This window comes from Exiguobacterium sp. s157 (genome assembly GCF_018618205.1).
Taxonomy (GTDB): Bacteria; Bacillota; Bacilli; order Exiguobacteriales; family Exiguobacteriaceae; genus Exiguobacterium; species Exiguobacterium chiriqhucha.
The window spans coordinates 224,364-281,631 of sequence record NZ_JACSLQ010000002.1 but is presented as its reverse complement, the minus strand read 5'-3'; the positions used below and the strand labels follow the sequence as shown (position 1 = coordinate 281,631).

60 protein-coding genes (2 of these 60 only partly in view) are annotated in these 57,268 nt (G+C 53.3%); 13 read left to right on the top strand and 47 right to left on the bottom strand.

Features of this window, described 5'->3' with window-relative positions:
• The 13 genes from murA (KNP67_RS05280) to KNP67_RS05220 form a co-directional block, all read right to left on the bottom strand.
• A protein-coding gene (murA, locus tag KNP67_RS05280; RefSeq protein ID WP_029594691.1) for a UDP-N-acetylglucosamine 1-carboxyvinyltransferase crosses the window boundary here: on the bottom strand, positions 1-1,029 show its 5' portion. The gene continues 273 nt to the left of window position 1, outside the view; only the first 1,029 of its 1,302 coding nucleotides appear in the window; the start codon lies at positions 1,027-1,029; the stop codon falls past the left edge of the window.
• Between the two features lie 244 nt (positions 1,030-1,273).
• Entirely contained in the window at positions 1,274-1,492 is a 219-nt protein-coding gene (locus KNP67_RS05275) for a DUF1146 family protein (RefSeq protein WP_021066143.1), read from the bottom strand.
• A gap of 198 nt (positions 1,493-1,690) precedes the next feature.
• Positions 1,691-2,887, bottom strand: a complete 1,197-nt coding sequence (locus KNP67_RS05270) for an EAL and HDOD domain-containing protein (protein WP_029594690.1) — start codon at positions 2,885-2,887, stop codon at positions 1,691-1,693.
• Between the two features lie 173 nt (positions 2,888-3,060).
• Positions 3,061-3,471, bottom strand: a complete 411-nt coding sequence (locus tag KNP67_RS05265) for a F0F1 ATP synthase subunit epsilon (RefSeq protein ID WP_021066141.1) — start codon at positions 3,469-3,471, stop codon at positions 3,061-3,063.
• A gap of 28 nt (positions 3,472-3,499) precedes the next feature.
• A complete protein-coding gene (gene atpD, locus KNP67_RS05260; protein WP_021066140.1) occupies positions 3,500-4,918 on the bottom strand; it encodes a F0F1 ATP synthase subunit beta in 1,419 nt (472 codons plus the stop codon).
• A 34-nt stretch (positions 4,919-4,952) separates the two neighbouring features.
• Positions 4,953-5,810 (bottom strand): ATP synthase F1 subunit gamma, encoded by an 858-nt coding sequence (gene atpG, locus KNP67_RS05255; RefSeq protein WP_021066139.1) that lies wholly within the window; start codon positions 5,808-5,810, stop codon positions 4,953-4,955.
• Positions 5,811-5,846: 36 nt separating this feature from the next.
• Complete coding sequence (gene atpA, locus KNP67_RS05250) at positions 5,847-7,355, bottom strand: F0F1 ATP synthase subunit alpha (RefSeq protein WP_029594689.1); 1,509 nt, start codon at positions 7,353-7,355, stop codon at positions 5,847-5,849.
• Between the two features lie 18 nt (positions 7,356-7,373).
• A complete protein-coding gene (locus KNP67_RS05245; protein ID WP_021066137.1) occupies positions 7,374-7,907 on the bottom strand; it encodes a F0F1 ATP synthase subunit delta in 534 nt (177 codons plus the stop codon).
• Positions 7,907-8,434 carry a F0F1 ATP synthase subunit B gene (atpF, locus tag KNP67_RS05240; RefSeq protein ID WP_021066136.1) on the bottom strand — a complete coding sequence of 176 codons (528 nt, stop codon included), beginning with the start codon at positions 8,432-8,434 and terminating at the stop codon, positions 7,907-7,909. The genes KNP67_RS05245 and atpF overlap by 1 nt, the downstream gene beginning before the upstream one ends.
• A gap of 71 nt (positions 8,435-8,505) precedes the next feature.
• On the bottom strand, positions 8,506-8,718 hold the full coding sequence (atpE, locus tag KNP67_RS05235; RefSeq protein WP_024370837.1) for a F0F1 ATP synthase subunit C: 213 nt from the start codon (positions 8,716-8,718) through the stop codon (positions 8,506-8,508).
• A 78-nt stretch (positions 8,719-8,796) separates the two neighbouring features.
• Positions 8,797-9,534, bottom strand: coding sequence for a F0F1 ATP synthase subunit A (gene atpB, locus KNP67_RS05230; RefSeq protein WP_131471427.1), 738 nt, complete (start codon positions 9,532-9,534; stop codon positions 8,797-8,799).
• Positions 9,534-9,962: an ATP synthase subunit I gene (locus KNP67_RS05225; protein WP_214756107.1), complete on the bottom strand. Its 429-nt coding sequence runs from the start codon at positions 9,960-9,962 to the stop codon at positions 9,534-9,536. The genes atpB and KNP67_RS05225 overlap by 1 nt, the downstream gene beginning before the upstream one ends.
• Entirely contained in the window at positions 9,959-10,186 is a 228-nt protein-coding gene (locus tag KNP67_RS05220; RefSeq protein WP_021066132.1) for a hypothetical protein, read from the bottom strand. The genes KNP67_RS05225 and KNP67_RS05220 overlap by 4 nt, the downstream gene beginning before the upstream one ends.
• Before the next feature lie 645 nt (positions 10,187-10,831).
• On the opposite strand from KNP67_RS05220, the gene KNP67_RS05215 reads away from it, so the two are divergent.
• The 5 genes from KNP67_RS05215 to KNP67_RS05195 all read left to right on the top strand — a co-directional run bounded on the left by KNP67_RS05215 (position 10,832) and on the right by KNP67_RS05195 (position 19,314).
• A complete protein-coding gene (locus KNP67_RS05215) occupies positions 10,832-12,232 on the top strand; it encodes an FAD-binding oxidoreductase (RefSeq protein ID WP_242678960.1) in 1,401 nt (466 codons plus the stop codon).
• Positions 12,229-13,554: a (Fe-S)-binding protein gene (locus KNP67_RS05210; RefSeq protein WP_251130787.1), complete on the top strand. Its 1,326-nt coding sequence runs from the start codon at positions 12,229-12,231 to the stop codon at positions 13,552-13,554. Before KNP67_RS05215 ends, KNP67_RS05210 begins: the two co-directional genes overlap by 4 nt.
• Before the next feature lie 190 nt (positions 13,555-13,744).
• Entirely contained in the window at positions 13,745-16,414 is a 2,670-nt protein-coding gene (locus KNP67_RS05205) for a cation-transporting P-type ATPase (RefSeq protein WP_214756105.1), read from the top strand.
• 192 nt (positions 16,415-16,606) lie between these two features.
• Positions 16,607-17,731, top strand: coding sequence for an ABC transporter ATP-binding protein (locus tag KNP67_RS05200; RefSeq protein WP_034807367.1), 1,125 nt, complete (start codon positions 16,607-16,609; stop codon positions 17,729-17,731).
• The gene (locus KNP67_RS05195; protein WP_131471434.1) at positions 17,728-19,314 is read left to right on the top strand and encodes an ABC transporter permease/substrate-binding protein; all 1,587 of its coding nucleotides are present in this window, start codon (positions 17,728-17,730) and stop codon (positions 19,312-19,314) included. Before KNP67_RS05200 ends, KNP67_RS05195 begins: the two co-directional genes overlap by 4 nt.
• A gap of 63 nt (positions 19,315-19,377) precedes the next feature.
• Here KNP67_RS05195 and KNP67_RS05190 read toward each other — a convergent pair whose 3' ends face one another.
• From KNP67_RS05190 to glyA, 10 genes are all read right to left on the bottom strand, one after another.
• On the bottom strand, positions 19,378-20,538 hold the full coding sequence (locus KNP67_RS05190; protein WP_242678950.1) for a GGDEF domain-containing protein: 1,161 nt from the start codon (positions 20,536-20,538) through the stop codon (positions 19,378-19,380).
• A gap of 156 nt (positions 20,539-20,694) precedes the next feature.
• Positions 20,695-21,324: a uracil phosphoribosyltransferase gene (gene upp, locus KNP67_RS05185; protein WP_021066126.1), complete on the bottom strand. Its 630-nt coding sequence runs from the start codon at positions 21,322-21,324 to the stop codon at positions 20,695-20,697.
• Between the two features lie 143 nt (positions 21,325-21,467).
• The gene (locus KNP67_RS05180) at positions 21,468-22,817 is read right to left on the bottom strand and encodes a glycoside hydrolase family 191 protein (protein WP_165569421.1); all 1,350 of its coding nucleotides are present in this window, start codon (positions 22,815-22,817) and stop codon (positions 21,468-21,470) included.
• 359 nt (positions 22,818-23,176) lie between these two features.
• Entirely contained in the window at positions 23,177-24,406 is a 1,230-nt protein-coding gene (locus tag KNP67_RS05175; RefSeq protein WP_029594679.1) for a hypothetical protein, read from the bottom strand.
• A gap of 128 nt (positions 24,407-24,534) precedes the next feature.
• Positions 24,535-25,263 (bottom strand): hypothetical protein, encoded by a 729-nt coding sequence (locus tag KNP67_RS05170; RefSeq protein ID WP_242678953.1) that lies wholly within the window; start codon positions 25,261-25,263, stop codon positions 24,535-24,537.
• A 116-nt stretch (positions 25,264-25,379) separates the two neighbouring features.
• A complete protein-coding gene (locus KNP67_RS05165) occupies positions 25,380-26,618 on the bottom strand; it encodes a sensor histidine kinase (protein WP_029594677.1) in 1,239 nt (412 codons plus the stop codon).
• A gap of 1 nt (position 26,619) precedes the next feature.
• Positions 26,620-27,297 carry a response regulator transcription factor gene (locus KNP67_RS05160; protein WP_058764818.1) on the bottom strand — a complete coding sequence of 226 codons (678 nt, stop codon included), beginning with the start codon at positions 27,295-27,297 and terminating at the stop codon, positions 26,620-26,622.
• 71 nt (positions 27,298-27,368) lie between these two features.
• Entirely contained in the window at positions 27,369-27,638 is a 270-nt protein-coding gene (locus KNP67_RS05155; protein ID WP_144060654.1) for a hypothetical protein, read from the bottom strand.
• A gap of 108 nt (positions 27,639-27,746) precedes the next feature.
• Positions 27,747-28,673, bottom strand: coding sequence for a hypothetical protein (locus KNP67_RS05150; RefSeq protein ID WP_029594674.1), 927 nt, complete (start codon positions 28,671-28,673; stop codon positions 27,747-27,749).
• Between the two features lie 3 nt (positions 28,674-28,676).
• Positions 28,677-29,930, bottom strand: a complete 1,254-nt coding sequence (glyA, locus tag KNP67_RS05145) for a serine hydroxymethyltransferase (protein WP_058764822.1) — start codon at positions 29,928-29,930, stop codon at positions 28,677-28,679.
• Between the two features lie 129 nt (positions 29,931-30,059).
• Here glyA and KNP67_RS05140 point away from each other — a divergent pair, with 129 nt between their 5' ends.
• Positions 30,060-30,845 (top strand): alpha/beta hydrolase, encoded by a 786-nt coding sequence (locus tag KNP67_RS05140; RefSeq protein ID WP_029594673.1) that lies wholly within the window; start codon positions 30,060-30,062, stop codon positions 30,843-30,845.
• Positions 30,846-30,880: 35 nt separating this feature from the next.
• Here KNP67_RS05140 and KNP67_RS05135 read toward each other — a convergent pair whose 3' ends face one another.
• The 9 genes from KNP67_RS05135 to rho all read right to left on the bottom strand — a co-directional run bounded on the left by KNP67_RS05135 (position 30,881) and on the right by rho (position 37,800).
• Positions 30,881-31,423, bottom strand: coding sequence for a TIGR01440 family protein (locus tag KNP67_RS05135; RefSeq protein WP_087576458.1), 543 nt, complete (start codon positions 31,421-31,423; stop codon positions 30,881-30,883).
• Positions 31,420-31,860: a ribose 5-phosphate isomerase B gene (rpiB, locus tag KNP67_RS05130; RefSeq protein ID WP_021066115.1), complete on the bottom strand. Its 441-nt coding sequence runs from the start codon at positions 31,858-31,860 to the stop codon at positions 31,420-31,422. Before rpiB ends, KNP67_RS05135 begins: the two co-directional genes overlap by 4 nt.
• A 4-nt stretch (positions 31,861-31,864) precedes the next feature.
• Positions 31,865-32,359, bottom strand: coding sequence for a low molecular weight protein arginine phosphatase (locus KNP67_RS05125; protein ID WP_241764566.1), 495 nt, complete (start codon positions 32,357-32,359; stop codon positions 31,865-31,867).
• Between the two features lie 40 nt (positions 32,360-32,399).
• The gene (locus KNP67_RS05120; protein ID WP_214714446.1) at positions 32,400-33,398 is read right to left on the bottom strand and encodes an L-threonylcarbamoyladenylate synthase; all 999 of its coding nucleotides are present in this window, start codon (positions 33,396-33,398) and stop codon (positions 32,400-32,402) included.
• Entirely contained in the window at positions 33,364-34,236 is an 873-nt protein-coding gene (gene prmC, locus KNP67_RS05115; protein ID WP_214714504.1) for a peptide chain release factor N(5)-glutamine methyltransferase, read from the bottom strand. The genes KNP67_RS05120 and prmC overlap by 35 nt, the downstream gene beginning before the upstream one ends.
• Entirely contained in the window at positions 34,236-35,306 is a 1,071-nt protein-coding gene (gene prfA, locus KNP67_RS05110; protein WP_029594669.1) for a peptide chain release factor 1, read from the bottom strand. Before prfA ends, prmC begins: the two co-directional genes overlap by 1 nt.
• Positions 35,307-35,385: 79 nt before the next feature.
• Positions 35,386-35,997: a thymidine kinase gene (locus KNP67_RS05105; protein ID WP_021066110.1), complete on the bottom strand. Its 612-nt coding sequence runs from the start codon at positions 35,995-35,997 to the stop codon at positions 35,386-35,388.
• 137 nt (positions 35,998-36,134) lie between these two features.
• Positions 36,135-36,377, bottom strand: coding sequence for a type B 50S ribosomal protein L31 (locus tag KNP67_RS05100; RefSeq protein WP_021066109.1), 243 nt, complete (start codon positions 36,375-36,377; stop codon positions 36,135-36,137).
• Positions 36,378-36,459: 82 nt separating this feature from the next.
• Positions 36,460-37,800, bottom strand: coding sequence for a transcription termination factor Rho (gene rho, locus KNP67_RS05095; protein WP_021066108.1), 1,341 nt, complete (start codon positions 37,798-37,800; stop codon positions 36,460-36,462).
• A 378-nt stretch (positions 37,801-38,178) separates the two neighbouring features.
• Between rho and KNP67_RS05090 the strand changes: the two genes are divergently transcribed.
• Both KNP67_RS05090 and KNP67_RS05085 read left to right on the top strand, forming a co-directional pair.
• Positions 38,179-38,880, top strand: coding sequence for a C40 family peptidase (locus KNP67_RS05090; RefSeq protein ID WP_131471445.1), 702 nt, complete (start codon positions 38,179-38,181; stop codon positions 38,878-38,880).
• A gap of 119 nt (positions 38,881-38,999) precedes the next feature.
• Entirely contained in the window at positions 39,000-39,398 is a 399-nt protein-coding gene (locus KNP67_RS05085; protein WP_214756103.1) for a hypothetical protein, read from the top strand.
• A gap of 10 nt (positions 39,399-39,408) precedes the next feature.
• Here the strand turns inward: KNP67_RS05085 and KNP67_RS05080 are convergent, their stop codons facing one another.
• The 9 genes from KNP67_RS05080 to KNP67_RS05040 form a co-directional block, all read right to left on the bottom strand.
• Complete coding sequence (locus tag KNP67_RS05080) at positions 39,409-40,179, bottom strand: ABC transporter permease (RefSeq protein ID WP_131471449.1); 771 nt, start codon at positions 40,177-40,179, stop codon at positions 39,409-39,411.
• Entirely contained in the window at positions 40,169-41,095 is a 927-nt protein-coding gene (locus KNP67_RS05075; RefSeq protein ID WP_214756101.1) for an ATP-binding cassette domain-containing protein, read from the bottom strand. The genes KNP67_RS05080 and KNP67_RS05075 overlap by 11 nt, the downstream gene beginning before the upstream one ends.
• Before the next feature lie 104 nt (positions 41,096-41,199).
• A complete protein-coding gene (gene glpX / locus KNP67_RS05070) occupies positions 41,200-42,168 on the bottom strand; it encodes a class II fructose-bisphosphatase (protein WP_029594665.1) in 969 nt (322 codons plus the stop codon).
• A 16-nt stretch (positions 42,169-42,184) separates the two neighbouring features.
• Positions 42,185-43,438: a UDP-N-acetylglucosamine 1-carboxyvinyltransferase gene (murA, locus tag KNP67_RS05065; protein ID WP_214756099.1), complete on the bottom strand. Its 1,254-nt coding sequence runs from the start codon at positions 43,436-43,438 to the stop codon at positions 42,185-42,187.
• Between the two features lie 26 nt (positions 43,439-43,464).
• Positions 43,465-44,115, bottom strand: a complete 651-nt coding sequence (fsa, locus tag KNP67_RS05060; protein ID WP_021066101.1) for a fructose-6-phosphate aldolase — start codon at positions 44,113-44,115, stop codon at positions 43,465-43,467.
• Positions 44,116-44,194: 79 nt separating this feature from the next.
• Positions 44,195-45,025, bottom strand: coding sequence for a hypothetical protein (locus tag KNP67_RS05055; RefSeq protein WP_029594662.1), 831 nt, complete (start codon positions 45,023-45,025; stop codon positions 44,195-44,197).
• Between the two features lie 98 nt (positions 45,026-45,123).
• Complete coding sequence (gene fba, locus KNP67_RS05050; protein ID WP_021066099.1) at positions 45,124-45,978, bottom strand: class II fructose-1,6-bisphosphate aldolase; 855 nt, start codon at positions 45,976-45,978, stop codon at positions 45,124-45,126.
• A gap of 157 nt (positions 45,979-46,135) precedes the next feature.
• Complete coding sequence (locus KNP67_RS05045) at positions 46,136-46,498, bottom strand: response regulator (protein ID WP_029594661.1); 363 nt, start codon at positions 46,496-46,498, stop codon at positions 46,136-46,138.
• 80 nt (positions 46,499-46,578) lie between these two features.
• On the bottom strand, positions 46,579-46,929 hold the full coding sequence (locus tag KNP67_RS05040) for a YxeA family protein (RefSeq protein ID WP_029594660.1): 351 nt from the start codon (positions 46,927-46,929) through the stop codon (positions 46,579-46,581).
• A 112-nt stretch (positions 46,930-47,041) separates the two neighbouring features.
• Between KNP67_RS05040 and KNP67_RS05035 the strand changes: the two genes are divergently transcribed.
• Positions 47,042-47,464 carry a hypothetical protein gene (locus KNP67_RS05035; protein WP_029594659.1) on the top strand — a complete coding sequence of 141 codons (423 nt, stop codon included), beginning with the start codon at positions 47,042-47,044 and terminating at the stop codon, positions 47,462-47,464.
• A 37-nt stretch (positions 47,465-47,501) separates the two neighbouring features.
• Here KNP67_RS05035 and KNP67_RS05030 read toward each other — a convergent pair whose 3' ends face one another.
• Positions 47,502-49,157, bottom strand: coding sequence for a glycerol-3-phosphate dehydrogenase/oxidase (locus KNP67_RS05030; protein WP_029594658.1), 1,656 nt, complete (start codon positions 49,155-49,157; stop codon positions 47,502-47,504).
• Between the two features lie 262 nt (positions 49,158-49,419).
• Here KNP67_RS05030 and KNP67_RS05025 point away from each other — a divergent pair, with 262 nt between their 5' ends.
• From KNP67_RS05025 to KNP67_RS15550, 3 genes are all read left to right on the top strand, one after another.
• Complete coding sequence (locus KNP67_RS05025) at positions 49,420-50,535, top strand: NADH-dependent flavin oxidoreductase (RefSeq protein ID WP_029594657.1); 1,116 nt, start codon at positions 49,420-49,422, stop codon at positions 50,533-50,535.
• Between the two features lie 266 nt (positions 50,536-50,801).
• Positions 50,802-51,014, top strand: coding sequence for a hypothetical protein (locus tag KNP67_RS05020; protein WP_029594656.1), 213 nt, complete (start codon positions 50,802-50,804; stop codon positions 51,012-51,014).
• A 114-nt stretch (positions 51,015-51,128) separates the two neighbouring features.
• Entirely contained in the window at positions 51,129-51,797 is a 669-nt protein-coding gene (locus KNP67_RS15550; protein WP_131471457.1) for a helix-turn-helix transcriptional regulator, read from the top strand.
• A 14-nt stretch (positions 51,798-51,811) separates the two neighbouring features.
• Here the strand turns inward: KNP67_RS15550 and KNP67_RS05010 are convergent, their stop codons facing one another.
• The 5 genes from KNP67_RS05010 to KNP67_RS04990 form a co-directional block, all read right to left on the bottom strand.
• Positions 51,812-52,360, bottom strand: coding sequence for a GNAT family N-acetyltransferase (locus tag KNP67_RS05010; protein WP_214756097.1), 549 nt, complete (start codon positions 52,358-52,360; stop codon positions 51,812-51,814).
• Between the two features lie 42 nt (positions 52,361-52,402).
• Positions 52,403-53,233, bottom strand: coding sequence for a TVP38/TMEM64 family protein (locus tag KNP67_RS05005; RefSeq protein WP_214714460.1), 831 nt, complete (start codon positions 53,231-53,233; stop codon positions 52,403-52,405).
• A 133-nt stretch (positions 53,234-53,366) separates the two neighbouring features.
• Entirely contained in the window at positions 53,367-54,962 is a 1,596-nt protein-coding gene (locus KNP67_RS05000; protein WP_214756095.1) for a CTP synthase, read from the bottom strand.
• Between the two features lie 235 nt (positions 54,963-55,197).
• A complete protein-coding gene (gene rpoE / locus KNP67_RS04995; protein ID WP_029594652.1) occupies positions 55,198-55,677 on the bottom strand; it encodes a DNA-directed RNA polymerase subunit delta in 480 nt (159 codons plus the stop codon).
• Between the two features lie 80 nt (positions 55,678-55,757).
• A complete protein-coding gene (locus KNP67_RS04990) occupies positions 55,758-57,077 on the bottom strand; it encodes a hypothetical protein (RefSeq protein WP_029594651.1) in 1,320 nt (439 codons plus the stop codon).
• A gap of 171 nt (positions 57,078-57,248) precedes the next feature.
• Between KNP67_RS04990 and KNP67_RS04985 the strand changes: the two genes are divergently transcribed.
• Positions 57,249-57,268: the 5' portion of a methyl-accepting chemotaxis protein gene (locus KNP67_RS04985; RefSeq protein WP_214714464.1), read on the top strand. It continues 1,279 nt past the right edge of the window; only the first 20 of its 1,299 coding nucleotides appear in the window; the start codon lies at positions 57,249-57,251; its stop codon lies beyond the right edge, outside the window.

Here is a 57,268-nt window from a genome sequence, read left to right as displayed (position 1 = left end):
GCGGAATTCTTCGACGTGCATGAAGCGGTTCTCGAACACTGTTTCGGTGATGACCGATGTGCCGCCAGCTTTCAAGACGAGCGCCATCATTTGTGCTTGGATGTCAGTCGGGAAACCAGGGTGTGGCATCGTCTTCACGTCGACCGGCTTCAACACATCCGGTGCGATGACACGCATGCCTTCTGACGTATCCTCGAACTTGACGCCCATTTCTTCCATCTTCGAGATGAGTGGGCGAAGGTGCTCGCGCTCAGCGCCGATGACTTCGATGTCGCCACCTGTGATCGCTCCAGCAACGAGGAACGTACCGGCTTCGATGCGGTCAGGGATGATTGAATGCTCGGCACCATGGAGTTTCTCCACGCCTTCGATTCGAATCGTTTCTGTACCGGCACCGCGGACGTGTGCGCCCATACCGTTCAAGAAGTTGGCAAGGTCGACGATTTCAGGTTCTTTGGCGACGTTTTCGATGACCGTTGTTCCTTCAGCAAGGACTGCCGCCATCATGATGTTCTCTGTCGCGCCGACAGATGGGAAGTCCAAGTAGATCTTCGCACCTTTCAAGCGACCGTCGACCGAAGCTTCGACGAAACCGTTGCCGATGACCGTCTTCGCGCCCATTGCCTCGAAGCCTTTTAAGTGGAGGTCAATCGGACGTGACCCGATCGAGCAACCGCCTGGCATTGCGACACGCGCATGCCCAAGACGAGCAAGGAGAGGACCCATGACAAGGATCGAGGCACGCATCTTGCGGACGTACTCAAGCGGCGCCTCGTCTTTGATTGTGCCCGACGCATCGACAGTGACTTCGTTATTTGCTTCGTCAAACGCAACCTCTGCACCAAGGTGGCGAAGTACTTTGTTAATCGTGTACACATCAGCGAGGCGTGGCACGTTTTGAAGTACCGACTTTCCTTCGCTTGCTAAAAGAGTGGCAACCAATGTTTTGAGTACGGCGTTTTTAGCTCCTTCAACACGCACAGTACCTGACAATTTACGTCCTCCACGGACTACAATCAAATCCTTCATATCTCTCTTTGTCCTCCAACTTCGTTGTTTTTTTGTTTTATACGTCGATATCCTCTACCGGATGTGGTTATGTCGATTACTACGATGGTTTGTAACACGTGACGCTTCATCAGAGAGAAAAATAATAATAAAAGCACTCATAAAATTCTGATGAAAAATTCGTCATGTCAGACGAATTTATCCTACACGATAAACATATAAGAAACGTTACAGCAGGATTACAGTTTAGTAATCGTTTCCCTGCCTACTGTAATGGTGCGAGCGCCTGGGCCAATCGGATATACTCCAAAAAGAACTGGGCGATCAGTGAACCGAAGACGACGGCCACGAGGACACGCAAGACTGCTGCTTGCGGACTCCTCACTTGATTGAGCAGGCGGTCCCATTTGACCGGCATGAGTGCCCACCAAGCGACGTAGATCGCTACGACGTAAATGACGAGCGATAACACGGTGTTCAACATCGACGATTCCCCTCTTTTCAAAAATTCGTACCATTTTTAATCATAGCATGTCACGTCAGAGAAAAAAAGACTTAGCGTTTAAGTGAGTGGTGGAATGGGTTCATCCGATCAACTCGCTTTCTCTCCATAAACCGCATACAAAAAGGAACGTCAATCGGCGCATGGCCTTAGTACAGTAATTGACGTCCCTTCAACATTTCAAACATTATTCACTTCAGCATCATAAGTTTGGCTCCAACGGATGGCTTCGACGTAGTATCGAGACAAGTCCGGCATCGTCTCATCGACGTCGACCGTCAACCGCTCATAGGCGAGCACCGTATTGAGCAAACCGCGCAACTCGTTGTCTTCCCCGAGAAGCGCCGCTTTGACGACGGGTTCGACCGGAAGCTCCGAGACGAGCGTATGCATCGTCTCGTCCAAGATGACGTCAAGCGACGAGAAGATACCCGTGATGAACGCGTCGAACGCCGTCACGTGCGGCAGCGTCTCGGCCGCGATCAGTTCCATCATCTTGCCGCGGATGACACTCTGTTTAATCAATTCTTTCGATTCGGATGTCTGCAACTCACGCAACAACATCAAGTAGGACCAACGCCGCATCTCATCGAGCCCGATGCGCGCGACGGCCTGTTCAATCGATTGAATCGTGTGACGTCCCTTTTGATAAACCGTGTTGACCGAGCGTAACATTTTATACGACAAGTCGACGCTTCGTTCGATTTGGCTGGCGATGCGTCGGAAGTCCGGTTCCGGCTTATCGAGTTCCTTCAGCACTTCGACGAGCGTATGCCGGAGCGGATGGACCTCGGCACCGTGGACGACCGTCGGCCGACTGAAGAAGTAGCCTTGGAACATGTGATAGCCGAGCTTCTTGGCAATCTCATATTCGAACGGTGTCTCGATTTTCTCCGCTAGAAATTCGACGCGATGGCCGAGGGCGTCGATGAGCCGCTTCTGTTGGTCGATCGGTGTCGCCTGGTAGTCGATTTTGATGATATCGGCGAGTCCGATGAGTGGCCGATACTTCTCTTCGAACACGAAGTCGTCGAGGGCGATCGTATAGCCTTTCCGACGTAACGAACGTAACGCCGCCAAGACTTTCTCCGTCGGTTCGACATGCTCGAGCACCTCGACGACGAGCGTCTGCCGCGGCAATAAAGCCGGTACCTCGCTCTCAATCAAGTTTTGCGGAAAGTTAATGAACGCTCTCGTCCCTTCCGTCAACTCCCGAAAGTTGAAGACGAGATAGGCGTTATGAATCACGTCGGCGGTCGCAAGTGCGTCATCGACATGTTCAAATATATTTTTCTCGCTGCGGCGATATAACAGTTCATAGCCACAGACGCGTAATTTTTGATCAAAGATCGGTTGGCGCGCAACATAAACTTTCATCCCATTGTCTCCTTTACCGTAGTTCCCACCTATATTATCGGATAAGAGATGTCTGTCTTCCACTATTTGGGCGTAAAACTTTTGATGCTTTGGACCTATATATATAGAAGGAACGTGATTCATTCGGTCCATCCACAAAAAAATCTCCCCTGCGGCTGCAGGAGAGATGTCGGTTATTCTTTGATATCGCGAATGCTCAAACGGTTAATCGCTTTTTTGAGCGCGAGCTCCGCACGACGGAATTCGAGGTCCGAGAGCTTCGTGTCTTGAAGACGACGCTCGGCACGAACTTTCGCCGCAGAAGCGCGGTCGTAGTCGATTTTATCCGCCATTTCGGCTGTTTCAGCTAAGATCGTCACCGTGTCGGGACGAACTTCCATGAAACCGCCGCTGAGTGCGATCAGCGTGCGTCCACCATCTTCGTGGCGCAGTTTGAGAACTGAGATATCGAGCGGTGTCACCATCGGGATGTGTTTCGGTAAGATACCGAGTTCACCGGTCACCGATTTGGCGACGACCATCCGTGCCTCGCCCTCATAGGCTGCACCATCCGGGGTGACGACGTTGACGTGAAGAGTATTCATCGTCTAGTTTCCCCCTTCCGTGTAGGTCTTAGACCAACGTCTTCGCTTTTTCGATGACGTCTTCGATTGGACCAACGAGACGGAATGCATCTTCTGGAAGATCGTCGTGTTTACCATCGAGGATCTCTTTGAAGCCGCGAACTGTCTCTTTAACTGGTACGTACGAACCTTTTTGGCCTGTGAACTGCTCAGCCACGTGGAAGTTTTGTGACAAGAAGAACTGAATACGACGGGCACGGTGAACCGTGAGCTTATCGTCTTCAGACAACTCGTCCATACCGAGGATTGCAATGATATCTTGAAGCTCTTTGTAACGCTGAAGCGTCTGCTGGACGTTACGGGCTACTTCGTAGTGCTCTGGTCCGACGATGTCAGGCGAGAGGGCACGTGAAGTCGATGCGAGCGGGTCAACGGCTGGGTAGATCCCCATCTCCGAAAGACGACGCTCCAAGTTAGTCGTTGCATCAAGGTGAGCGAACGTTGTCGCTGGAGCCGGGTCAGTATAGTCATCGGCTGGTACGTATACGGCTTGAATCGATGTAACCGATCCTTTAGCTGTTGACGTGATCCGCTCTTGAAGCATACCCATTTCCGTCGCGAGTGTCGGTTGGTAACCTACGGCAGATGGCATCCGACCGAGAAGGGCCGATACTTCCGAACCTGCCTGTGTGAAACGGAAAATGTTATCGACGAAGAGAAGAACGTCTTGTCCTTGCTCATCGCGGAAGTATTCTGCCATTGTAAGACCCGTCAAGGCTACGCGAAGACGCGCGCCCGGCGGCTCGTTCATCTGACCGAAGACCATCGCCGTTTGCTTGATAACGCCTGAGTCCGTCATCTCGTGGAACAAGTCATTTCCTTCACGCGTACGCTCACCGACTCCTGCAAATACAGAAATCCCGCTGTGCTCTTGCGCGATGTTGTTGATGAGTTCCTGAATGAGAACGGTTTTACCTACACCGGCACCACCGAAGAGGCCGATTTTACCACCTTTGATGTATGGTGCGAGAAGGTCGACGACTTTGATTCCTGTTTCCAAGATCTCAACTTTTGTCGACAACTCATCGAACGTCGGTGCGAGACGGTGGATCGGTGACCGACGGACAGTCGGTGATACTTCTTTATCGTCAATCGGGTTACCAAGTACGTTGAAGACACGACCGAGCGTCTCTTCTCCGACCGGTACTGAAATCGGTGAACCTAAGTCAAGTACTTCCATGCCGCGGCGAACGCCGTCCGTTGAGTCCATCGCAATCGTACGGACCGTGTCATCCCCAAGGTGAATCGCCACCTCGAGCGTCAAGTCGACACTGACATCTTGCGCCGATTCAGCCACATGCGTGACTTTGAGGGCGTTGTAGATGTTCGGTAAGTGGTTGTCGAACTTAACGTCGATAACTGGGCCCATGACTGCGACTACGCGGCCTTTCATGCCGTATTCGTTCATCGTGTTAGCCTCCTACAATCTAGAGGGCGTGCGCTTATTCAAGCGCAGCCGCACCTCCGACAATCTCTGTGATTTCTTGTGTGATCGCCGCTTGACGCGCGCGGTTGAACTTGAGCTTGAGTCCACGGATAAGTTCATCCGCGTTGTCCGTCGCGTTCGACATCGCCGTCATCCGAGCCGCGTGCTCCGATACTTTCGCATCGAGGAGCGCGCCGTAGATGAGTCCTTCCGCGTAACGCGGAAGAAGCGCTGCTAAGATCGTTTCTTCTTCTGGTTCGTATTCATACATCACATTAGATGCGGTCTGTTCGATATTCCCAAGCGGAAGCAATCGATCGATCTTCACTTCTTGGCTGATGACAGAGATGAATGAGTTGTAGCAAAGCTTCAATTCATCGATCTCGCCTTCACTGAACGCGCCGACCGTCTGTTTGACGATCTCTGCGACTTCAACGAATGATGGCTGGTCGTTGAGTCCTGTCATGGCACTGTACACCGGAATGTTACGGGCCTTGAAGAACTGAACGCCGACCTTCCCGATCACGTACAGACGGTATTCGTCTGTTGAACCGTGTTTGGCTTTCAACTCGCGATACACGTCACGAAGGACGCTGGCGTTGTATCCACCAGCAAGTCCGCGGTCTGACGTGATGACGATATAGCCGGTCCGTTTAACGGGACGGACTTGAAGCATCGGGTGTGTTGCGCCTGAAGTACCGCCGGCAATCGACGAGATGACTTCCTGCAACTTGGTCATGTACGGCTTGAAGTTGGCGTTGCTCCCTTGAGCGCGGTTCAATTTCGAGGCCGACACCATGTTCATCGCTTTCGTGATTTGCTTCGTGCTTTGGGTCGAGGTGATCCGCATCTGGATCTCACGTAATGATGCCATTTCGATTCACCACCTTAATAGACGCTCGTCACCGGATTAAACCGATGGCGAGAACGTCTTTTTGAATTCCGTAAGTGCATCGACCATCGCCTCGTCAGCAGGAAGGTTTCCTGTTTGACGGATTTCACGGCAGAGGTCCGCACGGTTTTGGTCGAGCCATGCGTTCATTTCTTTTTCGAAACGACGGATGTCTTCGACTGGGACGTCATCGAGATGACCTTTCGTGAGAGCGTAGATGATGATTACTTGCTTGTCGACCGAAAGCGGTGCGTTCAAGTCTTGTTTCAAGACTTCAACAGTCCGTTGTCCACGGTTGAGCTTCGCTTGTGTCGCTTTGTCGAGGTCCGACCCGAACTGGGCGAACGCTTCGAGCTCACGGTATGACGCGAGGTCAAGACGGAGCGTACCCGCAACTTTCTTCATCGCTTTCACTTGAGCCGAACCACCAACACGCGATACCGAGAGACCGGCGTTGATCGCAGGACGTACCCCTGAGAAGAAGAGGTCCGACTGAAGGAAGATTTGACCGTCTGTGATCGAGATTACGTTCGTCGGGATGTAAGCCGAGATATCCGACGCTTGTGTCTCGATGAACGGAAGTGCTGTCAATGAACCGCCGCCGAGTTCGTCGTTCAACTTCGCCGCACGCTCAAGAAGGCGTGAGTGGAGGTAGAAGACATCCCCTGGGTAGGCTTCGCGGCCTGGAGGACGACGGAGAAGAAGCGAGAGCTCACGATAAGCTGCCGCTTGTTTCGAGAGGTCATCATACACGACGAGGACGTGTTGTCCGCGGTCCATGAAGTACTCACCCATCGATACCCCAGCGAATGGTGCGAGGTAAAGAAGTGGGGCTGGCTGTGAAGCCGATGCCGAAACAACGATCGTGTAATCGAGGGCGCCGTTTTGACGGAGCGTCTCAACTACGCCACGGACAGTCGATTCTTTCTGACCGATTGCGACGTAGATACAGACCATGTTTTCTTCTTTTTGGTTGATGATCGCGTCGATTGCGATCGAAGTCTTACCAGTTTGACGGTCACCGATGATGAGCTCACGCTGACCGCGACCGATTGGTACGAGGGCGTCAATCGCCTTAATCCCAGTTTGGAGCGGTTCGTGAACTGACTTACGGGCCATAACGCCGTAAGCTTTACGCTCGATCGGGTTGTATGTGTCCGTCACGATCGGTCCGAGACCGTCGATTGGTTGTCCGAGCGGGTTGACGACGCGTCCGAGGAGCGCTTCACCGACTGGAACTTCCATGATGCGGCCCGTACGTTTTACCGAGTCGCCTTCTTTGATGCCTTTGTAGTCGCCAAGGATGATAATCCCGACGTTACCTTCTTCTAAGTTTTGCGCCAAGCCCATTACGCCGTTAGAGAACTCTACGAGTTCCCCCGCCATAACGTTATCGAGTCCGTATGCACGAGCGATACCGTCACCTACTTGAATGACTGTACCTGTCTCACTGACTTCGATTTCAGAACCGTACGAAGCGATCCGCTCTTTTAGCAGGGCGCTGATTTCTTCAGCTTTGATCGTCATTGAATTCACCCCTATTTCTTACGCATTCAACAATTCACGCTCGAGGCGTGTTAGTTTGTTTTCGATTGTGTCATCATACGTCGTGTAGCCGATCTGGACACGAAGTCCACCGATGACGTCTTCATCGACGACGTTCTTCAATTGAAGCGTCTTGTTCATCTTCTGACCGAAGACGAGTTCGACTTCTTTCAACTCTGTTGCCGACAACGGGTAAGCACTCGTGACGAACCCTTCGGCGATGCCACGGTAGTCGTTGATGTAATCAAGGACGTAGCGCGACAAGCCGCGAACCTCGCTCGCACGGTCGTTTTCGACCATGACGAGAAGTGTGTTGAGCACGATATCTGTCATGTCACCAAAGCTATGTGTTAAAAGCTGTGCAAGCTCGCTGTCACTGATCGCCGGATTCGTTAAGAGATCCGTGAGTTCAGGAGTCGCGTGGAGCACTTCATCGAGCAGACGCACTTCCGCTTCGACTTGGTCGAGCGTGCCTTGTTCCCGCGCTAAGTCGAAGAGCGCTTTGGCATAGCGTTTTGCTAACGATGTGTTCATCAGTTAGCACCTTTCGCTTTAGACAGGAAGTCTGTAACGAGGGCACGTTGTTTCACTTCGTCGCCTTTGAGGTCTGACTGAAGGACGTGGCGTGCGGCCGAGAGCGCCTGTGTGACGACTTCGGTCTGGAGCGATTGCTTCGCGAGCTCACGCTCACGTTCGATCGCTTTACCCGCCTCGATCTTGATTTGTTCGGCTTCCAAACGCGCCTGCTCCACCAAGCGTGCTTGTTCCGCTTCTGCTTGACGACGGCTTGAATCAAGCATTTCTTTCGATTCTGTACGTGCGGCGCTGAGCGCGTCACGTTGTTCGACTACATATGTTTCCGCATCTTTGCGGCTCTTTTCGGCGAGCTCAATTTCGTTCGCTACATACTCTTCACGCTGTCTCATCATTCCAAGGAGTGGTCCCCAAGCAAATTTCTTCAACAGGGCCAAGAGTACGAGGAATGTGAAAAGTGTAAAGATCATATCCAGGATGCGGAGGCCTTCGCCGCCAGCACCAGCTGCAATCATCATCGTATCCATGCATACCCTCCTCTTGACTAAATAAGTGAGGGAGACACGCTCCCTCTTACGTTGTTCTCGTTAACTCGTAATCAAGAGTTGAGGAGAAGGAAACCGACAGCCACACCGATGATCGGGAGGGCTTCAACCAAACCGATACCGATGAACATTGTTTGACGAAGTTCGTTTTTGAGTTCTGGCTGACGTGCTTGTCCTTGTACTGTTCCGTATACGATGAGACCGTTACCGATACCAGCCGCGAGTGCTCCAAGACCGATAACGAGTGCTGTTGCGAGAAGATTCATTTGTTCCATTGTGTATATTCCTCCTAAAAGTTAAGTAAATAGTTTTTTTGTTCAACGCTTTGGCGAGACCTGCCCGAATTAATGCTCGGCAGAAGCTTTATGCCCGATGTACACCATTGCAAGCGTCAGGAAAATGTAGGATTGGATAACCCCGATAAAGATTGAGAAGCCTTGCCATAAAATCATTGGGAGAACTGCGAACACAGCACCGAGCGGGTTAAGTGCCCCTTCTGCGGTAATTGCGAGTCCCAAGATGATGGTAATCATGATTTCACCGGCAAAGATGTTACCGTAAAGACGCAGACCGAGCGTCAAGGTGTTCGCGAACTCCTCGATGAGCTTGATCGGCAATAAGAACCAGACCGGCTTCACGAATTCCGCCGAGTAGTGCTTCAAACCGTGTAGCTTCACGCCGTAATAGTGCGACATTGCAACGACGAGTGTCGACAATGCCAACGTGACGTAAGGATCGGCCGTCGGTGAGTTGAACCATACATTGTGACCAGAAATGACGTTAAACTCTAGACCCATCAAGTTCGAGAAGAGAATGAACAAAATCAACGTCATCCCGAACGAGATAAAGCGGCCACCTGTCTTCCAGTCCATCGCACTCGAGATGACCCCGCGTACGAATTCTGCAAAGAATTCCATGAAGTTCTGCTTACCGGTCGGCTTCATAGCCAAGCGTCGCGTTCCCCAAACGGCAAACGTAAATACGAGTAGTGATGCGATCAGCACCGTAATGACGTTCGTCCAGCTCCCATATAACGTATAATCTCCGAGTTGTAGAGAATATTTGGGATACTCATGACCCATTAGTATTCACCTCTTTTCCTGCTGAGCTGGGCAAGTGTGAACTCGCCAAATTGTATGATGTGGCCGGCGATTAGACCAGTTACCACCGCAATCAGCGATACTCGATCCTCATAAAAGAGGCCGACTATCACGGCTAGTGCACCGACTGCCATTCTTGAAACAGTCCCGTGCGACTTTGGGCGTCGTCCATGTTCGATGACGTCATACATGCGAATGACGCTTCGATTCTGCATATGTAGAATAATGAGACTGGCGACCCCACCTAGGAACAAGCCGAGAAATACCGGTTTGTACATAGGGACGATGAATGCACCGATGAGGAGAATGGCGAACCATCTACTAAACCACTTCGTATAGCGTTTCATCAACTGCTTCTGTACTTTTCTGTCAGCTTGCACTTGTTGTAGTTCCGTTTGTTCTAGCTTCATTCGTCCTCTCCTGTCAGTAAACTTCGAAGGGTGAGAACAAGCGCCGTGATTCCGAGAGCCATACCCAGAAACACCGACACATTCCAACCAAACGTGCCCCAAAATTCACGTCTCGCCCCGTATTGGCCAACGAGATAACCGATGACGATCGGTCCAGCGAGCGCGGTCGAAATTTGAGAGGCGAGCGAGGCGTAGGATAGGTAACGATTGTCTTTTTTCGTCATCCAAATCCCCCTTTCGAGCTGCCATGCTTTCCATCTTCTTGATCGAATTCACACTCGCGTGACCATCAAAAGTCACACAAGTTCAGAGTAATGGAAATGGCATAAGAAGTCAATGAATTTCACAATTATAAAAGCGCTTTAAATCAAGGTGTATCAAGGCTTTTACGCAGTTCACAAACTAAATTAAAATCGCTAAATTTTAAAAAAGTATGAAGAAACGGTGAAATAAAAATGTTGACTTTATAACATTTCACATTGCGAATCAGATGAAGAATAGTTCAGTTATACCTCCACGTTTTGGAAAACACAATGACAAACGGCTTACGTTCACAAAAGGTTTTGAAACGAACGTTGACCCGATTTTGAAATCGTTTTCATCGTCCTGTATCAGTATACCGATTATCTTTTTGTCGTGTCGAGGGGTTCTGACGAATTTGTAGTGATGAATCTCACAGGACGATTTTAGCCGTCCATGCGACTGGAAATCCCTTCCCATCAAGCCGAAGTGGGTGGACAATCCCAGTTCGAATGGCTACGATTACGATGTAAGCGCTATCTAAAAATGTGTCGATTTTGTGACTTTCGAAACCGACGCCCGCATCGTGAGTATTTTGATGCGTGTGAGGAGGAACTACCATGGACTGGATGAATCAATTACGCGAGGAAATCGGTGACGATGTCGTCTTCACGGACCCGACGACCCGACTCGCCTATTCGTTTGATGCGACACCGAACTATCAAGCGATGCCCGATGCCATCGTCGCCCCTCGTTCGACCGAACATGTACAGGCCGTACTGCGATTGTGCCATGCACACCGCATCCCGATCGTCCCGCGTGGGTCGGCGACGAACCTTGCCGGCGGGACGACGCCACTCTCGGGCGGAGTCGTCATGGACTTCCGGCATATGGACCGCATCCTCGAGATTGATGAGAAGAATTTGACGGTGACGGTCGAGCCCGGTTGTATCACCGCCCACTTGGCCCAAGCCGTCGAGGCGAGAGGACTGTTCTATCCGCCCGATCCGAGCTCGATGAAGATCTCGACGATCGGCGGCAACATTAGCGAGAATTCCGGGGGCTTGCGCGGTCTAAAGTACGGAGTGACCGCCGACTACGTACTCGCCCTCGAAGCGGTGCTCCCGAACGGCGAGCTTCTCAAAACGGGTGGGAAACTCGCGAAAGACGTCGCCGGCTACGACTTGACGCGCCTCCTCGTCGGATCTGAAGGGACGCTCGCCGTCATCACAAAGGCGACACTCAAACTCATCCCGCTCCCCGAGACGAAGCGGACGATGCTCGCCCATTTCAGCAACTTGGACAGCGCGGCCCGAACGGTGAGCCGCATCATCGAGAACCGCGTCATCCCGGCGACCCTCGAGTTCATGGACAAGAAGACGATTGAGGTCGTCGAGGCGTATGCGAACATCGGATTGCCGACCGACGTCGGCGCTCTCCTTCTATTAGAACAGGACGGTCCATGTGACGTCGTCCGACAAGATATCGAGTCGATGCACGCCGTCTGCCGAGCTGAAGGCGCCTTAGCGGTCGAAGTGGCCCGTGACGAGGCGCACGCCGAGACGTTGCGTTACGCCCGACGGATCGCCTTGTCCGCCCTCGCCCGGCTCAGTCCGACGACGATTTTAGAGGATGCGACCGTACCGCGGAGCGAGATTGCCGAGATGGTCCGACGCATCGAAGCGATCGGACGGGCGTATGACATTCAAATCGCCACGTTCGGCCATGCCGGGGACGGCAACTTGCATCCGACGGTCGCGACCGATGCCCGGGACCATGAAGAGATGGAACGCGTCGAAGCGGCGTTCGCTGATATCTTTGCTGCCGCGCTCGACCTTGGCGGGACGATCACCGGTGAGCACGGGGTCGGGGCGATGAAAGCCCCGTATCTCGAATGGAAGCTCGGACCGGCCGGGATTGACGTCATGAAAGGCATCAAGCTCGCCTTCGACCCGCACGGCATCATGAACCCACAGAAGATGTTCGCCAAAGCGGCGAAGAAACGGATCGTCCAAGGAGGCACAGCATGAAGCAGACGCCCGAACTCGCCACCCGTATGACCGACAAGCTCGACTATGAAGAGATGCTCGGCTGCATGCGCTGCGGCTTCTGTCTCCCGACGTGCCCGACGTATATCCGCTCGAAAGACGAGACGGCCTCCCCGCGCGGCCGCATCGCCATCATGAAAGGCGTCGTCGACGGCTTGATCGAACCCGACGCCGGCGTCGAGAAGACGCTCGACGAGTGTCTCGGTTGCCTCGCCTGTGAACCGGCATGCCCGGCCGGGGTGCGCTATAGCGTCCTGCTCGAGGACGCGCGGGCCGCCATCACCGAGCACAAACGGGCGACGGGCCAAATGGACGTCCGAGAGCGCGTCATCCGCAAGGTCGTGTTCGACGGCTTGTTCATGAACAAGGCGAACATGGAGACGGCGACAGGCTTCCTTCGTTTTTATCAACAGTCCGGTGTGCAGACGCTCACGCGGAAACTGCACATCCTCGACTGGTTCCCGGACCAGCTCCAAAAGATGGAGGCGATTTTGCCACCGGTCCCACCGAAGACGGAACGACGTCGTCGTCCGGAACGGCTGAAGGCGGCGGGTCAACCGACGGCCCGGATCGCCTTCTTCAGCGGATGTCTGATGGACACGATGTTCTACGAGACGAACGCAAATACGATGAAGTTGCTCCAGGCAGCGGGCTGTGACATCGTCATCCCCGACACCCAACAATGTTGCGGTGCCCTGCACGGACACGCCGGCGAACAAGCCGGGGCCGTCCGACTCGCGAAACAAAACATCGAGGCGTTCGAAGCACTCGACGTCGATTACGTCATCACGAACGCGGGCGGGTGCGGGGCGTTCCTGCTCGGTTACGACCATCTGTTGAAACAAGATTCCGCCTGGCTCGCGCGCGCCGAGCGTTTCAAGGCGAAAGTGAAAGACTTCGCCTCGATTTTGATTGAGGTCGGCTTCCTCGACCGGGTCACACTCACGTTGCCGAAGCAAGTCATCACGTATCAAGACTCGTGCCATCTCCGAAACGTGCAACAAGGCGCGCTCGCCCCGCGACTTTTACTCCAAGCGATTCAAGGGACGACGTACGTCGAACAGCGCCACGCCGATCACTGTTGCGGCTCGGCTGGCGTGTACAACTTACTCCAACCTATCATCGCGAACGACATCCTCGAGATGAAGATGGGCCACGTCCGGGACACGGCCGCCCAGACGATTGTGACCTCGAACCCGGGCTGTCATCTGCAAATGCAACTCGGCATCCAAGAACACGGGACCGACTCGATGCGGGCCGTCCATTTAGCCGATTTATTGGCGGAGGCGTTACCGAATACGTAAAGGAGAAGAGCCCACGCTCTCCTCTTTTTTTGTCGTCCCATACATTCCCCTTCTCTGATTCACACATACTTCACAATTCCGATGATTTCACATGAAATTAAAGCTTACACACTTTTCACATGGGGTATAATAAAATATAGACGGTTCTACCAGTCTGTCGAAATGTGTAAACAGAGAAAGGGGTTTTCAAATGGAAGAGAGGCAGTGGCATACGCTATCGATTCACGAGACCGAGGACCTTCTCGATACCGATATCGATCAAGGGTTACGTGAGGAGACAGCGAAAGAACGAATCGAACAACACGGGAAGAACGTCCTTCCCGAGCCAAAGAAAGACCCGAAGTGGCTGAAATTCGTACGACAGTTCAATGACGTCCTCATTTACGTCCTGTTGGCCGCCGCCGTGATTAAGGTCGTACTCGGCTATTGGTACGACTCGATCGTCATCGCTCTCGTCGTCCTCATCATCGGGATTATCGGTTACCTGCAAGAGAACAAGGCTGAGCAGGCACTCGAAGGGATTAAGAACATGTTGTCCCCGTCCGCCCTTGTCCGTCGTGACAGCAAGCGCAAGGAGATCGAGGCCGAGTACCTCGTCCCAGGTGACATCGTTTATTTGAAACCGGGTGACAAAATCCCGGCCGACCTTCGCCTCATCACAGTGGAGAACATGAAAGTCGAGGAGTCGGCCTTGACCGGTGAAGCGATCACCGTCGACAAGACGCTCGACCCGCTCGAAGAGAAAATCGGTCTCGGCGACCGGACGAACTTGGCGTTCTCCGGGACGTCGGTCGCTGCCGGTACAGGTAGCGGAATCGTCATCGCGACCGGTTCAAAGACCGAACTCGGTAAAATCAACGCGTCCATCGCCGAAGTCGAGAAAGTGCAAACACCGCTCATCCAGCAGACGCAACGCTTCGGGAAGACCATTGCGAGCGTCATCGCCGGTGTCGCCGTGTTCACCTTCATCTTCGGCTACTTCTTGCGTGATTATGAGACGACTGAGCTGTTGCTCGCGGTCATCGGTCTCTCCGTCGCCGTCATTCCGGAAGGACTACCGGCGATCATTTCCATCATTCTCGCCCTCGGCGTCCGCCAGATGGCAGACAATAAGGCGATCGTCAAAAACTTGCCGTCCGTCGAGACGCTCGGTGCCGTCTCCGTCATCTGTTCGGATAAGACCGGGACGTTGACGAAAAACGAGATGACCGCTCAAAATATCCAACTCGCTGACCGCACGCTCCGTGTGACCGGTTCGGGGTACGCGCCGGAAGGTCGCATTGAATTTGAAAACGACGTCTACTCGAACAAGCAAGACGAGATTCTCAACGAGATTCTCCTTGCCGGTGTGACGTGTAACGATTCAGACTTGTTCTTCGACGAAGAGTCGAAGCAATGGATGATCACGGGCGACCCGACGGAAGGTTGCTTGCTCACGCTCGGAGAGAAAGCAGAAGAGTCGATTCGACCGCTCCGCGTCATCTCGAAGATCCCGTTCGACTCGGCGCATAAATATATGGCGACACTCTCGCCACGTGACGAAGCGCACGTCATGTACTTGAAAGGTGCACCGGACCGCTTGTTCTCGATGGCCGAGGCGAGTGACTCGAACTTCCCGACAGAGATGTGGGAAGAGAAGATGACCGACCTCGCTAAAAAAGGGCAACGTGTCATCGGTGTCGCCAAACGCACGTTCAACACATCAAAAGAGAAGATTGACCATGACGACTTATATGAAGGAATCGAATTCCTCGGGCTCATCGGCATCATGGACCCACCGCGTCCCGAGGCGATTGAAGCGGTCAACGAATGTCAGTCTGCCGGTATCCAAGTGAAGATGATTACCGGCGACCATAAAGACACAGCCATTGCCATCGGGAACGAACTCGGTATCCCGACTGAGGCCGGCGCCCTTCAAGGGACGGAGATTGATGACTTAACGGACGAGGAACTCGTCGAAGTCGTCGGTCAATACAATATCTTCGCCCGGACGAGCCCCGAGAACAAGACGCGTCTCGTCAAGGCGCTCCAGACGCAAGACCATATCGTCGCCATGACCGGTGACGGTGTCAACGACGCCCCTGCCCTCCGCCGCGCCGACATCGGTGTTGCCATGGGAATCAAAGGGACAGAAGTATCGAAAGAAGCGGCCGAGATGGTGCTTGTCGACGATAACTTCAACACGATCTTCAAAGCCGTCAAAGAAGGTCGACGTGTATACGACAACTTGAAGAAGACGATTCTCTTCATCTTGCCGACGAACGGAGCGCAAGGATTATTACTCCTCATGAGTATCTTCCTCGGGACGCAGCTCCCGCTCACGGCGCTTCAAATCTTATGGGTGAACATGGTCGTCGCCATCACCTTGTCCTTTGCGATCGCCTTCGAGCCGCTCGAGCCGTCGACGATGCAGCGGGCTCCACGACCGAAGAAGACACCGCTATTGAGCGGTTACTATATCTTCCGCATCTTGCTCGTCTCACTCCTGATCAGTGGCGGGACACTCATGTACAACCTATATATGAACACGGGTGATTATAGTGTGGAATATATCCACACGATGACGCTCAACACGATCGTCTTCGCCCAGCTCTTCCACTTGTTCAACGTCCGTGTCGAGCTCGAACCAGCGCTCAGCCGTTCGTTCTTCGAGAACCCGATTGCGTTCTACGTCTCCGGGGTGCTCATCGCGTTGCAGCTATTCATCACGTACGTGCCGTTCATGAACACGGCATTCGGAACGATGCCAATCGCTGCGACCGATTGGTTGATTCCGATCGCGCTCGGGATTATCGTCTTCTTCATCATCGAACTCGAGAAGCTGATTTCACGCAACCTCATCAGACGCAACCAATCCTAAATGACTCCAATAAAAGGAGCGATGCCTACGGGCGTCGCTCCTTTTATTCGTGTGGCTCATATATGAGACTACAACTTTACCTAATCCCGTTTTAGAACGTCTTCAAACCTCATTTTGAGAAAAAGATGTTTACATCTTCATAACAAGGGAACATTAAGGTTATGTGAAAATAATTTGAAAAGAGTTGAGTCGATGATTGAATTCAAGCAAGTGAAAAAAATGTTTAAGAACACGACCGTCTTGAAAGAGATGAACCTTATCATCAACAAAGGTGAGCTCGTCGTCTTTATCGGCCCGTCCGGCTGCGGGAAGACGACCTCGCTGAAAATGATTAACCGATTGATTGAACCGACGGAAGGCACAATCATCGTCAACGGCCAAGACACGCGCAAAATGGATCCGATTGAATTGCGGCGCCAGATGGGGTACGTCATTCAACAGACCGGCCTCTTCCCGCATATGACGATCCGTGAAAACATCCAATTGATTGCCGGGCTCGAAGGCCATGCCGAACAAGACATGGACGCCCGGACCGAACACCTCCTCCGCATGGTCGGCCTTGACCCGGATCAGTTCATCGATCGCTATCCGAGCGAATTGAGCGGTGGCCAACAGCAACGCATCGGGTTCGCCCGTGCTCTCATGAACGACCCGGAAGTCATCTTGATGGATGAGCCGTTCAGCGCCCTCGATCCGGTGACCCGGAACGACCTGCAAGAAGAGCTGTTCAACCTGCAAGAAGAAGTGAAAAAGACGATTGTGTTCGTCACCCATGATATGGATGAGGCGATCAAGCTGGCCGATCGCATTTGTATCATGCGCGACGGGGAAATCGTCCAATTCGATACCCCGGAACAAATCCTCCGGAACCCGAAAGACGAGTACGTCGAGTCGTTCATCGGGAAAAATCGAATTTGGAACAGCCCTGAATTCATCAAGGCAAAAGATATCATGATCACCGACCCGGTATCGATCAGCGGGAAACGGACGGTGCTTCAAGCGATTGAAATTATGCGTTCGCGCAAAGTCGACAGCCTATTGATTACCGACCGTGACCGTACTTTGCAAGGACTCATCAAATTGAAGGACGTCCACGGCATCCCAGATAAGACGAAGCGACTCGAGGAAGTCATGAACACGAATTACGCCTTCGTCTCAATCGAGGATTCGCTCCTCGATATTTTAGACGTCATGAACACAAGCGACCAAGGGTACCTCCCTGTCGTCGACGGTTCGATGCTTCACGGCTTGATTACACGCAGCAGTTTGCTTTCCGTCCTCAGTGAGCAATTCATGCAAGAGGAGGGAACGCTATGAACGCCATCCAATCATTTTTTGATTACTTCACAAACAACACGAACCAAATCGGGACACTCTTACTCGAACACTTACAACTGACGGTGTTCGCCGTCTCGCTTGCGGTCCTGTTAGGGGTACCGCTCGGGATTCTCATCTTACGGATCCCACGGCTCGCGAAGCCGATTCTCGGTCTGACGAGCGTCGTCCAAGCCGTGCCAAGTTTGGCACTCCTCGGTTTTCTAATCCCGTTCATCGGCATCGGGTCGACACCGGCGATTATCATGGTCGTCCTCTACTCGCTCCTCCCGATCGTGAAGAACACGTATACGGGACTGTCGAGCATTCCTGGTGACACGCTCGAATCGGCCAAAGGGATCGGCCTGACCGATCGCCAGATTTTAAGTAAGATTCAGTTACCCCTCGCCTTACCGATCATCATGGCCGGTATTCGCATTTCTGCGGTCACGGCCGTCGGACTGATGACAATCTCGGCGTTCGTCGGGGCTGGCGGACTCGGCTATCTCGTCTTCGCCGGGATTCAGACTGTCGACAACAACCAGATTCTCGCCGGGGCCATCCCAGCTGGTCTTCTCGCCTTGTTGATCGACTTCGTCGTCAGCCGTATCGAGTATAAAGTCGCACCGAACGGCATCGTCCTCGCCGACGGCCGCATGAAGAAGAAGACGCGTCGCTCGGCGAAGAAAGTCACAAAACCGCTCATCGTCATCGCATCGGCGTTCGCCCTACTCCTTGCTGGTTCGATTTACGCCTTCACCCGTGAAGACGATACGATTGTCGTCGGTTCGAAAAACTTCACCGAGCAATTGATTCTCGGGAACATGGTCGCCGACTTGATTGAGGACAAGACCGACCTCGATGTGAAACGTCAACTGAACCTCGGTGGCACCCAGGTCGCTTTCAGTGCCCTACGGACCGGTGAGATTGATACGTACGTCGAATATACGGGCACATTGTTCGTCGATGTATTGAAGCAAGAAGTCGAGAACGACCCCGACGTCGTCTACGACAAAGTCGTGAAACAAGTGAACGAACGTTTCGATATCCGCACGCTCGACCCGATCGGCTTCAATAACACCTACGCCATCGCCGTCAAACAAGAAGACGTCGACAAATACGGTTTAAAGACCGTCTCAGATCTCGCTGCGGTGAGTGACGAGCTCGTCTTCGGTCCGACAATCGAGTTCTCGAACCGGGAAGACGGCTACCTCGGATTGAAAGAGGCGTACCCGTTCAACTTCCAAGACGTGAAACCGGTCGACGGCGGACTCCGCTATACGGCACTCATGAACAATGAGAGTAACGCCATCGACAGCTTCTCGACCGACGGCTTGCTCAAGCGTTTCGACTTGACCGTCCTCGAGGACGACAAGCAGTTCTTCCCACCGTACTATGCGGTCCCAATCGTCAGCGAAGAGACGCTCGCCGAGCATCCTGAGCTCGCGGACGTATTGAACTTGCTGAGCGGGAAAATCACGGACGAGACGATGCAAGAGCTCAATTATCTTGCTGACGTCGAGAAACAACGTCCGGAGAAAGTCGCCCGCGACTTCCTTATCCAAGAAGGATTAATTGAACAATAAACCTATACGAAAGACGACCCTCCCGTTCGAATCGGGAAAGTCGTCTTTTTTCTGTGGCCGATTTTAACCTACGTTCGTCGCCTGGCCGACCGAGACGCGGTTGCGCCCACTCTGTTTTGCTTGATAGAGGGCTTGGTCGGCCGCCTCCATCAAGTCGGTCTTATCGCCACTTGGCGTTGGCGCATGTTCGGCGACGCCGATGCTGACACTCACTTTTCGCAACGGTGTGTACATTTCGTGCGCGATGTTCAGTTTGAGCACCGCTTGCCGAATTCGTTCCGCGATTTCTTTCGGTTGGCGCGCGTGGCGTGGCCGCAGGAGCACCGCGAACTCTTCGCCTCCATAGCGGGCCGTCATGCCGTCTTCCCCGACCGCCTTGTCGATCGCGTTCGCCACCCGTTCGAGGCAAGCGTCTCCGGCCAAATGGCCGTATGTGTCGTTATACGTCTTGAACGCATCGATATCAAGCAAGAGGAGCGCAAGCACGTCTCCGGTATCGGTCGCTTCGTCCCACATCCGTTCTAACTTCTCGTCAAAAGCTCGACGATTCCAAATCCCGGTCAAGGCGTCATGGAGCGAGCGATGGATGAGCGCTTGTTTGCTGCGCTCGAGCCGGAACGTATGCATGAACGTCATCAACAGCAACAATGCAATGCCGACGACGATGAAGATGACCCATTTCGCTGAATTTGAGGCAGTTTCACTCCGAAGCGTGGCTTGTTGGATGATGTTGTCGATGTCTTCACGAAGGGCCGCATCGACGTCTCGGAACTGGTTGATATAATCGATGCCGCTATAGCGACGCGCGTTCGCGGCGATGACATCCCCCGCCTCGATGAGTTCGATTTGCGACGCATGGAACGCCTCCATTTTTTGAATGAGCGGCAACGCCTCGTCTTGAATCAATTCCTGCATGATCGGATGACGCTCGTCGAGTTCACGAATAATACGAATCGTCTCCTCCAATGATTGTTTCGTCGCCTCATACTGTTCGAGCGACTGCGCGTCTTGGTTATATGTATAGCCCCGGACCGACAGCTCTTGGTCGAGCAGTAACCGAAACAGCTCCGAGGCGGCGTTCGAAATCGGGATGGCTTCCTCGACAATTCGTCGATTTTCCTGCTCGATGTCCTGAAACGCGCTATAGCTCCAGACGCTCGTTAAAAACAACGCCATCAAGGAGATGAGTAAGTATCTTTGCAGTAGCGAGAATTTAGTCTTCATCGTGTCTCTTCCCTTATCCCGACATCGGACCGACTTACGGTCTCTTCCTCTTCTACTATCGGCCGTCTCCTCGATCGTCTCAACTAATTTGAATCGATTGGTGCACATTCCCACAAAAAAGAGAGGATCACCAGGATCCTCTCATCGGGTTCATGCTTATTTTGTTCCGAACAGACGGTCACCTGCGTCACCGAGTCCTGGTACGATGTAGCCGTGGTCGTTCAACTTCTCGTCAAGTGCGGCGAGATAGATTTCGACGTCCGGGTGTTCGGCTTGAACACGTTCCACACCTTCAGGGGCTGCACAGAGGCAAGCGAGCTTGATCGACTTGGCACCGTGCTTTTTAAGCGCGGCAATCGCGTCGGCTGCTGAACCGCCTGTCGCGAGCATCGGGTCGACGACGATGAAGTCACGTTCTGTGACGTCCGTCGGCAACTTGAGATAGTATTCGTGCGGCTCGAGCGTCTCTGGGTCACGATATAAACCGATGTGACCGACTTTGACGTTCGGCATCATTTTGAGGAAGCCATCCACCATGCCGAGGCCTGCCCGTAAAATTGGGACGATTCCCAATTTCTTGCCGGCAATCATCTTCTGTGTCGATACAGAGACCGGTGTCTCAATTTCCACATCGGTAAGCGGAAGGTCGCGTGTAATTTCATATGCCATGAGTGACGAAACCTCGTCTACGAGTTCACGGAACTGCTTCGTCCCCGTCTCTACTTTACGCATAATCGTCATCTTGTGCTGAATCAATGGGTGGTCATAAACGTGTACTTTGCCCATCATGCTTCACTCCTCTCTCAATCTCTCTTGAGCATTGTACCCTAACTTTTCTGAGAAAGGTAGGGTCAACTTCTGTTTTTTAAGAGGTCAGACGAAACCCGAAGGAACGAAATCGATCCCTCGGGGTTCAGGTGACACATGGTTTAGAATTTGAAGAAATTTAGGAAACCGGCCGTCTTGTGTTTCACTTTTCCGCACATGTTTCCTTTGGCGGCGTGATGGTCGTTAGACGAGCTGTGCTTGGCGGCATGCTTTTTAGCATGTTTTTTGGCATGCTTTTTCGCCTTCTTCTTCTCTTTTTTGTCTTTCTTCTCTTGCTTCCAGTCAGCTTTTGCTTTTTGTTTCGACTCGGTCGGTTTGTCCGTCGAGGCATCTGCTTTCGGAGCTGAGACTGGCTTTGTGACAGGCTTTGTCGCCGTTTCTGTTACAGGCTTCGCCGTTGTCGTCGCAGCCGGTTTCGTGGCTGTCGTTGTAGCAGGCTTCGTCGTTGTCGTCGTAGCCGGTTTCGTCGTTGTCGTCGTAGCTGGCTTCGTTGTTGTCGTCGTAGCCGGTTTCGTCGTTGTCGTCGTAGCTGGCTTCGTTGTTGTCGTCGTAGCTGGCTTCGTTGTTGTCGTTGTAGCCGGTTTCGTCGTTGTCGTTTCAGCTGGCTTCGTCGTTGTCGTCGTAGCTGGCTTCGTCGTCGGTGCTACTGCGACCGGTGCCGGCGCCGTATCCTGTGTGCGCGTCACGAGACCTGCGTTCCAGTTCACGTAAGCATCCGCTTCGTGGAAATGGATGAAGCCAGAATCTTTGGCGAGCTTGTGGCTGTCCGCGCTAAGACGTGTCGAAATCGTGAGCGTCTTGACCGAATACTTCGCGTCGACCGCTTGTAATTTCTTAATCATGTTTTGTGACCAAGCGTCGCTCTTGATCGTGTCGGCGTTGAAACTCTCCCACATGATGCCGTCGACGTAAGGTGCCGTTGACGTTTCTAACGTGTCAAAGCCCCAGTTTTGGACCATGGCGATTTCACCATAGCGGGCCCGTGCTTGCTTCAAGAAGTTGACGAGTCCGTCACGTTGCTGCTTGAGCACGGTCGGATTGTTCAAATGTTCGTTATCAATATCACCGACCGTATCCATGAACACGCCATCGATGCCTTTGGCGACGACTTGGTTCTGGATTTCCGTGAGGAGCAATCCTTGGAAGTTCGGTGAGGCGATGTTCGTCAAGTACGAATCCCATTCCGAGTAATGGACACGTTGTCCGTTACGCGTAAAGAAGTCACCTGACTGAAGTTTTGACATGAGACCCGTGTTCCATGTCGCGACTTCCATGACGCTAATATATCCGAGTACTTTTGTCCCGCGTGCTTTGATTTGCTCCACTTGCGCTTTCGTGTAATGGAGTGGCTCAATGATGACGAGGTCATAGTTTTGCATATCTTTCAAAATCGCTGCCGTTGGATGGCCATAATACACTTGATAGTTCTTCACACCGTCGAGTGGGTTCATGGTTTGTGCCCCCGTTTTAGACATGTTCAGACTAACAATCAACAACACTACCGTTAGAGACATAATTAACTTTTTCAATTTCACTACCTATTCCTCTCCTGATGACTGACAAAACGTGGTGACGGACGATGATGGTTGAATGGAGTTGTGTCTCGTTGCTCCCCCTTTTCTTATATTCAAATGACGAGAAGGTTAGTGCTGTGTGTTTTATGGATGTATCGGATTCGTGTATGTAATGTTGAACCTTCGCAAAAAAAATTATAGGATAGTTTTTCACGAAAACATAGTGTCAATTTGACAACAAAAACCCGTCTCACGACATGAAAGTGTCATGAAACGGGAAAAGAATTTGTTTTAGCTCATATGTAAGTGTCTAGCAATCCCTCTAATTCCAGTTGATCAATCAAATAGACCCGCTTCGACTCGACGTCCATCAGTTGAAGGGTATCTTTCCCTTCCTCGGTCCAAACGTCGAACCGTTGCTCGGTCAACTGCTCATATAACACGAGCGTCCCACGTCGTTCGCCCGTCGGTGCGGCACTCGTCGTCTTCACGCGGGACAAAAGTTCGAACAGTTCGCGCGTGTTCGGGCCTCCGAGGTGGGCCGTCTTCGTCTCCGTCTCGTACGTCGCCAACCGCATCGCCTCTTTTTGCTCCGATGTGATCGTCAATTCACCGGCTCCTGGTCGTTGAACGGCCCCCCATACCTCGATTACGGTATCATAACGAGTCGATAAGACGGCCGAATCCTGCTCCGAGACGTCTTCGATCGGCTCATCCGCGAGCACGATTCGTTTCAAGAGCCTACGTCCTTCGGCATCTAAATTGAAGACGGCTTCCATCGAGTCAATTTGCACGTACTCACTCGACAGCGAACTGGGTAATACGGTGCGATCCCACGCCTGTGCTGTACCCATCTGGAGGGTAATCCGTTGATCGGCCAACTGGGTCAAGAACGCCACGCCTTCATTCTTGCCACTCTCGAAAACGAACAGTCCCGGTTCAATCAGCTGTCCCGCCTCGGCACCGCCTTGATAGACGTGATAGGTGACGTGAAGCGCGCCACGGTCCGGTGTGTGATACCGGAAGACCGAACCGGGAACAATCGTCTCATGCGTCTCGTTAACCGCGAAGGCGCGCGCCACGGTCGTGACGTCTGGTTCAGGAATGAACGATAACGTGCTCCCGACATCGACCTCCCTCGGCCCTGAACCGGCCGCGGACTCGAACGCCTCGATTCCATCGGTACGGAAGACGCGCTCATTTTGTTCGTTGCTGTTCAAACAAGAGACGTAATGCTCGTCCCCGCTCCGCCAATATTTGACGGTCTTGCTACCTAATTCGTCATAGAAGGGGTGGCGGAATGTGATGGCCGCCAATTCGGCCCGACGCGTCGGCAACACGTCTGTCGGTTGCCGCTCACAGTAATTCAACAGTCGCGTCTTCAACGCAGACGTCAACGGAATGTCTTGGTCTTGTTGAATCGCATACGTCGACAGCGGTCGTAAATTGAGCGCATTGATTTCATTCGTCCCGCATCCACTTAACAGTATGACGGCTATACTCATCAGTCCGATGACGTTTTTCATCCCGTCCCCTCCTTTCACATTTATTTGGTTTGAATCGCCTAAAATTTTCATGTTCACCTTATCATACAATAATAATTACAACTCTTGTTAGAAGAATAAACAAAAAATGCCACTTGCGTGGCATTTTTTTAGTCGTCGTCGCGATCATCATCTTGATCATCGTCACGGTCGTCATCTTGGTCGTCATCATTTTGATCGTCGTTTTGATCATCTTGATCGTCTTGGTCATCCCGGTCATCGTCGCGTTCAATCTCTTTCACTTGCTGTTGAAGGTTCAACTCGAGTTTGACCCGGTCACCGGCTTTTGGCGCCTCGTCGTCAAGCTCGTAGCGGCTCGCGAGTTTGAACGTCTCTGACTTGCCATCACGTTCGATGGTCACGTCACGATCCGACAGGCTGACGAACGTGCCGTAAATGTCGAAGTCGTCACTTTCACGGTCGACTTCCTTCACTTCTTCGTTTTGATTGAATTCGAGTTTGACGCGGTCACCGGCTTTCGGTGTGTCGTCGTCAATCTCATGACGGGCCGCGAGCGGATACGTCGATTCTTTACCGCTGAAGCTGATCGTCACGTCACGGTCTGATAGGCTGACGAGGGTACCATACAATTCATAATCATCGTCATCGACCGAACGAACCGGCGTATCGCTCGATGCTGATCCTTCTGACGAAGTGGCTGCTTCTTGACTCGCATCATCTTGCGCATCGTCTGCGGCATCATCGGTTCCGCTGTTCACGCTATCGACCGCGCGTGGGACGATGACCGTGTCCGTCTTGTCGTTCGCGACATACAACCCGATTCCGGCGACGGCTAGTACCGCCAACCCGACTCCTAAAATCCATCCGATTAGTTTCATGATGTTTCCTCCTCGTTTCATGTGGTGAACTTGTTCTACATCTTCATCATAGAACGGTGACCTTAGAGCACCACGAGGATTCCATTAGAAAATGATGAGAATCTGCGAAAGTTTTGTCATTTTGTGACGTAGAAGACGCTGCCGTCCGGCGCATTCGCATAACTGCCGACCGTCCACCCGTTCAAATCCGCCACTTCTTTGGCGATAGCAAGACCAAGTCCGCTGCCGCTCCGGTCCCGTGCCTCATCGAGTCGATAGAACCGGTCAAATAACCGTGCCCGGTCCTCCTCATTGAGCGCCGTCCCATGGTCGCGTACTTCGATGCGGTCCGGCGTCATCGTCACGCGTGTGTCAGTCGCATACTTCAAGCTGTTATCGATGAAGATGACGACGAGCCGCTGCAACGAATCACGATGACCGTGCCACTCCCCCATCGCCTCGATCGGTACGTGGATACCGTGCGATCGTTCGAACCGTTCGGTCAATTGTTCGGCCAGCTCAGTCAATCTGATCACCTCGATCTCCACTTCTTTGAGCGAAGAGAAACGGCTCAATTCGAGCATCGGTTCAATCAAGTCCTCGCGCATTTGCCGCGATTCGGTCAAGATGTGGTCGATGGCCTCGTCACGAACGGCCGGGTCGCTCTGTCCCCAGCGCCGGAGCAGTTTGGCGTACCCTTCGATGACGGTGAGCGGCGTCTTCAGTTCATGTGAAACATCGGCGACGAAGCGGCGCTGTTGCTCCATCGACCCTTCGACCCGGTCAATCATCTGGTTGAAGCCGGTCGCGAGCGTCGAGACTTCGTCTCGGTTCGTCCCGACATCGATCGTCTCGAGCGTACCCGACTCGGTGATCCGTTCCATCGTCGACTCGAGACGGCGGAGTGGATCGAGACCTTGCCTGACGATCCATAGGCTACCGAGGAACGTCATCGCCACTGCAATCAAGAAGATGATGAGAAAAATCGTGGCCAGCGTCTGGAGCGTCTCGCTCACGGCCGCGTCTTGAAACGCGTAGCCGAGCCCGTTCGACGTCGCGATGACGAACCAATCATCGACGAGCGCCGGTTCTCCGAAGTTGACGGGAAAACGTAAACTCTCTTCGGCCTGGCCGCCGATGATGCCCCAATCGCCGTTCGCTTGCCGTTCGAGCACGACACTGTCCTCGTGCAACGACAAGACGGCTTGTTGGTTCCGCTCGTCTTCCTCGAGCAAGCTGAGTGCTTGGCGCAAGACATCATAGCGGGCGTCGACGATCTGTTGCCGCGAGACGAGCCAGGCGACACCGAACGAGGTGATGAGTAAAAACAACATGAACCCCGCCATCGCCAAGGCGATCTTCGTCCGTAGCTTCATATTATTCACCACGCTTCAACATATAGCCGACGCCTCGGACCGTCTGAATCCAGGAGCCACCGAGTTTCTTCCGGACATAGCGGACGTACACATCGACGACGTTCGTGTCCCCGTAATAATCGAAGCCCCAGACGTGTTCGACGAGTTGGTCGCGTGTGAGCACGCGTTCGGGATGTTCGAGCAGATAGACGAGCAAATCGAACTCCCTCCGGGTCAGGTCGACTTTTTGCCCCTCACACACCACTTCATGGCGATTGACGTCGACGGTCAGCCCCTCATAGGAAAGGACCCGTTCACTCGTATCGACTTGGACGTGTTGACGCATCCGTAAGAACGCCCGAATCCGCGCGAGCAACTCCTCCATTTCGAACGGTTTTGTGATGTAATCATCGGCCCCGAGGTCGAGCCCGCTCACTTTATCGTAGCGGTCCCCGCGTGCCGTCACCATCAAGACGGGAAGGAGCGGCTGCTCTTCTTTGACGCGGCGCACGACTTCGAGTCCGCTCATCTGCGGCAACATGACATCGAGCAACATCAGGTCAATCCCACCGGCGAGCGCCCGGTCGAGCCCGGCCCGCCCGTCATGGGCGACCTCGACTTGATAACCGGCATGCATGAGTTCAAGTTCGAGTAATCTGGCAATTTTAGCATCGTCTTCAACGACGAGAATCGTAGGCATTCCATTCATCCTTTCTAAAAAAAACGCCGAGCAGTCCGCCCGACGCATCATTCTAAGTGTTCCCGGATTCCTCAGTCAAAAAACGGACGAACTGCTTCTGGAATCGCTTGTTCGATGCGCAATTCGAGTGAATCGCCCATCCGGTCAAACGTCGTTTCAATCCCTTCCGCCTGAAACGCCAAATCAGTCCCGACTTGAGCGATTTGGTCGAGCCACGCGTTACCGGTCAAGGTGAATAATAAGAACCCGGCGACACCTGCCGCCATGAGTGTCAATGCGAGCGCACCGACGGCCACTCCTCGAATCAATCTTCCAATCTTTCCTCTGCTAGTTGAGCGCATATGTCCCTCTCCCTTATCCTTTTTCTTTACTGTACGGGAGCGAGCTGAGAAAGAGCGGTGAAACAGATTAAAATTTGATGAGAAAAAGGTCACAGCACGGCTGCGACCTCATTCTTCCTCGAGCACCGATTTGGCAATCGGGGCCCAATACGTCCCGTCCATGGCGGCGACTTCGGCGAGCGTCGTCCGGTATGTGTCGTCCCCGGCCTTCTTCTCAGCGATGCCTTTCATCCATAAGACGTCCGCCTTATATCCCGACTCTGGATACGTGTCGACATAGGCGGCATAATCGGCGATCTCTGCTTCGCCGAGCTTGTTGTCGACGAGCAACCGATAAAACCCGACGGCCTGTTCCTGACCGGCTTTCGCCTTGCCGATGAGGAGCGCATCGGCTTCCTCGTACCGTTTGTCCGAGACGAGCGTTTCGACTTCGCCGAGCGGGATGACGGCCGGTGCCTCAGGGGCTTCGGTCGTCTCGTCCTCGGTTTGGAGCGCCTCGTTCGCTTCCTCGAGTCGAGCAACTTCTTGCTCGAGCTCTTCTAACCGTTTCGCGAGCGCCTCGTCCTCCGTCACCGTTTCGACCCGTTCGTTTGATGCGGTCGGCGTCACGGGCGGCGGCTCCGAATCCGGCCAAAAGATGAGTGCGACCAGACCGAGACCAACGACGAGCGGCAGACCGAGCCACGATTTGTTCCATTTGAAGGCGTTACGCCAAGCCGACAAGTCCGCATGACCGGTGACAGCCGGCGAGAACGAACGAAAGCGGCGCTTGGCCGCCTTCTTTCCGTTCGCCTTCACTTCGAGCGCAAGACCGAGCCGATGAAACGCCGCCGGCACTTTCATTCCGAGAAGCGGTACAATCCGTTCACTTGCCTCGATATAATACCCGTGGTCGAGTAGCGTCGTCACGACCCCGAACTCGTTCGCGACGAGGCGAAACGTCGGGTCATGCTCGCCTTTTCGGACGAGCCATTCCGTCATATCGATGAGCGGCAGTTCCGCAAGTTCCCGATCTGCGAGTGTCCGTACGTCCATTCGTCAGCCTCGTTCAGGATAGAGCGAGAACTTCGACGTCAACGCGCGAACTGCTTCGTGCGCTTCCGCGAGCACTGCTTCATCTTCATGGTTCGTCAAGACGCGTCCGATCAAGCGAGCGACTTCACGCATATCGTCTTCTTTCAATCCGCGCGTCGTCATCGCGGCCGTCCCGAGACGAATCCCGCTCGTGACGAACGGTGATGCCGGATCGAATGGAATCGTGTTCTTGTTGACCGTGATGCCGGCTGCGTCGAGCGCATGCTCGGCCGCTTTCCCGGTGATGTCGATGCCGCGGAGGTCGACGAGGAGAAGGTGGTTATCCGTACCGCCCGATACGATGCGGAGCCCTTCCTCTTCTAGCCCTTGCGCGAGCACCTGTGCGTTCTTGATGACTTGTGCCTGATACTCTTTGAACTCAGGTTGGAGCGCTTCCCCGAACGCCACGGCCTTCGCCGCGATGACGTGCATGAGCGGACCACCTTGAATCCCTGGGAAAATCGACTTGTCGATTGCCTTGGCGAACTCTTCTTTACAGAGAATCATACCGCCGCGTGGACCACGAAGCGTCTTGTGCGTGGTCGTCGTCACGAAATGCGCGTGCTCGACCGGGTTCGGATGAAGACCGGCTGCGACGAGACCTGCGATGTGGGCCATGTCGACCATAAGGTAGGCATCGACGCTATCGGCGATTTCACGGAACTTGGCGAAGTCGATCGTCCGCGGGTACGCCGAGGCACCAGCGACGATGAGTTTTGGTTTATGTTCTTTCGCGAGGGCTGCGACAACGTCATAATCGATGTGTTCTGTCTCTTTGTCTACACCGTATTCGACGAAATTGTACTGAACGCCTGAGAAGTTGACCGGACTTCCGTGCGTCAAATGGCCACCGTGCGACAAGTTCATGCCGAGCACCGTGTCACCGGCTTCAAGGACTGTGAAGTAAACGGCCATGTTCGCTTGGGCACCCGAGTGCGGCTGGACGTTGGCGTGTTCTGCACCGAACAGCTCCTTGGCGCGGTCGCGGGCCAAGTTCTCGGCCACGTCGACGAACTCACAACCGCCGTAGTAGCGACGGCCTGGATAACCTTCCGCGTACTTGTTCGTGAGCACGCCGCCTTGCGCTTCCATGACTGCTTCTGAGACAAAATTCTCCGAGGCAATGAGTTCGATGTTCTCGCGTTGGCGACCGAGCTCGTGTTGCATCGCTTCAAACAATTCCGCATCCTGTACTTTCAACTTCGTCGTGTTTACCATGTTGAAACCCCCTCTGAATGTCTAAAAATCAACACCCCCATCGTAACATATGCTTCTTTTTTTGGGTATCGTCTAATCCACGGGCAAGTCGGGTATCATATGAAAGAAGACGATCAGAGGAGGCTACTTATGATTGAGACAAAACAAATTACCATCACCCCGTTCGAGCGCGAGCGGACGATTCGGATTTATACGCCGGCCGATTACGACACGACGGACAAACGTTATCCCGTGCTCTATATGCATGACGGACAGAACGTGTTCGCCGACGAGGACGCGAGCTATAAGATGAGCTGGCGCGCCGGCGAGTATATGGACGCCTCGAAGCGCGACATCATCATCGTCGGCATCGACAGCGCCCCCGGCGAGATGCGGCTCGACGAGTACGGTCCGTGGGAGAACCCGTACATCGGCGAGAGCTTGCTCGGTCAAGACGTGACGCTCGGTGGACAAGGATCGGCCTACATTGAATACATCGCCCAAGAGTTGAAGCCGATGATTGACGCGAACTATCGGACGAAGCCGGACGAGACGGCGATGATGGGCAGCTCGATGGGCGGCTTGATTTCGATTTACGCCGCTTGCGTCTATCCCGATGTCTTCAAGCGCGTGGCTTCATTGTCCTCGGCGTTCTGGTTCAACCAGACCGAGCTCGAGCAATTGATTGACGCGAGTGATTTGAACGGCGTCGAACGTCTGTATATGGACGTCGGCCGCAAAGAAGTCGAACAGCCGTCAGCGGACGGTCCGACGAACGAGATGTATCTCGAGTCGAGCGAGCGGGTCTACGCCCTGCTGCGCGACAAGGTCGAACATATCCGCTTCGAGGTCATCGAGGAAGGTGTCCATAACGAGCTCGCTTGGCGCGATCGGTTCCCGATGGTCATCTCATATTTGTTCAGTGAAGAGTTATAACGCAAAAGAAAGCCGGTCGCGCAGACCGGCTTTCTTTATTTTGCTGGATAGTGGGCCCGTGGGCCGCCAATCAATTTCGGTCGCGTGATGGCGAACGTGACGTACGCCTCACCGAGCTGCTTCGCCGACAACCGGACCGGGATCGCGACCGGCTTCAAATGCATGCCGATCAGTGTCGAGCCGATATCGATGCCGGCGTCCGCTTGAATCGATTCGACGACACACGGGGCGTCGAAACGCTCGTACGCCTTCTCGGCCATCGCCCCGCCCGCCGCGCGGACTGGGACGACCGTCACTTCCGTCAACCCGAACTGTTTCAAGGTCCGTCGCTCGATCGTAAGGGCGCGATTGATATGTTCGCAGCCTTGAAAGGCGAGATGGACGCCGGTCTTGTCCCGAAACGCAAGGAACGCCTCGATTAAATCCGACGCCACATCAATCGAACCCGCTTTCCCGATCGTCTTGCCGACGACCTCGCTCGTCGAACAACCGATGACGAGCATCTTTTCCTCATCTAACGGAAACCGTTCATGCAACTCCGTCAATAAGTTCAAAAGCTCCGCCTTCATCGTCGTCACTTCGTTTCGTAAGCGCTCATCTTGTCGACACGGTTCGAGTGGCGTCCGCCTTCGAAGTCCGTATCGAGCCATGTCGCCACTAAGTCGAGTGCAAGACCCGGTCCGATGACGCGCTCGCCCATCGTCATGATGTTCGAGTCGTTATGTTGACGCGTCGCTTTTGCGCTGAACGAGTCGTGTACGAGTGCCGCCCGGATGCCTTTCACTTTGTTGGCGGCAATGCCGATGCCGATTCCAGTCCCGCAAATCAAGATGCCACGGTCGAACTCACCGGCCGCGACTGCTTCGGCGACTGGAATGGCTACGTCCGGATAATCGATTGACTCGGCCGAGTGTGTCCCGAAGTCCTTATACTCGTGTCCAAGCTCCTCCAATAATCCGATGATGTCTTTCTTCAAATTGAATCCGCCATGATCGGCGCCGATTGCGATTTTCATTCCGTCATTCCCCCGTCTTCTTTGGTAGGCGTCTCGGTGGTTTCGTCACCTTTGACCCGTCATTCGTCAATTTTAGCACAAGTCGATTCACGAGTGGTTCGAGTTCGTTTCGGACTTGGCGATAGACGTTCATCGACCCTCCGAACGGGTCGTTAATATCGCGCTCGAGTCCCGTGACGAACTCATATAATGTGAATGTGCGATCGGCCAAATCCGGATACGTGTCCCGAATCTGTTCACGATGCGCCCGTGTCATCGTCAAGATGACGTCCGACCAGCGTCCGAGGACGTCGTCAAACGTTTGCGTCACGTGCTCGAGCTCAATTCCTCGTTCACGCAACACTTGGAGTGCATTTTCTGATGCATCAAACCCTTGCATCGTCCGAAGTCCGGCTGAACGAATATCGAACTCGTCCCCCGTCACTTTCGAACGGAGCAGGGCCATCGCCATCGGGCTTCGGCATGTGTTCCCACTACATATGAATAATACGCGTTTCATCGACATCGCGTGATCCTCCTCTATGTCCTTGAGCCTCTTCCTATGGACGGATGACTTTACCGCCAGCCGCCTTGTAGAGGCGGTTATAAACGGCAAGAGCGACTCCCGTCGGTTCAATCCGATTCACGTAAATCTCTTCTACATCCGTCTCATCAAATTTACGCAACGCCTCGTATAGCCGCTGGGCCGCCGTCTCCATCGAAGTCCCGAGAGAGAGGGTGACGTCAGCCGGGGTCGTCGCTTCATCGAACACGAGTGCGCCAACTCGCTTGCCCGCTTCCTGCCGCGCCATGACGACACGGACGAGGTCTTCACGTCCCCCTTCGACTAAATACAGGGGTGCGCTCGGGGCGTAATGGGTGTACTTCATTCCTGGTGATCGTGGCGCAGCTGTTTCATCGCTCAAGTTGGCATCGAGAATGACCGGGCCAATAACCGCTTCAATCGCTTCTTTCGTCACGCCGCCCGGACGTAAAATCGTCGCCGGTTCTGCCGTGCAATCGATTACGGTCGACTCGACGCCGATGCCTGTCGGTCCCCCATCCATAATACCCGCGATCCGACCGGTCAAATCATCTGCCACGTGCCGGGCCGACGTCGGTGATGGACGTCCCGAGCGGTTCGCACTTGGTGCTGCCAGTCCAAGACCGGACGTGCGGATCAAGTCAAGTGCGGCCGGATGGTCCGGCATCCGCAATCCAATCGAATCCAGACCAGCCGTCACGAGTGACGACGCCCGACCGTTCGACGGTAAGATGATGGTCAAGGCACCGGGCCAAAACGCTTCCATCAAGAGTCTCGCGACCGGCGGGATGGTTTGCGCGAAATGTTCGGCCTGTTCGACCGTGGCGACGTGGACGATGAGCGGGTTATCCGACGGTCTTCCTTTCGCCTCGAAAATCTTTTTGATGGCGACATCGTTCGTCGCATCTCCGGCGAGTCCGTAGACAGTCTCCGTCGGGATGGCAATCACCTCGCCAGCCTTCAAGAGACGTACCCCTTCCTCAACTTCTGTCGGCTTGATCCAATTCGTTTCCATGCGCAATCCCTTCCCTCACGGCGTAGACGATTCGGTCTTTGCCGTTTATATCTTTTAAAATACCCGTTTCTGCTTCAGGATAACGTTCGGACAGGTACGATTTCACAACTTGTCCTTGATTATACCCGATTTCAAATGCAATCAATTGCCAATCGGCACACAAGACGCGCATCGAGTCGGCGATGATCGTTCGATAAAAGTCGAGCCCGTCCGCTCCGCCGAACAAGGCGAGGTGAGGCTCGAAGCCCGCGACCGTCTCATCGAGCAGTTCGTCCGCCTCGATATAAGGCGGATTTGAGACGAGGACGCGAATCGAGTTGTCGGTAATCGGCGCGAGGCAATCTCCTTCATGGAAGGACACATCCGCCCCGAGGGACGCTGCATTACGCTCGGCGACAGCGATTGCTTCCCGAGAAATATCGACCGTTTGGACACGGACACCTAGCTCGAGACTGAGTGTGACGGCGATTGCGCCGCTGCCCGTCCCGATGTCGACGATCTCATCGTCGGAGACATTATGCACATGCTCGACGACCCATTCAATTAGCTCTTCCGTTTCCGGACGCGGAATCAAGACGTCACGATTGACCTCGAACATCCGTCCATAAAACGGGGCGTGACCAATCAAGTGTTGGACCGGTTCACCTGCCAAGAGACGCTCGAACCCGGCGTCAAACGACTTCGCCTCTTCCGTCGTCAATTCATCGGACAAACGGATGAGTAGTCCCGTCCGATCGACGTCAAGGACGTGCATGAGCCACCACTCCGCCATCGAGGCATCACGATTAGCGGCCTCGAGCTCCCGTTCCGCTTGTTTCAGCCTCGCCGCGATCCGCATCAATCGACATCCTCCATCAGACGGGCCTGTTCGTCCATAACGAGGGCGTCGATGATATCTTCAAGTTCCCCGGCGAGGACGCGGTCGAGCTTTTGGAGTGTCAGCCCGATGCGGTGGTCGGTCACACGGCTCTGCGGGAAGTTATACGTCCGAATCCGCTCTGAGCGGTCTCCCGTCCCGACGGCCGATTTGCGTTGCGCCGACAGTTCTTGTAGGTGTTCGCTTTGCATCTTGTCATACAGGCGGGCTCGGAGTACTTTGAGCGCCTTGTCTTTGTTTTTATGTTGCGACTTCTCGTCCTGACACGAGACGACGAGCCCCGATGGGATGTGCGTCAAGCGCACGGCCGATTGGGTCGTATTGACCGACTGGCCGCCTGGACCCGATGATGTGAACGTGTCGACACGGACGTCTTTCATATCGATGTGCACTTCGACGTCCTCTGCTTCCGGCAACACGGCGACGGTCGCCGTCGACGTATGGATGCGTCCGCCCGACTCGGTCGATGGGACACGTTGGACCCGATGCGCCCCGTTCTCGAACTTCAGTTTCGAATAGGCACCCGTCCCGTTGATGAGGAACGTCACTTCTTTGAAACCGCCGAGTTCTGTATAGTTGGCGTCAATCAATTCGGCCTTCCAGTTCTGCCGCTCGGCGAAACGCGTGTACATCTTGTATAGGTCGACTGCGAACAGTGCCGCCTCGTCTCCGCCGGCTGCCCCGCGAATCTCGACGATGACGTTCTTGTCGTCGTTCGGGTCTTTCGGTAACAGCAAGACGCGTAATTTCGCCTCGAGCGCCTTCACTTCCGGCTCGAGGAGTGACATCTCTTCTTTGGCGAGCTCGCGCATATCAGCATCGAGTGTGCGGTCCTCGAGCATCGCTTTTGCTTCTTTATACGCCGTGCTCGTCTCTTTATAGTGACGGTACGCCTGCACCGTTTCTTCGAGTTGCGACTGTTCTTTTGAATATTGTCGTAATTTATTCGCATCGCTGAGCACTTCAGGGTCAGCGAGCATCTCATTTAATTGCATGTAGCGTTCTTCTAATACGCTTAAACGGTCAAACATGATGATCCGTCCTTTCTCCGTCAAATCGAACTGTCTTCATTATAGCAAAAAACGAACCGCCAAGGGCGGTCCGTCGACGTCAGTCGGCCACTGTATGGCGGACTGGGCGTGGTTTATTCGGGACGTCGTGGCAATGACGGCAACGCGGTTCGTACGACTCGGAAGCGCCGACCAAGATGACCGGGTCTTCGAAACGCGCCGGTTCCCCGTCAATCAATCGTTGCGTCCGAGAAGCTGGCGCCCCGCATGATAGACAGATGGCCTGCAGCTTCGTGACAAATTCGGCACGCGACAACAGCTCTGGCATCATCGTGAACGGCTCACCTCGGAAGTCCATGTCGAGGCCTGCGCAGATGACACGTTTGTCTTCTGACGCCAATTGCTCGATCACGTCGACGATCCCTTCGTCGAAGAACTGAACCTCGTCGATGGCGATCACTTGCGTCTCTTCACGCACCGCATCGTATAAGTCTTGACTCGATTGAATCGGCACGGCCACGACCGAGTTGCCGCTGTGGGAGACGACGTTCTCTTCATGATACCGGTCGTCGATTGCCGGTTTGAACACTTGGACAGGGATTTTCCCGTAGTGCGCCCGACGGACACGGCGGATCAGTTCCTCCGATTTCCCAGAAAACATACTCCCACAAATCACTTCTATCCAACCGTAACGGTTCGTCACATGCATCATTCTACTTCGCCCTCTCCTTCGTTAATCGCTTCCCGATTATACCCATCTTTTTCTTGAAGAAAAAGGGTTGACTTCTATCTAAAAAAAATAAAAACCGCCAAGGGCAATCCCTAGGCGGTGTGCATACAAGTTGACGATTAACGTTGGTACTTCTTGTTGAAGCGCTCGATACGACCGTCCGCAGATGCGAATTTCTGGCGACCTGTGTAGAACGGGTGCGAATCAGAAGATACATCGACACGGATGAGTGGGTATTCGTTACCATCTTCCATCGTGATTGTCTCGTTAGAGTAACGAGTCGAACCAGAGATGAATTTGAACTCAGTCGTCGAGTCCATGAATACGACTTTACGGTATTCTGGGTGGATTCCTTGTTTCATTGCTTTTCAACTCCTTCTGCCCTAAGTATTCTTTCAACCTAGAGAAAGTTCACTAGAATATAATAGCACCCGGTTCACGGATTTACAAGTCCGTTTTCGTTTTTTTCACCGGGCGTCGACTCTTTTTCTTATCGGCCTCAAGCGCCGCAAAAAAGTCGAGGTTCGTTTTCGTTTCGCGGACCCGGCGCAAGAACTGATCGACGAAGTCTGGCGACTCGTTCATCGTGCGACGAATCGTCCAAAGCGAGTCGAGTTCGCCTTTGCCGAGCAGCAATTCTTCCTTGCGCGTTCCCGAGCGACGAATGTCGATGGCCGGGAAAATCCGACGTTCCGCCAGTTTGCGGTCGAGGTGCAGCTCCATGTTGCCCGTTCCTTTGAACTCTTCATAGATGACGTCATCCATGCGCGAACCCGTATCGACGAGTGCCGTGCCGAGAATCGTCAAACTGCCGCCGTCCTCGATATTACGGGCCGCCCCGAAGAACTTCTTCGGTTTATGGAACGCGGCCGGGTCAATCCCGCCGGAGAGCGTCCGTCCGCTCGGCGGGACGGACAAGTTGTACGCCCGCGTCAGACGCGTGATCGAGTCGAGCAAGATGACCACGTCCTTCTTATGTTCGACGAGGCGCATCGCCCGTTCGAGAACGAGCTCCGAGATGCGAGCATGGTTTTCCGGTGTCTCGTCAAACGTCGAGTAGGCGACGTCTGCACCAGGCACCGAACGTTGAATGTCCGTCACTTCTTCCGGCCGCTCATCAATCAACAGAATAATCAACTCGACGTTCGGATGGTTCGTCGTGATCGAATTGGCAATCTCTTTTAAGAGGGACGTCTTCCCTGCCTTAGGCGGTGCGACGATCAACCCTCGCTGCCCGAAGCCGACGGGAGCAATCATGTCCATGACGCGGACCGACAAATGGTTCGGCTCCGTCTCGAGCACCATCTGTTGTTCCGGATAAATCGGAGTGAGCGCCGGGAAGTAGTCTCGGTTGCGCGTCGAGTCCGTCGTCTCGCCGTTGACCGCCTCGACGCTGAGAAGCCCTTGGAACCGTTCATTCTCTTTCGGCTTCCGGACTTTCCCCGTCACGAGGTCGCCGTTGCGGAGATTGAAGCGGCGGATTTGCGACGCCGCGATATAAATGTCTTCAGACGATTGCGAGTAATTGATGGGGCGTAGGAAGCCAAAACCGCCATCGTTTTGCGACTGTGGGTTAGGCGGAATAATCTCTAGGATTCCTTCGAGGAAATAAAGATCTTTTGATTCTGCCTGTGATTTCAATATCCGGAACATGAGTTCACGCTTACGCGCCTCACGATATTGGGGCACGTTCACTTCTTTCGCGATTTCATATAACTCTTTCAACGTCTTCGTCTCGAGTTCTCGAAGCGTATAGTTTTTAGCCGGTTCAGTCGTTTGACTCATTCAAGTCACCTGTCTTTCATGATTCTATATTTCAAAAATAAACGTTCAGTCCTCATTCATCTAATCACACTTCAGTCAAACCGTCACTGTTTGAAAAACGGCTTTATGTCAGTCTATTCCCCTGTTGTTGAAAACATAACAACCTTTTTACTATGTATGTAACAAATAAGTCTCTATTCTCGCATATTGTTTCAAATATGTTACAAGAAAACTGTTTTTGTCTTGTGATTGAAAAATGCCATCGGTCTTGCGCATGATATAGTTTATTTGCACAGGAAACCGGGTAATATCCGCAACTTGTGCTCTAATCTTGTTAACACACATCGATCATATACAGCCACTTAGGGTTTTATTTTAAAAAACGGAGGGAAATACACTATGTTAAAGCGTTTCGCATCTATTATTGTCGCTGCCACTCTCGCTTTCTCGGGTCTTGCTTTCACAACAGGTGAACAAGCAGAAGCCGCTACTGGTAAATTCGCTTACTCGAAAGTTAACGGCTTGAACATCCGCACAGCACCGTCGCTCAGCTCGAAAGTCACGACAACGATGAACAAAGGCCAACGCTATACATACCTTGGCAAAGTTGGTTCATTCTACAAAATCAACTACAAAGGGTCTCACCGTTATATCTCAGCTTCATCTACTTACACGTACTTGAAAGCAAACACGAAGACAGCGACTGCGAAGAAAGTAACAACTGCTTCTGCATCAAGCGCTCGTACAAAACTTGTCGCTGAGTCGAAGAAGTACCTCGGTACACCTTACCGTTACGGCGGAACGACAACTTCTGGTTTTGACTGCTCAGGTTACACAGGTCACGTTTACAAGAAAGCCATCAACAAATCGATCCCACGTGATTCACGCTCGCAATACGCTAACTCGAAAAAAGTTTCGAAGTCAGCGATTCAAGCCGGCGACCTCGTGTTCTTCTCACACAACGGAAGCACGATCCAACACGTTGGAATGGCACTCAGCAAAACACAAATGATCAACTCTGAAACAGGCGGCGTGAAATACGCGAGCTTCACATCAGGTTACTGGGCACCACGTTATGTCGGTGCAGGATCATACCTCTAATTTAAACGACCAAACGACCCGGTTCATAGGAACTGGGTCGTTTTTTTACGTTCGTTCATCTTCCGTTCATCTGGCTTCGTTACGATAAAGCCATCACGTTGAAGGAGTTGTTCTATGCCATGGAAAAGATTTGGAGTCTTCGCTTGATTCGCCTCGCCGCGCTGTTCGGTGTCATCGGGACGGCGCTCGGGTCGCATATGTCGGGTGCCGGCAGTTATGCCTTTCGTCCGATTCACGCCCATATTCTGCTCGCCGGTTGGCTATCGGTCTTCGCCTGGGGAATCTTCTATCGCTTGTATGCGGTCCGGAACCAACTGCTCGTCACGATTCACGGATGGACGGCCGTCATCGGATCAATCGGATTGACGAGCGGGATGTGGTTCTACACGATGAACCCGTTTCAATGGAATGAGACCGTCACCCTCATCTATTTCATCATCGGGGGCACGGTCTCGTTAATCAGTTTTATTCTGTTTTTGATTGTGACGTTCATGATCGACCAGGACGAGCGGGGCTGAACCCCGCTCGTCATTTTTGTTTCAAGGCACCGCGTGCGTTCGTCGCCGCGAACACGACCATGATGACGCTCATCGCCCCGGCGACGGCAAGTCCGGCCGATAACGCGCTCCAGTCGATCGTCGGTTGCGTCAAGACGGCACGCATCCCTTCAAAGATGTACGTCGTCGGATTGAACGTCGCCGCTACTTTGAGCCATTCTGCCTCAATCAACTCTTTCGGGACGAACGTCGTCGACAAGAAGATGAGCGGGAAGAACAAGAGCGTCCCGGCTTGTGCAGCCTGAGCGTTCCGTGTCTTTAACGCGACACCGACCGAGTAACCAGCAAAACCAAGGCCGAATCCGATGGCAAGCAGCACCGTGAACAAGAAGCCAGGCAGACCGACCGGAATCGATAAACCGAGCAAGAACGCTACCCCGAAGATGAGGAGCGTCTGGACGAGCAGTTGCAACATCCCGGCAATCATCGGGCCGAGCACGATCGCCGTCCGCGTCGCGGGAGTCAGAAGCAAGCGGGCGAAGTAGCCGCTCTCGATATCACGGACGAGCGCTTGTCCTGTCCCCCCGGCCCCACCGACCGCCCCGGACACGATGGAGACCGGCAAGATGAAGTTCAAATAGGCGCTCCCATCAAACTGAGGAAGCGATGCGACGCTCGATAATCCGCTCGTGTAAACGAGTAGAAAGAAGACGGAAATAATCAAGTTCGGGATGAACGAAAACGGATTCCGAATCGTCGTAATGAGGCTCCGTTTCGTGAAGAGCCATGTCTCAGTCCACATCGGGCACACCTCCTTCATATGACTCACCGGTCACTTTCAAAAAGACGTCATCGAGCGACGGTTGCTTCACGGTCAGACGTTCCGGTTGAAGCGACCGTTCATCGAGCTGACGCACGACTTCCATCAGCGTATGATTGACGAGCTCGAACGCCACGTGTTGCCCGGTCGCCGTATGACCGAACAACGCAGCGGCTGCAGACGCTTCTTGATTGCTGTGGAACGTCATCGCAATCGTCTCGCCGCCGACGAGTCGTTTCAATGCCTCCGCTGTCCCTTCACTGATGATTTTCCCATGATTGATGATGGCGATCCGGTCGGCCAGTTCATCCGCTTCTTCTAAGTACTGAGTCGTCAAGAAAATCGTCGTGCCGAACTCCTCGTTGAGCCGTCTCACCTCGTTCCAAATCTCGATGCGGCTCGCCGGGTCGAGCCCGGTCGTCGGTTCATCTAAAAACAAGACGGTCGGTCGATGGACGAGCGTGAGCGCTAAATCGAGCCGACGCCGCATCCCGCCCGAATATGTGCCACTTCTCCGGTCGGCCGCTTCCGTGAGCGAGACGACACGGAGCAGTTCCTCGGCGCGCGTCTCCGCCTCTTGTTTCGTCATCTTGAACAACCGGCCTTGCAAGACGAGCAGTTCCCGCCCGGTCAACACTTTGTCGATTCCGGTCTCTTGCAGGGCGACGCCAATCGACAGGCGGACGTCTTTCTCTTGTTTGACGACATCGAATCCGTTCACCCGCGCCTTCCCTTCGGTCGGTCGGACGAGCGTCGTCAACATTTGCACGGTTGTCGACTTGCCAGCCCCGTTCGGTCCAAGGAAGGCGAAAATCTCTCCTTCTTGCACCGAGAACGAGATGCCATCGACGGCCGGCACGTCCCCGAACGTTTTGACGAGTGATTCCACTTCAATCATGACACACACCTCCTCCCTACTCATTCCCGTTCTCGATGCATGTTAAATATGAAACGACACATCAAAAAAGAACCGCGGACGGAAGTGTCCACGGTTCAGGAGAATCAAGGTTTCATGACCATTTTCGGTTTTTTCTTCAAGGAGTGGATGCCTTCGACGAAGCGGACCGTTCCTGACTTGGCTCGCATGACGACCGAGTGCGTCTGACCGCCTTGCCCGGTGAACTGGACGCCGCGGAGGAGTTCCCCGTCCGTCACGCCCGTCGCCGCGAAGATGCAATCTTCACCTTTAACGAGGTCGTCCAACAGCAAAATCCGGCCCGTATCGGCGATGCCCATGTCTTGGCAACGTTTCTCTTGGGCTTCGTCTTCAGGAAGCAGGCGACCTTGGAAGTCACCGCCGAGACATTTCATCGCGACGGCCGCGATGACGCCTTCCGGCGCACCACCCGAACCGAGCAACAAATCGACACCCGTTTTCGGGAACGCCGTGTTGATGGCCGCGGCCACGTCTCCGTCAGGAATCAACTTGATACGAGCACCCGTCGCTCGGACACGTTGAATCATCTCTTCGTGACGATCACGATGTAAAATCGTGACGACGACGTCTTCGACGTTCTTGTTCTTCGCCTTGGCGACGATGGCGATATTCTCTTCAATCGAGTTGTCGAGGCTGATCAATCCGGCCGCTTCCGGACCGACGGCAATCTTGTCCATATACATGTCCGGCGCGTGAAGAAGGTCACCGGCGTCAGCGACAGCGAGAACGGCAAGCGCTCCCCATGTTCCCGTCGCGACGATGCTCGTCCCTTCGAGTGGATCGACAGCGACGTCGAGGCGCGAGCCATAGCCGTTCCCGACTTTTTCACCGATATAGAGCATCGGTGCCTCATCCATCTCGCCTTCCCCGATGACAACGACCCCTTTCATCGGAATCGTATCAAACACTTCACGCATCGCGGTCGTCGCCGCATCGTCCGCCTCTTCTTTCAAGCCTTTACCCATCCAACGAGCCGAAGATAGCGCTGCCGCTTCTGTGACTCGGACCAATTCCATTGATAAACTACGTTCCACCCGAATTCTCCCCTTTTTACTCAGACACCTCATCGACCCAGACGAGCGCGCCGAGTTGTTTTAGTTTGCCGACGAAATCGACATATGAATCGTTCAATTTTTCCGCATCGATCACCGTGGATTCGCCACTCGCTTGAAGCCCAGCTAAGGTGAGGGCTGCCCCGCTCCGTGCGTCTGCACATTCCATTTCCGCATTGGCGAGCGTTGTCCCGCCGCGAATGACGGCCGAAGCGTCCTCGAGCGTAATCTGTGCGTTCATGCGCCGCATTTCCGCGATATGGCGGAAGCGTTGGGCGTACAGCTTGTCGGTGACGATACTCGTTCCGTCCGCTTTCAACAGTGCGGCCGACATGATCGGCTGCAGGTCGGTCGGATACCCCGAATAGTGGAAGACACGGATATCAATCGGTTTAAAGGCGTTCGCCCGCACCGTGATCGTCTCTTCCCCGACTTCGACGTCGGCCCCGTAATCCAGTAGTTTTTGAATGACGCCTTCTAAGTGAGTCGGAATGACGTTTCGAACCGTCACTTCACCCGCGACCGCGCCATAAATCATGAACGTCCCAGCCTCTAACCGATCGGGAATGAGCGTGTGTGTACAGCCGTGGAGCTTGTCGACCCCTTTGATGCGAATCTCGTCGGTGCCCGCCCCGATGACATGGGCCCCCATCGAAGTGAGCATCGTCGCGACGTCGACGATTTCCGGATCGATGGCCGCGTTCTCGATGACGGTCGTCCCGTTAGCGAGCACGGCCGCGAGCATGGCGCTCACTGTCGCCCCGAACGAACGGAGATCGAGATAAATTCGATTTCCCTCCAGCTTTTCGGCGTTCACATGATAAAGTCCCGACTCGTTCTCGACTTTAATGCCGAGACGTTCGAGTGCTTTCAAATGTAAATCGATCGGTCGTGGACCAATCGCATATCCACCGGGAAGCCCGACGGCCCCTTTCCCAAAACGAGCCGCAAACACCCCGAGCAAATAGACAGCGGCTCGGACTTTACGCGTCTCTGAGCCGAGCAGCGGCATGGCGACGGCATCTTTCGCATGAAGCGTCATCCGCTCCCCGTCCCGTTCAATCGAGACGCCGAGTTCTTGTAATAGACTGAGCATCACTTCGACGTCCTCAATGACGGGGACGTTCTCAATCGTCACCGGTTCTTCCGTCAAAAGTGCTGCGACGAGACAAGGCAAGGCGCTCTGTTTGGCACCGCTAATGTCAACTGTTCCTTCAAGTTTTTGCTGTCCTACGATATGGAGAATTTCCACGAAGATCAAACCTTTCTGCGACAAACTTATTTGGATTGAGCGTTGTTCCAATCCGCTAAGAATTGCTCGATCCCTTTGTCAGTGAGCGGATGTTTCATCATCTGTTCGATGACTTTGTATGGTACCGTGGCGATGTCGGCTCCAAGGAGAGCCGCCTTCGTCGCGTGGACCGGATGGCGAACGGAAGCTGCGATGATTTCTGTATCGATACCATGGATGGCAAAGATATTGGCAATCGTCTCGACGAGGTCGAGACCATCTTGACCGATATCGTCCAAACGACCGATGAATGGCGAGACGTATGACGCGCCGGCCCGAGCCGCGAGTAGCGCTTGGTTGGCGTTAAAGATGAGCGTCACGTTCGTCTTGATGCCGAGCTGTGAAAACGTATTGACCGCTTCCATCCCTGCTGGCGTCATCGGTACCTTGACAGTAATATTCGGCGCGATGGCCGCAAGTTCCTTTCCTTCTTCCACCATACCCGCTGCGTCGAGCGCAATAACTTCCGCGCTGACTGAGAGATCCCCGACGATCTCACAGATTTCGCGTAGCCGTGTATGGAAATCGACGCCTTCTTTGGCGACGAGCGATGGATTCGTCGTCACTCCCCCGATGACGCCCATCTGATGAGCTTTCTTGATGTCTTCCACGTTTGCCGTATCAATGAAAAAACGCATGTACAATTCCTCCTCGAATGGTGTTGTGATCGCTTACACTTCTTATTATGAGGAAATTGTCATGGAATTGCTACACCCTTTACGTCAAGCCGGCGATGGCGAACATCGATCCGATGAGTAAACCAACGCCAACAAGCGTCCCCACTGCCGTCCATCGTTTCACGTTTTTTTGTTTTGTCTCATACGCTTGATACGGCCCTTCCTTTAAGCGCTCCGACCCATGCGTCTCGATCCAAAGTCCGACCGCGGTCTCTTCGTCGGTCACGAGATTGCCTGTATACGTGAACGGGATGATTTCTTCGGGTCGACGGAGAATGTCGAACCGCTCCCGCCGTGTCGCGATGTTCGCCCCGATCCAGTAGAGCCGTTTCGGTGTATAGAAAACTGGCACGCTATCTCCGATAAAATACTGAATCCACTGTTCGAACGCGGCGAGATCGCGTTGGTCGAACAAGATTTCCATTGAATCCTCGTCAGTCATGATGGCGAGCATCGGGCACAACTCGATCGTCCGTCGTCTATAGGGATGCGGCATGGCTGCTTCTGTCTTTCGGACGATGGCCGGGAAGAAGACGACTTGCTTGATTGCGTCGAGCGGGAACGATTGCTCGACTGACTCACCCGGCTCGTGCCGATACGTCGTCCCCTCAATATATGTCGCGGTCACTTCATAGTGCGACTGGTGCCGCTCTTTCCAGAACAGCTGGCGAAACAGTTGCAAGAACCGATACACGCCGTAACCGCCGAGGACGGTGAGTGACAACAGCGGAATCAACCACGGTTTCGGATTCATGAGGATGAGAATGACCGGCAGCGCGGCAAAGGCCAACGTCATACCAATTATAATGATGGGACCGACGATATAAAAAATGCGCCAAAATGATTCTGTCGAACGTTCTTGATACTTCATGCAAACTCCCCCTTTTCATCTATATACGGTACCCTAACCGCTTACGTTTCAATAAAAAAAGCCGGCTCTCGCAAAGAGAGCCGACTGATGTGACAGGATTATGCTTGGTTGCTTGAACCGAACTCACGCATTTTGCCAGTAACGACGTTGTAGATCGCTTCGACACCAGGGCCGATGACTTTACGTGGGTCATATACTTTCGAGTCCGTGTTGAGCTTCTCACGTACGGCACGAGTCCATTCTTGTTGGCACTCTGTGTTAACGTTGATTTTGCTGTGACCGAGCTCGATTGCTTTTTTGATTTGGTGCTCAGGAATACCTGAACCGCCGTGAAGAACGAGTGGAGTTTTAGTCGCTTCTGCGATTTCTTCCATCTCTTTGAAGCCGAGTTTAGGCTCGCCTTGGTATTCTCCGTGTACAGAACCGAGTGCTGCCGCAAGAGCGTCAACTTTCGCTTCTTTCACGACGCGTACGCACTCGTCGAGGTCAGCGTATTGTACGCCGCCAACAACGCCATCTTCTTCGCCGCCGACTGTGCCAACTTCCGCTTCAACTGAAGCGCCTTTAGCGTGTGCGTATTCAACGACTTGTTTCGTCATTTCGATGTTCTCTTCGATCGGGTGGTGTGAACCGTCGATCATAACAGACGTGAAACCAGCGTCAATTGCTGCTTTACACTTGTCGAAAGATGAACCGTGGTCGAGGTGGATTGCAACTGGAACAGTGATGTTGTAGTCGTGCATGAGACCTTCAGTCATTTTAACAACTGTTGTGAAGCCACCCATGTACTTCGCTGCACCTTCTGATACACCGAGGATAACTGGTGATTTCTCGTCTTCCGCAGCGCGAAGAATCGCTTGCGTCCACTCGAGGTTGTTGATGTTGAATTGGCCTACTGCATACTTGCCTTCGAATGCTTTGTTAAGCATTTCTGTCATTGATACTAATGGCATAATGACATCCTCCTGTCTGTTCGCTATTGTGCACTTTGGGAAAAATGCCCCCGTGCAATTCGTTCCCATTATAACACACGTCGAAACTTGTGCCTATGCTATTCGGGCATAGAAATGGCTCTGCGCAAGCGTTTACATATGTCATCTTCGTGACGAATTACGTGATTTTGAGGACTTCCTTCACTTTTTCAATCATCCGATAAATATCGAACGGCTTTTCAAATTGCGCGGTAATGCCAAGTCGTTGCACTTCTTCAAGCGTCGATTTTTCCCCGAACGCGGTCATAATCATGACCGGGGTTTCGATGTTCCGTTGGCGCATGTTGCGTAGTACTTCATGACCGAACATGCGCGGCATGTTCATATCGAGCAATACTAAATCGTATCCGTTCTGTTCGAGCTTTTCCCAAGCGTTCTGTCCGTCGTTCGCCGTGTCGACCTCGATGCCGAGGCTTTGGAACACTTGCGCTAACATCAACCGAATCCCGTCTTGGTCGTCTGCGATCAACATCCGTGACATCCATCTACCTTCTCTCCATAGTTTGCACTAGTCTAACCATACCAAATCCGATTTCGTTTGGCGACGGACCTATTTTGAAATCAAGGCAACGGTATCGATACCGGTTCTTCGGTCTGTTCGTCCTTTAACTGGGCCGGTACTTCCGACTCAGGTACCGGCTCGTAGGCCGTCACCGTCTGCTCGTCTTTCACATACAGTTTCAAAAAATCGCCTTCGGCCAGCCGAATCGGTGCCTCGAACGTGATTGGTCGTTTCTTGCCGTCTTCATCATAGCCAATCGTTTCATACGTATGTCTCTTTCCTTGGTCGGTGACGTTTGTGCTCGGCACTTTCGTATAGTAGACGTCGGCAAACAGCCGATTCGTATCGACGAACTGCCAACCGAGAAATAAGATGAGGACGACGCCACCGATTGCCCATGCTCGTTTCATCGTAACTCCCCCGCCTTTCTCTTTTCCATCTTTTTCAATACCATTGTCTCCCTATTTCTAAACACCCGGTACGCTGATATACTGAAAACATGAAACGAACAGGAGCGAAATCATGAAACCATATTTGTTATACATATTGTTCGTCTTGGCACTTGGAAGTATGGTCGCACTCGTCGTGAACGTTTTCGGGGAAGACCAAGAAGAGATACCGCTCGCCGCTGCCGTCGAGACCGATCTCGAGGAATTGCCGGAGACGTTCGCCGTCTTATCCGAGACGTTCGATGAGCCAATCGCAGACAGTGACATCGCCCGCATCAAAAAGCTGGCTTCTGATCCGGAACTCGACGAAGCGAACGTGCACGCCCTCGGCACAATCGATGTCATCTTTAAAGGACGACCGACCACACTGACACTCGAAACAGAAGTGGATCGTGAGGACGGCACGTATCTTTATCTGTATTTGTTCGGCGAACCGGACATCGTCGAGGCGCTCGACGAACGCATCATGGCGTATTATGAAGAATTAGGCATATGAAAAGGAACCTCGCCGCGGCGAGGTTCCTTTTATTTCGTTAGTCGACCGTGACAGGGACGACCGCGAGATCAATCTCTTTCTCGATCTCGGCCCGCTCTTCAGCGAGACGAGCATCCGACCATTTGAAGACATCGGCCATGCAACGGAGCACGCCGTCTTTATAGTTGCGGACGAAGTCGATGTCGAAGAACATCGCTCCGGTGCGGCGGACGAGGAAGTCGATGGCCCGAACGACCGACTCTTCTTCGATGCCGTACATGAGTTGTGCATAGACGTACTCTGGAAGGTCGTACGCGTTCGAGTCCATCCGTTCGATGACACGATCGATGTTCGATCCGTAGAGACGGACGAGTTGCTCGGCTTTGACGTCATCGAGACCAAGGTTTTTCAGTTCAGCCTTCTTCTTCGTCAAGAAGTCATCGAACCCTTTCGAACCGCCGACATGGCCTCCCGACATCGGCATATGTTTCGTGCGCGAAGCGAGGAAGACGATGCCTTCTTCTTGCTTGAGCAGTTTCGCCACCAAATCGACGACCGTCTCTGACATCTTGCGATAACCGGTCAACTTCCCACCGGCGATCGTGATTAAGCCGCTTTCCGACTGCCAAACCTCATCTTTCCGTGAGATTTCAGACGGGTCTTTGCCTTCTTCATAGATGAGCGGACGAATCCCGGCCCAGCTCGACTCGACGTCATCTGCCGTCACGTTCACGTCTGGGAACATATAGTGGATTGCCTCTAAAATATAGTCGCGGTCCTCGGTCGTCATGCGTGGGTGAGCTTTATCCTTATCGAAGAACGTGTCTGTCGTCCCGACGTACGCTTTGCCGTCACGCGGAATCGCGAACACCATCCGGCCGTCTGGTGTATCGAAATAGATGGCTTGTTTGAGCGGGAATTTCGACTGGTCAATGACGAGGTGAATCCCTTTCGTCAAACGGAGCATCTTCCCTTTGTTCGAGCCGTCTTGTTCGCGGAGCACGTCGACCCAAGGTCCGGTCGCGTTGATGACTTTCTTCGCATAAACTTCGTACGTCTTGCCGTCGATTTGGTCTTCAACGTGGACGCCGACGACTTTGCCTTGCTCATAGATGAGACCAGTCACTTTCGAATAGTTCAAGAGGAGAGCGCCGTGGTTGGCCGCCTCTTTCGCGACTTCAATCGTCATACGGGCATCATCTGTCCGATATTCGACGTAATAACCGCCACCGACAAGACCGTCTTTTTTGACGAGCGGCGCTTTTTGAATGACTTCATCCGGCTTCAACATCAAACGTCGCTCGGCGCGTTTGACGCCCGCTAAGAAATCGTACACCATCAAGCCGACCGCTGTGGAGAGCGGTCCGAACGTGCCGCCTTTATGCATCGGCAACAGCATGCGTTCTGGCGTCGTGACGTGTGGCCCGTTCTCATAGACGATGGCGCGTTCTTTTCCGACTTCGGCGACGAGCGCGACTTCGAACTGTTTCAAGTAGCGCAACCCTCCGTGGACGAGTTTCGTCGAACGGCTCGATGTTCCGGCTGCGAAGTCTTGCATTTCGAGCACGGCCGTCTTCATTCCGCGAGACGCGGCATCGAGCGCGATTCCGGCACCGGTGATTCCTCCGCCGACGACGAGCACGTCGTGACGTTCACCCGTTAACTGTTCATATCGTTTGGCACGTTCTTTTGCTGAGAAATTTCTGATTTCCATCTTGTCCCCTCCTATAATGAATCCGGTTCGATGTATGCGAAAAGAGACCACAACAAAACAAGGCTTCGCCCCCCATGTCGTGGTCTCTCTGTAGTCTCCAACCGGTTATCAACTTTTCTCCTGTATTATACCCCATTTTCTAGCATTCAACCATCGACCCGCTCACGGAGTGTGCAACCTGCTCCTCAGAAAGCGTCCCGCTCGCAATTTCAAAATGAGAAGACTAGACTTCAAGGTATCACCAACAAGGAGGAGTTTTTTTATGAAACGCATGTTACAACCTTTCCAATTCAAAAACGGCGTCGAGCTCCACAATCGGCTCGTACTTGCGCCGATGACCCATTATTCGTCAGAACCGACGGGTGAAGTGTCGGAACACGAACTCGCCTATTACCGCAAGCGAGCGAAGAACGTCGGCCTCGCCATCACGGCGTGTGCTTACGTGACCGAAGACGGCAAAGGGTTCCCAAACGCCTTCGGTGTGAATGACGACAAGTTCATCCCTGGGCTTCGTCAGCTCGCTGAAAGTTTGAGAGCGGAAGGCGCGAAAGCGATTCTTCAAATCTTCCATGCAGGACGCATGTCTCCTCCGGAACTCGTTCCGAACGAACAACCAGTAAGCGCCAGCGCCATCGCACCGGTCCGTGAAGGTGCCGCCACACCACGCGCCCTTGAGACTGAAGAAGTCGAAGCCATCATCGAGGCGTTCGGCGAAGCGACACGTCGTGCCATTGAGGCCGGTTTTGACGGCGTCGAGATTCACGGGGCGAACACGTATTTGATTCAACAGTTCTTCTCACCTCACTCGAATCGACGCGACGATCGCTTCGGTGGCGACGTAAACGCACGCCTCACATTCCCGCGTGAAGTCATTCGCTCGGTCAAACGTGCAGCTGAAGGCGCGGACAATTTCTTAATCGGCTACCGCTTCTCGCCTGAAGAAGTCGAAGAGCCAGGCATCACGCTCGACGATACGGACGTATTGATCGATATGTTGCTCGAAGAAAATCTCGACTACCTCCACGCCTCGCTCTGGAACTTCAATATCGGTTCAATTCGGAACGAGAACGTGACGGAGCGGTCGATTGATCGCATCGCTAAACGCATCAACGGTGCCGTCCCGCTCATCGGAGTCGGACAGCTCCAGCGCCCAGGTCAAGTCGAAGACGCACTGAACGTCATCGACCTCGCCGCGCTCGGCCGCGAACTCATCATCGACCCGGATTGGCTCGAGAAAGTGAAAGACGGTCGTGAAGACGAAATCGAGACCGAACTCGACTTGAACAAACAAGCCGAACTCGCCGTCCCGGCTCCGCTCTGGAACGCCATCACAACACGTGCCGGCTGGTTCCCAATCAAAGACCAAGCCGTCAAATAAGCCTTCAACCGCAGACTTCATGTCTGCGGTTTTTTTGTGGTTTGTGCAATTCATCGAGTAGTGTGAGAAATGGGATATGCTACGGACACAATTTCGTCACATTTTTCATCTTTTTCACCTCTTCTTTCGTGTTGACCTAACTTTCCAACCTTTCACCCCCTTCGTAAGCTAAGGACAGGAACCGTTTCCTCGACGAAACCGCGGGCCAAGCCTCGCTTGCACCGCGCCTGTCTGTTTGACCGTCTTTTGAAAGGGGCATATGATGTATGACGAAAAAGCCAATTGATCTCGATGCGTACAACAAACAACTCAATCAGCATCAACAGCGTACGAAAGAAGTCGCTGAAACGTATCGACAAAAAAGTAAGGAACTCGAACACCACCTCGAATCATCCGCACGTTCCCGTGAAGAAGCACTCGCTCGCGAAATCGCCGAATTAAAGCAAGTGACTAAACGGAACGTTCCACGAAATAAATAAACGGTTCCCGATCGTACGACGAAAGAAGTGACTCATCCGGTGGAAAACAAAATCAAACGCCAATTTCTGAATCATCTGCATCGTGACAAAAATTTGTTCGATGATTTTCAGCATGTGGATAACTTTTATACGCTCGATCAACAGATTGTGAGTGCGCTCCGCAGCGCCCATCCGATTCGGGCCGAACAGCTGCTCGAGACGCTGACGCTCGACCTATTGAAACTTCCGGTCTCCGATGAGTATATGAGTGTCCGTTTCTACTACCGCGGCCTCGTCTATCACATCATCCGTCTGATTCCAGTCGATAACCCAAACGTCCAGACCGCGCTCAATTATACGAGCGCTCTTCTCATCTTAATCGATGAACTGACGACGACACTCGACTTTATCTATGCCATTCCCGTCATCGTCGACCATTTGACGAAGATGATGGCGTTTCTATCCCCTCCCGTGTCGACGAACCCGAACGTCACGACGACCATCCATTTGATTGAAGAGCATTTGAAAGAGCCGGAACTATCGCTCCCGTGGATCGCCCGACAAATCGGGTTATCGAACAATTATTTGTCGGCCCTGTTCAAACAGGAAGTCGGCGAGAGTGTACCCGAACGAATCCGGCGCCGCCGCATCGATGCGTCCATCGCCGATTTGCTCGGAACGAATTTGCCGATTTGTACCATCGGTGAGAAATATCGCTTCGCCTCGTGCACGGCCTATATCAACACGTTCAAGACGTACAAACAAATGACCCCGCTCCAATACCGCCAATTGTTCCACACGTGAAAAGCGCTAAGCCTCTACCGAGACTTAGCGCTTTCTGTCATCCATTCTTCTCGCAACAAACCCATGCGAATCGAGTCGTAACGCACGTCGTCGACGACGCGCACCTGACGAATCCGACCTTCGAGTCGCATGCCGATTTTCTCGGCCACTTTCATCATCCGCTCATTGCCCGACCACGTCGTCAATCCGACCCGGACCGTTGGCAACGTCTGAAACAGATGGCCGACCCATAGCTTGAGCGCCCACGTGCCGATGCCACGATTCCAGCGGTCGGCTTGATGGAGGATGATCCCGACCTCGAGCCAATTCTGTCCGGCGTCTTCATAATAGAAGGAAACCGTTCCATAGACGGTCCCATCGACCTCGATGACCCACATGTCGTCACGGCCGACGTGTTCGCCCGCATTCTGACAGTACACCTCGTACGTCTGCGCCCGATGTTCAAAATACGGCGCGTCCCATTTCTTAAATTCTGGTGCCTCATCCTTATACATCAATTCCCATAACCGATCCAAGTCGCGAACTTCAATTGGTCGAATCAGTAACTCTTCATCACAAATCATACCCTCGTCCTCTCTATCTGTGCTGTCTACTCTTTCAAGGGATCAGTTCGAATTCCCTTTTTTCCGCTTCCGCCAGACGAGCGCCAAAATGACGAGCAAGAGACTCGCCGTCACCGAGACGACGGCGAACGGACTCGCACCGGTGATGAACAGTTCGCCGAGCGAGACCGAATAGGCGAGACCGAACGACGTGACGAGCTTCGCGCCGATGGCGATCAAAACGAATCGAGGAAATGGCACCCGGCTGAACCCAGCCGCGAGACAAATGATCTCGTCAGGCAAGATCGGAATGATGAACAAGACGAGCAACACACCAAGTCCGTACTTGTCCACGTATCGGTCATACGTCGCGAGCTTGTCGGCGTCGATAAGCCGCATCACCCGCTCCCGTCCGAACCGAGCGAGCCCGTACATGACGAGGATGCCGAGCGTCGTCGCGACGCTCCCGATTAAGGCCGCCCGGAGCGGCCCAAGGGCGACACTGCCAATCGGGACACTGACCGCCTCTGGGACCGGGAGCGCGATCGGCTGCAGGAAGCTGAAGGCGGCGAACACCCACATCGCCTGGTCGCCATACTGTTCGAGCAACCGCTCGAGCCCGTACGAGTCGTACAAGACGAGTCCGAACGAGACGTAGTATACGAAGACGAACAACAAGAATAACGTGAACGTGACTTTTAGCATTTGTTTCAAGTACGTATTCGAGCCCTCGCGAATCGACCGCAATAGACCAATCGACAGTGCGAGCAATACAATCCCGGTCCACCCGAGTTGATACGGCAATAATAGCGTCGGCAAGACGACGAACGGCAACAGGCTGAGCGTGACGAGCGCTCCCCCGTATCCTGCATAAATCATAGTTCGTTCTCGCATGTCGCATCGCCCTCTCCCTGTTCTACTATTAGTGTACCCGGATTTCGGGCAACATGTATCCACCTGAAGCTGTTGCGCACATCAGCCTTTTGCCCGAGAAAAAAGGCCACAGTCATAGACTGTGACCTGCCACTCACTCGCCGAGTGAGGCTTGGATGAAATCGTGGAACAAGCGTTGCGGACGCTCTGGACGCGAAATGAGTTCTGGGTGGAACTGTGACGCGACGAACCACTTGTGCTCTGGAATCTCGATGATTTCGACGAGACGGCCGTCCGGGCTCGTTCCTGAGAACTTGAACCCTTCTGCCTCGAACGCTTCACGGTACTCGTTGTTGAACTCGTAACGGTGACGATGGCGCTCGTAGACGAGCTCTTGGTTGTAAGCGGCGTGCGCTTTCGTACCTGGCTCGAGCTTGCATGGATAGAGGCCGAGACGGAGCGTGCCGCCGAGGTCCTCGATATCTTTTTGTTCTGGAAGCAAATCAATAATCGGATAGTTCGTCGTCGGATCGATTTCGGCCGAGTGGGCACCGTCGAGCTTCAAGACGTTACGGGCGAACTCGACCGTCGCGAGCTGCATGCCGAGGCAAATCCCGAAGAATGGGACGTTGTTCTCACGCGCATAACGCGTCGCTTCGATTTTCCCTTCGATGCCGCGTTCTCCAAATCCGCCTGGGACGAGAATCCCGTCTGCGTCTCCGAGAAACGTCTCGACATTCTCTGCCGTCACCTCTTCAGCGTTGACCCAATCGATATCGATGTCGGCGTTGAAGGCGTAACCGGCGTGCTTGAGCGATTCTGCTACCGAGATGTACGCGTCACGAAGTTCGACGTATTTTCCGACGAGAGCGATTTTGACTTTCTTCTCGAGGTGCGTGACCGTGTGCACGAGCTCTTTCCAAGCCGTCATGTCAGCGGCCGGCGTGTTGAAGCCGAAGTAATCGTTGACGAGTTGGTCCATTCCTTGCTTTTGAAGGTTGAGCGGCACTTCGTAAAGCGTCGACGCATCTTGTGCCTCGATGACCGCTTCTTTACGTGTATCACAGAACAAGGCAATTTTTTCACGCATCTCTTCTGGGATATCGTGCTCGGTACGGAGGACGATGATATCCGGCTGAATCCCGTAACTGCGGAGTTCTTTGACGCTATGTTGTGTCGGTTTCGTTTTCATCTCACCGGCAGCCCGGAGATAAGGGACGAGCGTACAGTGAACGTACATGACGTTCTCTTTGCCGATATCGTTTTTCACTTGACGAATGGCCTCGATGAACGGAAGCGACTCGATGTCCCCGACTGTTCCACCAATCTCTGTGATGACGACATCCGCGTTCGTCTCGCGACCGGCGCGGAAGACGCGGTCTTTAATCTCGTTCGTGATGTGTGGAATGACTTGGACCGTTCCCCCGTTATAATCGCCACGACGCTCTTTTTTCAAGACCGTCGAGTAGATGCGACCTGACGTCACGTTGGCGTTTTGCGACAAGTTGATGTCGATGAAGCGCTCGTAGTGACCGAGGTCAAGGTCCGTCTCAGCGCCGTCATCTGTGACGAACACCTCTCCGTGCTGGTACGGGCTCATCGTTCCTGGGTCGATATTGATATACGGGTCAAACTTCTGAATCGTCACGTTCAAACCTCGGTTTTTGAGTAGACGTGCGAGTGAAGCGGCTGTGATCCCTTTACCGAGTGAAGATACTACCCCACCTGTTACGAAAATATACTTTGTCATCATCATTCTCCTCTCTTAAATGCCACAACGGGAAACGAAAAAACAAAAAAAGCAAAAGTGCCCCCACTGAAATGGAGGACACTTTTGCTGCATCGTTACGTGCTAAACTAGCCCATGACTAATTTACGTCAGAGACGATGCAGTCGTCAAGTCATTATTTTTTCTTTTTTTCAACTGTCAAAAAAGAAAAAGAGACACGCCTAGCCGGGACAAATGCCCGGCTTTTTGCGGTCTCTTATAAATCATCCTCGTCTTTAAGGTCGAGGTCGTCGTCCAAGTCTTCGTCCTCGAACTCGTCAAGGCCTTCCACTTTTTCGGCTTCATCCTCAGCATCGAACTCAGATGCGTCAAAATCTTCACCTTTTGCAAAGACGTCAAGGTCGTCTTCAATGTCGACGATGCCTTCATCCGTCTCATCGATCTCTTCTTCGAACTCATCGAGCTCACCGCGCTGGCGTGCTTCGATGACGAGATCTTCGTCTGACTTATCGAACGGATACCAAACACGAAGCGCCCAACGGTTAGCTCCCAAGTTGACGAATAGTCCGTCGATGTTCATGTCCGTGTAGAGTTGCGCGATTTTCTCGAGCTCCTCCTCTTCACTTGCGAACGTATAGTTTTGTCTGATCAGCTCACGAATCTCATCAAATGACACTGGTTGCTCGCCAGTCTTTTGAAGAATTTCGTAAACGAAATCGATCAACGATTTATTCATTAAAGGACACTCCTTTTCCGTCACTAGTTAAACATCACTCCTCATTATAAACAAAACCGATATGAAAAAGCTAGAGGAAATTATTTTGAAGTTTCAACGGTTTTTTGGATGCTTAACCAATAGAGCGTCATCAATCCGACGTTGAAGATCCACGTCAAACCGAGCACCCCGAGCATCCAACCGCGCGGGACTTTGAAGGACAACTCTGCATTGACGGACTGGCCAGTATATAGGCCGTAGCCGAGCAATCCAACCATGAGCGCGGAATACGCGACGACCATCCCGAACCGTTTCCATAGTTGCAAGAGCAGCGAGGCGAACTCTTTATTGTCCCCATACGATGCATATAGATAGACATGACCCGCACTCGCATACATCGTCTGGACGTACCCACTCACAAACAGGACCGGGATGAACACGAGCGGCTCCAAGAATCCGAGGAAGAATAGCAGCGACGTGACGAGCAGGACGTAGTAAGGATGACGCGCCACGTCGAACACACGGTTCAATAATATCCAGCCGATGACGCCCGCCAAGAACGGCATGAACACGTAGAATAAGAGCACTTGAAACGAATATAGGGCCAGACTGATGAATACGGCGCCAATCAACGTCCAGCCGCCGAACAACCCGACGACGAACGCGAGCAGTTGAACTTGGCGCGTCCGGGTGGCACTGACGTACGTTCTCGTCCGCTCCTGGAACAATACCCACCCGACGTAGCCGAGCAAAATAATCATCAATAAAAAGATTTCCACATACCCGCTCGCCCCTTCCAACAGGCTGAGGAGACGGCTCACCAACGTGAACACGGTGACGGTGATGAAGGCAAGCACGAACTTCCCTGTCGCCCATGCCCACGTCGCCGTTTTCTCGAGCGGCAACTTTCTCACGAACAGCCAAGGCAGGATCAGACTGACGAGGAAGAGGATGACAGCCTCGTCATATGATCGAGTCAGCACATAAGAGAAAATGACGATCCAGGCAACGAGTGCGAGTACGAGCGGGAGCGAACTCCCTTTCTGATCCGCCGACTCGTCTGTGGTGGACAGTTCCTTCAGCTGTGACAAAATCGTCGTCATAATCGACCCGACACCGATCGATCCGACACCGACAAGAAAAGCGCTCAATTCGATCGCCCAGCCAAACGGCAGCAAAAAGCAGATGAGTCCGGTCACCAAGACGGTCAGCGCCAGTAAGAATGTCTGTTTCGAGCCAAGGCGACCAATGATGTACACCCATAGAAGCAGTCCCGACATACTCGCCACGTAAAAAATCATGAACGGGATTAATCGTCCGACGCCGTCTTCGACCGCCATGATGGACAAAAATAAAATTTGAGGCAAGATTTGACTGCTGAGGGCACTGACAATCGTCAATAACACGACCGTGTTTTTCATTAAAGATACCTCATTTCTAGAAAATGATTGAATCGCTCTCCTTTCCTTCTTTCCCGCCCCCTTCCATTCGAGAACCTCTCGAATCACACATCAGCTCCTCAGTTTTTTCACATGTTTGCCGATATAGAATAGAACGCTATTTTAGCTGTACGAGAAAAAGGAGAATGAAACATGGCACTGTTCCGTAAATC

Coding starts and splice junctions, on each gene's coding strand:
- KNP67_RS05275 (WP_021066143.1), bottom strand. CDS start 1,492: ATGTTGAACACCGTGTTATCGCTCGTCATTTACGTCGTAGCGATCTAC.
- KNP67_RS05270 (WP_029594690.1), bottom strand. CDS start 2,887: ATGAAAGTTTATGTTGCGCGCCAACCGATCTTTGATCAAAAATTACGC.
- KNP67_RS05265 (WP_021066141.1), bottom strand. CDS start 3,471: ATGAATACTCTTCACGTCAACGTCGTCACCCCGGATGGTGCAGCCTAT.
- atpD (WP_021066140.1), bottom strand. CDS start 4,918: ATGAACGAATACGGCATGAAAGGCCGCGTAGTCGCAGTCATGGGCCCA.
- atpG (WP_021066139.1), bottom strand. CDS start 5,810: ATGGCATCATTACGTGAGATCCAGATGCGGATCACCTCGACCCAAAGC.
- atpA (WP_029594689.1), bottom strand. CDS start 7,355: ATGACGATCAAAGCTGAAGAAATCAGCGCCCTGCTAAAAGAGCGGATC.
- KNP67_RS05245 (WP_021066137.1), bottom strand. CDS start 7,907: ATGAACACATCGTTAGCAAAACGCTATGCCAAAGCGCTCTTCGACTTA.
- atpF (WP_021066136.1), bottom strand. CDS start 8,434: ATGGATACGATGATGATTGCAGCTGGTGCTGGCGGCGAAGGCCTCCGC.
- atpE (WP_024370837.1), bottom strand. CDS start 8,718: ATGAATCTTCTCGCAACAGCACTCGTTATCGGTCTTGGAGCACTCGCG.
- atpB (WP_131471427.1), bottom strand. CDS start 9,534: ATGGGTCATGAGTATCCCAAATATTCTCTACAACTCGGAGATTATACG.
- KNP67_RS05225 (WP_214756107.1), bottom strand. CDS start 9,962: ATGAAGCTAGAACAAACGGAACTACAACAAGTGCAAGCTGACAGAAAA.
- KNP67_RS05220 (WP_021066132.1), bottom strand. CDS start 10,186: ATGACGAAAAAAGACAATCGTTACCTATCCTACGCCTCGCTCGCCTCT.
- KNP67_RS05215 (WP_242678960.1), top strand. CDS start 10,832: ATGAATCAATTACGCGAGGAAATCGGTGACGATGTCGTCTTCACGGAC.
- KNP67_RS05210 (WP_251130787.1), top strand. CDS start 12,229: ATGAAGCAGACGCCCGAACTCGCCACCCGTATGACCGACAAGCTCGAC.
- KNP67_RS05205 (WP_214756105.1), top strand. CDS start 13,745: ATGGAAGAGAGGCAGTGGCATACGCTATCGATTCACGAGACCGAGGAC.
- KNP67_RS05200 (WP_034807367.1), top strand. CDS start 16,607: ATGATTGAATTCAAGCAAGTGAAAAAAATGTTTAAGAACACGACCGTC.
- KNP67_RS05195 (WP_131471434.1), top strand. CDS start 17,728: ATGAACGCCATCCAATCATTTTTTGATTACTTCACAAACAACACGAAC.
- KNP67_RS05190 (WP_242678950.1), bottom strand. CDS start 20,538: ATGAAGACTAAATTCTCGCTACTGCAAAGATACTTACTCATCTCCTTG.
- upp (WP_021066126.1), bottom strand. CDS start 21,324: ATGGGCAAAGTACACGTTTATGACCACCCATTGATTCAGCACAAGATG.
- KNP67_RS05180 (WP_165569421.1), bottom strand. CDS start 22,817: ATGAACCCACTCGACGGTGTGAAGAACTATCAAGTGTATTATGGCCAT.
- KNP67_RS05175 (WP_029594679.1), bottom strand. CDS start 24,406: ATGAAAAACGTCATCGGACTGATGAGTATAGCCGTCATACTGTTAAGT.
- KNP67_RS05170 (WP_242678953.1), bottom strand. CDS start 25,263: ATGAAACTAATCGGATGGATTTTAGGAGTCGGGTTGGCGGTACTAGCC.
- KNP67_RS05165 (WP_029594677.1), bottom strand. CDS start 26,618: ATGAAGCTACGGACGAAGATCGCCTTGGCGATGGCGGGGTTCATGTTG.
- KNP67_RS05160 (WP_058764818.1), bottom strand. CDS start 27,297: ATGCCTACGATTCTCGTCGTTGAAGACGATGCTAAAATTGCCAGATTA.
- KNP67_RS05155 (WP_144060654.1), bottom strand. CDS start 27,638: ATGCGCTCAACTAGCAGAGGAAAGATTGGAAGATTGATTCGAGGAGTG.
- KNP67_RS05150 (WP_029594674.1), bottom strand. CDS start 28,673: ATGGACGTACGGACACTCGCAGATCGGGAACTTGCGGAACTGCCGCTC.
- glyA (WP_058764822.1), bottom strand. CDS start 29,930: ATGGTAAACACGACGAAGTTGAAAGTACAGGATGCGGAATTGTTTGAA.
- KNP67_RS05140 (WP_029594673.1), top strand. CDS start 30,060: ATGATTGAGACAAAACAAATTACCATCACCCCGTTCGAGCGCGAGCGG.
- rpiB (WP_021066115.1), bottom strand. CDS start 31,860: ATGAAAATCGCAATCGGCGCCGATCATGGCGGATTCAATTTGAAGAAA.
- KNP67_RS05125 (WP_241764566.1), bottom strand. CDS start 32,359: ATGAAACGCGTATTATTCATATGTAGTGGGAACACATGCCGAAGCCCG.
- KNP67_RS05120 (WP_214714446.1), bottom strand. CDS start 33,398: ATGGAAACGAATTGGATCAAGCCGACAGAAGTTGAGGAAGGGGTACGT.
- prmC (WP_214714504.1), bottom strand. CDS start 34,236: ATGCGGATCGCGGCGAGGCTGAAACAAGCGGAACGGGAGCTCGAGGCC.
- prfA (WP_029594669.1), bottom strand. CDS start 35,306: ATGTTTGACCGTTTAAGCGTATTAGAAGAACGCTACATGCAATTAAAT.
- KNP67_RS05105 (WP_021066110.1), bottom strand. CDS start 35,997: ATGATGCATGTGACGAACCGTTACGGTTGGATAGAAGTGATTTGTGGG.
- KNP67_RS05100 (WP_021066109.1), bottom strand. CDS start 36,377: ATGAAACAAGGAATCCACCCAGAATACCGTAAAGTCGTATTCATGGAC.
- rho (WP_021066108.1), bottom strand. CDS start 37,800: ATGAGTCAAACGACTGAACCGGCTAAAAACTATACGCTTCGAGAACTC.
- KNP67_RS05090 (WP_131471445.1), top strand. CDS start 38,179: ATGTTAAAGCGTTTCGCATCTATTATTGTCGCTGCCACTCTCGCTTTC.
- KNP67_RS05085 (WP_214756103.1), top strand. CDS start 39,000: ATGGAAAAGATTTGGAGTCTTCGCTTGATTCGCCTCGCCGCGCTGTTC.
- KNP67_RS05080 (WP_131471449.1), bottom strand. CDS start 40,179: ATGTGGACTGAGACATGGCTCTTCACGAAACGGAGCCTCATTACGACG.
- KNP67_RS05075 (WP_214756101.1), bottom strand. CDS start 41,095: ATGATTGAAGTGGAATCACTCGTCAAAACGTTCGGGGACGTGCCGGCC.
- fsa (WP_021066101.1), bottom strand. CDS start 44,115: ATGCGTTTTTTCATTGATACGGCAAACGTGGAAGACATCAAGAAAGCT.
- KNP67_RS05055 (WP_029594662.1), bottom strand. CDS start 45,025: ATGAAGTATCAAGAACGTTCGACAGAATCATTTTGGCGCATTTTTTAT.
- fba (WP_021066099.1), bottom strand. CDS start 45,978: ATGCCATTAGTATCAATGACAGAAATGCTTAACAAAGCATTCGAAGGC.
- KNP67_RS05045 (WP_029594661.1), bottom strand. CDS start 46,498: ATGTCACGGATGTTGATCGCAGACGACCAAGACGGGATTCGGTTGATG.
- KNP67_RS05040 (WP_029594660.1), bottom strand. CDS start 46,929: ATGAAACGAGCATGGGCAATCGGTGGCGTCGTCCTCATCTTATTTCTC.
- KNP67_RS05035 (WP_029594659.1), top strand. CDS start 47,042: ATGAAACCATATTTGTTATACATATTGTTCGTCTTGGCACTTGGAAGT.
- KNP67_RS05030 (WP_029594658.1), bottom strand. CDS start 49,157: ATGGAAATCAGAAATTTCTCAGCAAAAGAACGTGCCAAACGATATGAA.
- KNP67_RS05025 (WP_029594657.1), top strand. CDS start 49,420: ATGAAACGCATGTTACAACCTTTCCAATTCAAAAACGGCGTCGAGCTC.
- KNP67_RS05020 (WP_029594656.1), top strand. CDS start 50,802: ATGACGAAAAAGCCAATTGATCTCGATGCGTACAACAAACAACTCAAT.
- KNP67_RS05010 (WP_214756097.1), bottom strand. CDS start 52,360: ATGATTTGTGATGAAGAGTTACTGATTCGACCAATTGAAGTTCGCGAC.
- KNP67_RS05005 (WP_214714460.1), bottom strand. CDS start 53,233: ATGCGAGAACGAACTATGATTTATGCAGGATACGGGGGAGCGCTCGTC.
- KNP67_RS05000 (WP_214756095.1), bottom strand. CDS start 54,962: ATGACAAAGTATATTTTCGTAACAGGTGGGGTAGTATCTTCACTCGGT.
- rpoE (WP_029594652.1), bottom strand. CDS start 55,677: ATGAATAAATCGTTGATCGATTTCGTTTACGAAATTCTTCAAAAGACT.
- KNP67_RS04990 (WP_029594651.1), bottom strand. CDS start 57,077: ATGAAAAACACGGTCGTGTTATTGACGATTGTCAGTGCCCTCAGCAGT.